The 57671-nt window shown below is 61.6% G+C and carries 37 protein-coding genes (2 of these 37 running past the window's edge); 31 read left to right on the top strand and 6 right to left on the bottom strand.

The annotated features are described in order from the left end of the window. The 8 genes from OZY47_RS07300 to OZY47_RS07265 form a co-directional block, all read left to right on the top strand. On the top strand, nt 1-1034 hold the 3' end of the coding sequence (locus tag OZY47_RS07300) for a BspA family leucine-rich repeat surface protein (RefSeq protein WP_277177678.1). The gene continues 2338 nt to the left of window position 1, outside the view; the window shows 1034 of its 3372 coding nt (coding positions 2339-3372); the start codon falls outside the window, past its left edge; its stop codon occupies nt 1032-1034. A 1029-nt stretch (nt 1035-2063) separates the two neighbouring features. After that, a complete protein-coding gene (locus OZY47_RS07295) occupies nt 2064-4319 on the top strand; it encodes an exo-alpha-(1->6)-L-arabinopyranosidase (protein WP_277177677.1) in 2256 nt (751 codons plus the stop codon). A gap of 155 nt (nt 4320-4474) precedes the next feature. After that, entirely contained in the window at nt 4475-4738 is a 264-nt protein-coding gene (locus OZY47_RS07290; RefSeq protein WP_277177676.1) for a hypothetical protein, read from the top strand. 158 nt (nt 4739-4896) lie between these two features. Beyond that, the gene (locus tag OZY47_RS07285; protein ID WP_277177675.1) at nt 4897-5475 is read left to right on the top strand and encodes a LemA family protein; all 579 of its coding nucleotides are present in this window, start codon (nt 4897-4899) and stop codon (nt 5473-5475) included. 303 nt (nt 5476-5778) lie between these two features. Next, entirely contained in the window at nt 5779-8268 is a 2490-nt protein-coding gene (locus OZY47_RS07280; protein WP_277177674.1) for a DUF2207 domain-containing protein, read from the top strand. Nucleotides 8269-8372: 104 nt separating this feature from the next. Continuing rightward, on the top strand, nt 8373-11231 hold the full coding sequence (locus tag OZY47_RS07275; protein ID WP_277177673.1) for a DUF2207 domain-containing protein: 2859 nt from the start codon (nt 8373-8375) through the stop codon (nt 11229-11231). A 101-nt stretch (nt 11232-11332) separates the two neighbouring features. After that, nucleotides 11333-13915: a DUF2207 domain-containing protein gene (locus OZY47_RS07270; RefSeq protein WP_277177671.1), complete on the top strand. Its 2583-nt coding sequence runs from the start codon at nt 11333-11335 to the stop codon at nt 13913-13915. 6 nt (nt 13916-13921) lie between these two features. Further along, complete coding sequence (locus OZY47_RS07265; RefSeq protein WP_277177670.1) at nt 13922-16435, top strand: DUF2207 domain-containing protein; 2514 nt, start codon at nt 13922-13924, stop codon at nt 16433-16435. Between the two features lie 542 nt (nt 16436-16977). Here the strand turns inward: OZY47_RS07265 and OZY47_RS07260 are convergent. Together OZY47_RS07260 and OZY47_RS07255 are read right to left on the bottom strand one after the other, a co-directional pair. Beyond that, the gene (locus OZY47_RS07260) at nt 16978-18648 is read right to left on the bottom strand and encodes a nitrate/sulfonate/bicarbonate ABC transporter ATP-binding protein (RefSeq protein WP_277177669.1); all 1671 of its coding nucleotides are present in this window, start codon (nt 18646-18648) and stop codon (nt 16978-16980) included. 135 nt (nt 18649-18783) lie between these two features. Then, nucleotides 18784-20562, bottom strand: a complete 1779-nt coding sequence (locus tag OZY47_RS07255) for an ABC transporter permease subunit (RefSeq protein ID WP_277177668.1) — start codon at nt 20560-20562, stop codon at nt 18784-18786. 651 nt (nt 20563-21213) lie between these two features. On the opposite strand from OZY47_RS07255, the gene OZY47_RS07250 reads away from it, so the two are divergent. From OZY47_RS07250 to OZY47_RS07175, 16 genes are all read left to right on the top strand, one after another. After that, entirely contained in the window at nt 21214-22827 is a 1614-nt protein-coding gene (locus OZY47_RS07250) for a DUF2207 domain-containing protein (RefSeq protein WP_277177667.1), read from the top strand. Nucleotides 22828-22954: 127 nt separating this feature from the next. Further along, nucleotides 22955-23362 (top strand): hypothetical protein, encoded by a 408-nt coding sequence (locus OZY47_RS07245; protein WP_277177666.1) that lies wholly within the window; start codon nt 22955-22957, stop codon nt 23360-23362. Between the two features lie 121 nt (nt 23363-23483). Continuing rightward, nucleotides 23484-23852 (top strand): 50S ribosomal protein L19, encoded by a 369-nt coding sequence (gene rplS, locus OZY47_RS07240; protein WP_277177665.1) that lies wholly within the window; start codon nt 23484-23486, stop codon nt 23850-23852. 221 nt (nt 23853-24073) lie between these two features. After that, entirely contained in the window at nt 24074-24793 is a 720-nt protein-coding gene (lepB, locus tag OZY47_RS07235; RefSeq protein ID WP_277177664.1) for a signal peptidase I, read from the top strand. 350 nt (nt 24794-25143) lie between these two features. Then, nucleotides 25144-25860, top strand: a complete 717-nt coding sequence (locus OZY47_RS07230; RefSeq protein WP_277179217.1) for a ribonuclease HII — start codon at nt 25144-25146, stop codon at nt 25858-25860. 186 nt (nt 25861-26046) lie between these two features. Beyond that, nucleotides 26047-27126 (top strand): LacI family DNA-binding transcriptional regulator, encoded by a 1080-nt coding sequence (locus OZY47_RS07225; RefSeq protein WP_277179215.1) that lies wholly within the window; start codon nt 26047-26049, stop codon nt 27124-27126. A gap of 533 nt (nt 27127-27659) precedes the next feature. Continuing rightward, complete coding sequence (locus OZY47_RS07220) at nt 27660-29294, top strand: FGGY-family carbohydrate kinase (protein WP_277177663.1); 1635 nt, start codon at nt 27660-27662, stop codon at nt 29292-29294. Between the two features lie 195 nt (nt 29295-29489). Then, on the top strand, nt 29490-31007 hold the full coding sequence (gene araA / locus OZY47_RS07215) for an L-arabinose isomerase (RefSeq protein WP_277177662.1): 1518 nt from the start codon (nt 29490-29492) through the stop codon (nt 31005-31007). Nucleotides 31008-31232: 225 nt separating this feature from the next. Continuing rightward, nucleotides 31233-32126 (top strand): aldo/keto reductase, encoded by an 894-nt coding sequence (locus OZY47_RS07210; RefSeq protein ID WP_277177661.1) that lies wholly within the window; start codon nt 31233-31235, stop codon nt 32124-32126. Between the two features lie 638 nt (nt 32127-32764). Next, nucleotides 32765-33760 carry a glycoside hydrolase family 43 protein gene (locus tag OZY47_RS07205; protein WP_277177660.1) on the top strand — a complete coding sequence of 332 codons (996 nt, stop codon included), beginning with the start codon at nt 32765-32767 and terminating at the stop codon, nt 33758-33760. Between the two features lie 307 nt (nt 33761-34067). After that, on the top strand, nt 34068-35372 hold the full coding sequence (locus tag OZY47_RS07200) for an oligosaccharide MFS transporter (protein WP_277177659.1): 1305 nt from the start codon (nt 34068-34070) through the stop codon (nt 35370-35372). A gap of 459 nt (nt 35373-35831) precedes the next feature. Continuing rightward, on the top strand, nt 35832-37091 hold the full coding sequence (locus OZY47_RS07195) for a LacI family DNA-binding transcriptional regulator (RefSeq protein ID WP_277177658.1): 1260 nt from the start codon (nt 35832-35834) through the stop codon (nt 37089-37091). Between the two features lie 872 nt (nt 37092-37963). Continuing rightward, complete coding sequence (locus tag OZY47_RS07190) at nt 37964-41911, top strand: ATP-binding cassette domain-containing protein (protein ID WP_277177657.1); 3948 nt, start codon at nt 37964-37966, stop codon at nt 41909-41911. 415 nt (nt 41912-42326) lie between these two features. Next, complete coding sequence (locus OZY47_RS07185) at nt 42327-43028, top strand: HNH endonuclease family protein (protein ID WP_348519402.1); 702 nt, start codon at nt 42327-42329, stop codon at nt 43026-43028. A gap of 46 nt (nt 43029-43074) precedes the next feature. Continuing rightward, nucleotides 43075-43617, top strand: a complete 543-nt coding sequence (locus OZY47_RS07180; RefSeq protein WP_277177656.1) for a hypothetical protein — start codon at nt 43075-43077, stop codon at nt 43615-43617. A 36-nt stretch (nt 43618-43653) separates the two neighbouring features. Further along, on the top strand, nt 43654-44046 hold the full coding sequence (locus OZY47_RS07175) for a helix-turn-helix transcriptional regulator (RefSeq protein ID WP_277177655.1): 393 nt from the start codon (nt 43654-43656) through the stop codon (nt 44044-44046). A 109-nt stretch (nt 44047-44155) separates the two neighbouring features. Here the strand turns inward: OZY47_RS07175 and OZY47_RS07170 are convergent, their stop codons facing one another. Continuing rightward, a complete protein-coding gene (locus OZY47_RS07170; protein ID WP_277179211.1) occupies nt 44156-45871 on the bottom strand; it encodes an MDR family MFS transporter in 1716 nt (571 codons plus the stop codon). Between the two features lie 525 nt (nt 45872-46396). Between OZY47_RS07170 and galE the strand changes: the two genes are divergently transcribed. The 3 genes from galE to rhuM all read left to right on the top strand — a co-directional run bounded on the left by galE (nt 46397) and on the right by rhuM (nt 48911). Next, nucleotides 46397-47416 carry a UDP-glucose 4-epimerase GalE gene (gene galE / locus OZY47_RS07165; RefSeq protein WP_277177653.1) on the top strand — a complete coding sequence of 340 codons (1020 nt, stop codon included), beginning with the start codon at nt 46397-46399 and terminating at the stop codon, nt 47414-47416. Between the two features lie 967 nt (nt 47417-48383). Beyond that, a complete protein-coding gene (locus OZY47_RS07160) occupies nt 48384-48617 on the top strand; it encodes a hypothetical protein (RefSeq protein WP_277177651.1) in 234 nt (77 codons plus the stop codon). A gap of 15 nt (nt 48618-48632) precedes the next feature. Continuing rightward, a complete protein-coding gene (gene rhuM, locus OZY47_RS07155) occupies nt 48633-48911 on the top strand; it encodes a RhuM family protein (protein ID WP_277177650.1) in 279 nt (92 codons plus the stop codon). 107 nt (nt 48912-49018) lie between these two features. Here rhuM and OZY47_RS07150 read toward each other — a convergent pair whose 3' ends face one another. The 3 genes from OZY47_RS07150 to trxA form a co-directional block, all read right to left on the bottom strand. Further along, nucleotides 49019-51109 (bottom strand): BspA family leucine-rich repeat surface protein, encoded by a 2091-nt coding sequence (locus OZY47_RS07150; RefSeq protein ID WP_277177649.1) that lies wholly within the window; start codon nt 51107-51109, stop codon nt 49019-49021. Between the two features lie 576 nt (nt 51110-51685). Beyond that, nucleotides 51686-52666 carry a G5 domain-containing protein gene (locus OZY47_RS07145; RefSeq protein WP_277177648.1) on the bottom strand — a complete coding sequence of 327 codons (981 nt, stop codon included), beginning with the start codon at nt 52664-52666 and terminating at the stop codon, nt 51686-51688. Between the two features lie 292 nt (nt 52667-52958). After that, on the bottom strand, nt 52959-53309 hold the full coding sequence (trxA, locus tag OZY47_RS07140; protein WP_277177647.1) for a thioredoxin: 351 nt from the start codon (nt 53307-53309) through the stop codon (nt 52959-52961). A gap of 151 nt (nt 53310-53460) precedes the next feature. On the opposite strand from trxA, the gene OZY47_RS07135 reads away from it, so the two are divergent. The 4 genes from OZY47_RS07135 to OZY47_RS07120 all read left to right on the top strand — a co-directional run. Then, complete coding sequence (locus OZY47_RS07135; protein ID WP_277177646.1) at nt 53461-54093, top strand: NUDIX hydrolase family protein; 633 nt, start codon at nt 53461-53463, stop codon at nt 54091-54093. A 239-nt stretch (nt 54094-54332) separates the two neighbouring features. After that, nucleotides 54333-55196, top strand: a complete 864-nt coding sequence (locus OZY47_RS07130; protein ID WP_277179208.1) for an alpha/beta hydrolase — start codon at nt 54333-54335, stop codon at nt 55194-55196. A gap of 59 nt (nt 55197-55255) precedes the next feature. Then, on the top strand, nt 55256-56344 hold the full coding sequence (gene nudC, locus OZY47_RS07125) for an NAD(+) diphosphatase (RefSeq protein WP_277177645.1): 1089 nt from the start codon (nt 55256-55258) through the stop codon (nt 56342-56344). Nucleotides 56345-56556: 212 nt separating this feature from the next. Then, a protein-coding gene (locus OZY47_RS07120; RefSeq protein ID WP_277177644.1) for a L,D-transpeptidase family protein crosses the window boundary here: on the top strand, nt 56557-57671 show its 5' portion. 424 nt of this gene lie beyond the right edge of the window; only the first 1115 of its 1539 coding nucleotides appear in the window; it begins with the start codon at nt 56557-56559; its stop codon lies beyond the right edge, outside the window.

Here is a 57671-nt window from a genome sequence, read left to right as displayed (position 1 = left end):
CGGTGCATGGCGAGCACATCTGCACCACCGCCACCAAGGCACTCAGCCGTCTGAACACATGGAAGGACGCGGACGCGGGCGTGCACACCCTTGACGAGGACATCCCGTGGAGCGTGCCCGGCGACAAGCTCACCGCCCAATGGCAGTCCCTCGACCCGCCCGGCATAAACAAGGCCACCCCGCACGCGGACGGCACGCTCACCGTGCACGGCACGCTGCCCGGCGGCACGCTGGCGGACGACCAGTTCACCACCTACCCGTACGCCTCAGCCAGTGGCGGGACGCACGGTACCACCGCCCAGAGCGCCAAGGTGACTGAGCTGACCGCGACCGCGCCCGCTGACGCCAACTGGGAGACTACCTACACCGCCGCCACGAACCCGTATCCGGCCGACAAGGTCGGCTCGGGCGTCTCCTACTGGTTCACCTCGACGCTCACCCAGCATGATTTGACCACCAGCTCAGAGTCCGCGCGCAAGCAGCTGACCATCGACACGGTCGCCCCGGGCGTCGTGGACGCGCGGACCGTCAACCGGGCGCCCGACAGCGGGGTCGGGGTGCAGGTGCGGGTCCATGGCGTCGCGTGGACCAGCGGCGACCAGACCAACCAGCCCCAAAGGGCCACCGAGGCGGGCGACCGGGTCACCATCACCTGGCCCGACGGCAGCACCACCGGCGCCAAACTCGACGGCACGCCGTTGGACGCGGGCGACCCCGGGGCGATCGTGACGGGGTCGGACGGGTCGTTCGACGTGGACGTGCCCGCTGGCACCAACCTCTCCGGCGGCAGCACCGCCAGCGTGACCGTGTGGGACAACGCCGACGGCGACGGGACCACCGCCGGCCACCCCGCCGGCCTGGAGAACAAGGCCAACAAGACCACGGTCACGGTGCGCCTGACCCCGCCCACCGTCGACAAGCTCCCGCTGACCGGCCACAACTGGGGCCCTGCCAGCCTGGTCCTGCTGACCGTGGTGGCCGCCCTCGCCATCGCCACCAGTGCCTACGCCCAATACCGCCGATCCCGCCACTGACCCGCCACCAAGAAACTCACCACTGCTAAAAATTCACCACCACGCCACAATCACCACCGGCATCATTGAAGGCGGTTTGGAGGAGGGTTACCGGCCAAAAAACTCACCACCAGCTACCACCAAAAAACTCACCACCAGCCACCACGCCAAAGCAGCAAAACCAGTCAATGTACATCTGTACTACGGCTGCTTGTTTCGGACTTTATCAATTCGTGATTGTTTCTTGATCCAAGTCGCTGCCTCGTGAATTAGCGGCAACGACGTACGTGCTCATTCGTTCGGCAGAGAACCATTTCTGCAGCTTTGCAAGCTCGGTGGTTTGACTTTCGTTTATTGTGTATGTAGCGCAATTAAATGAATGCCCCGGGAAAGTCACTCATGCGAAACATCATGACACTCCGGGGTTTATACGTTCTGCAAGGGCCGGAAGGGCGTCCACTCCCTCCGGCCTTCAAGCGGAAGATACTTGTATGGCCCTCTGCACGGCGACCCTCGCGGATCTACGGGAATCAATCCTTTCGCCCATTCCCTGGACTAGGTGCCCCCTTCGTGGCCGCTTACGCGGTACGGGCATCACGGCAGAAACCTTCCGACTTACATTCAAAGCGTTCGCTTCACACCCTCATCTTGGACAGGAAGAAGACGTGGACACGAAGCTTCACCTTCAAGGGTACACGTTTGCGCGAACCTATGCCAATAGTGGATTGAGATGATGAGATGAGATGTTCGGCGGGCGATTGTGATGCGGTTGTCTTGTCGGGGAGTGCTTGGTGTCTGTCAGCGGTCGTTTGGGGGAGTGACGTTCCCTCTTGTTTTCTGCTCAGATAAATCTTGGCTGTTTGGTTTCGATGAGGATGAATTGTGCTAGAATGTTACTAACCTACCGGTCGGTAACTAACTGGCAACCCAACAGTTCCCCATGGTTATCTCGGAAGCCAACAACGAAGCCGGTTGGCAATAACTGAAACGAACGTAGCCAACCATCGAGGGTTCATGGAGGAGCCCGCGGAAAAACTAGGAAGGTGCACTATGACCAATCAGAATTCACCGGCGACCAGCGCCAAAGACCTATCCGTCGAGGAGCAGGCGGCGCTGACCAGCGGCACGAACCCGTGGAGCATCGGCTCGGTCGAGGCCAAGGGCCTGCCCAACTACACGATCACCGACGGCCCCCACGGACTGCGCAAGGCCCAGAACCTCGAGGGCATGGACGTGGAGAAGGCCGTGCCCGCCACATGCTTCCCACCGGCCGCGGGCATGTCGTCCAGCTGGAACCCGGACTTGGTGCGTGAGACCGGCGAGGCGATGGGCGAGGAGTGCGTGCAGGAGCAGGTCGCCGTCATTCTCGGCCCCGGCATCAACATCAAGCGCAACCCGCTGGGCGGCCGTTGCTTCGAGTTCTGGAGCGAGGACCCGTACTTGGCCGGGCACGAGGCCTGCGGTGAGGTCGAGGGCATCCAGTCCAAGGGCGTGGGCACCTCACTCAAGCACTTCGCGGCCAACAACCAGGAGACCGACCGCATGCGCGTGAGCGCGAATATGTCGCAGCGCACCCTGCGCGAGATCTACCTGCCCGGCTTCGAGCACATCGTCAAAACCGCCCAGCCGTGGACGATCATGTGCTCCTACAACAAGATCAACGACGTCTACTCCTCGCAGAACAAGTGGCTGCTCACCGACGTGCTGCGCGACGAGTGGGGCTTCAAGGGCATCGTCATGTCCGACTGGGGCGCGGTGCACGACCGCGTGGCCGCCCTCAACGCCGGGCTGAACCTCGAGATGCCGCCGACCAACACGGACGACAAGATCGTGCACGCCGTGCGCGACGGCGAGATCAAGCCCGAGCAGCTCGAGAAGATGGCGCAGGGCATGATCGACCTGGTGGACAAGACCCGTCCGGCCATGGAGAAGGGGGCCGCCGGCTATCGCTACGACGTGGACGCGCATGATGACGTCGCCCGCCGTGCCGCACGCGAGGCCATGGTGCTCTTGAAGAACGACGACGGCCTGCTGCCCGTGCGGCCCGGCACCAAGCTGGCCGTGATCGGCGAGTTCGCGCGCACCCCGCGCTACCAGGGCGCCGGCTCCTCGCTCATCAACCCCAACAAGCTCACCAGCTTCCTCGACGCCCTTGAGGACCGTGGCGTCAAGGCCGACTTCGCGCCCGGCTTCACGCTCGAGGACGACGCGCAGGACCCGGCGCTGACCTCCGAGGCCGTGGCCGCCGCGAAGGGCGCCGACACCGTGCTGCTCTTCCTCGGCCTGCCCGCTTCCTATGAATCCGAAGGCTTCGACCGCACCTCGCTCAGTATCCCTGCCAAGCAGATTGAGCTGCTGAAGGCCGTTGCCGCCGCCAACAAGAACGTCGCGGTCATCCTCTCCAACGGCTCCTCGGTCTCCATGCCGTGGGCCGGCAGCGCCAAGTCCATCCTCGAGGCGTGGCTGCTCGGCCAAGCCGGTGGCGCGGCGACCGCTGACATCGTCTTCGGCGACGCGAACCCCTCGGGCAAGCTCGCGCAGACCCTTATCAACGACCTAGACGACGATCCGACCATGATGAACTGGCCGGGCGAGGAGGGCCACGTCGACTACGGCGAGGGCGTCTTCGTCGGCTATCGCTACTACGACACTTTCCACAAGCCGGTCGTGTATCCGTTCGGCTACGGCCTTTCGTACACCACCTTCGAGGTCTCCGGGGCCAAGGTTTCGAAGACCGGCCCGCAGTCCGCGCGCGTCACCGCGACCGTGAAGAACACCGGTTCCGTGGCCGGCGCCGAGGTCGTGCAGATTTACGTCGCCCCGCCGAAGGAGGCCGTCGCGCGTCCTGTGCACGAGCTCAAGGGCTTCAAGAAGGTCTATCTCGAGCCCGGCGAATCCACCGAGGTCTCCTTCGACCTGGATTCGCGTGCGTTCGCCTACTGGTCCGAGCGCTTCGAGGGCTGGAAGGTGGAGGAGGGCACCTACGGCATCGAGGTCGCCACCTCCTCGCGCGACATCGCTGACACCGTCACCGTCGACCTCGACGACGACGGCAAGGTCGCCAAGCTCACCGAGTGGTCCACGTTCAAGGAGTGGAAGGACGACCCGATTGGCGGCCCGATCGTCAAGAACGCCGTCGAGAAGCTCAACAAGCAGTTCGGCCACAATATCATGCCCGACAGCAGCCTGCTGGTCATGTTCGTCGACAGTTGCACCGTCGGCGGCATGGCGATGATGCTCGGCGCCGACGTCTCCGAGGCCCTCACCAAGGAGCTCCTAGCGGAATACGCCAAAGCCACCAAGTGACCAAAGGCTGGCTGACCGGGCTGGTTGACTGATCGGTTGGCCAGCTAACTGACCGGTTGGTTGGCTGATCGGCTGGTTGGCTGACCCCAACCCAACCCGGTCTGACTGACCCCGGACCCACAACTCAGTGAAAAAAGCACCAAAACACCCCCGTTTTGGTGCTTTTCGCACTGTATACAGCCACCCCGTGGGAAAAGCACCAAAATCGCCTGAAAAAGGTGCTTATTCCACAGGATGTGGCGCTAATCAGTGGGAAAGCACCATTTGGGGCCTGTTTTGGTGCTTTTTCCACTGGTGATGGGCCTAATCAGGAAGAAAAGCAATGGAATCGGCCCTTTTCCTTGCTTTTCTTCCTGATTGGCACTGTTACCTATAAGAAAAGCAATGGAATCAGCCGTTTTTATTGCTTTTCTTCCTGATTGGGGCGGCCGGCCGTTGGCCGGGACGTTTATGAGACGTCAATCATTCTAATCTTGTGCCAGTGGAATAATATTGGGTACCAATGGAGTTATTCGCCCGTGTTGGCGCGATGATGTTTGCGCAAATCGCCTGGCCGGACAGGAAGATAGGGGAGCAAATGGGTGCAGTAGCCATCGTAATGCTTGTGGTGCTTGCGATTATCGTCATCGTGGTCGTGTGGGCGATCATGGCCTATAACCGTCTGGTCACGTTGCGCAACCGCGTGGAGAACGGCTATTCTCAGATTGACGTGCAGCTCAAGCGGCGTACCGATCTGGTGCCGAATCTGGTGGAGTGTGTCAAAGGTTATGCGTCCCACGAATCCCAGGTCTTCCAGAACGTCACCGTGGCTCGCGCCGAGGCGATGAAGGCCGCCAACAGCAACGCCGCCACCCCCGCCGACCGCGCCCAGGCCGAGTCCAACCTCACCAACGCGCTCATGGCGCTGCAGGCCACGGCCGAGGCCTACCCCGACCTCAAGGCCAACCAGAACTTCCTGCAGCTGCAGGACCAGCTCTCCGACCTCGAGCAGAAGATCGCCTACGCCCGCCAGTTCTACAACGATGTGGTGCAGAAGCTCAACACGAGCATCCAGACTTTCCCCTCCAACCTCATCGCCAGCATGTTCCACTTCGCGCCCGGCCAGTATTTCCAGGTCGCCGAGAGCGACAAGCAGCTGCCACAGGTCAAGTTCTGAGTGTGAGTTGTGGCGGCCGCGGAATAGTGACGGCCGCGAAATAGTGAATAGTGGTCGCTGCAGGGTGGTTGCCGGACTGTTTCGAGATCGTGACGGAGCAGCCACAACGTGGCGGTATAGCGGCAGGGTGGCGACAACGTCACGGCAGTGATATAGCGGTGATGCAACGTGGCGATGGCAATATAACCATGGCAATGTGGCGGTGACAACGTAACAGCGCACAGCGGCTATGACGTGGAAGTGACGTAGGGGTCACGCCGCGGTGACGTCAAGGTGCAGGAAGTCGGAAGAAAGTTACTGGTGATGGGCAAGGTCTTCAATCTCAAGAGGCTCGGCAAAGCGGCCCTTGCCGCCTTGGGAGTGGTGGCCATCGTGGTCTTCTTCTTTGGCGTCGGTGAATTGGAGCTGGGCGGTTTCGACAGGGCCCCGATGACCTACCATTCGCTTGACTACGACGCCGAAGTGACGCCGAATGGCGACCTGCGCCTCACCGAGCACATCGACGCCAAGCTCGGCAAACGCGACGGCAAGGCGCCGTGGCGTCAGCTCTATCAGCGCTATACACTCAATGACGCTCCGGGCAAAGCCACCGACGACGTTGCGGACGACGAGAACACGTTGGGTGCCATCACCGACGTCTCGGTGAAGAACGTGACCACGGGCCAGACCTTCCGCCACGGCGACCCAGACTCGCCCAACCATCTGAGCGGCGAGCACTGGGACAAGTCGTATGCCGGCACCTGGTACGCGCGTGATCTGGGGCGTGACGCCGACGACAATGAGGATAAGACCGGTATGGAATATGAGCCCGCCGGCATGACCTCGGATGAATATGACGCTCAGAAGCGGGACGATGCCGCCGCGCAAAAGCAGGCGCAAGGGCAAACACAAAGCAAACAAAGCCAGCAAAGCGGCAAGCGGAACCATTCCAAGACCCGCTATTCTTCGGACGACTGGACGCCCGACACCATGCCGAAGCCCATGGGCAAGGCCCGCGACGTCATCGAGATCGGCTGGAATATTCCGGCCACCACCTCGGCCAAAAGCATGAAATTCGACGTGACGATGACCCTCAAGGATGTGGTCAAGGTCTACGACGACGTGGCCTACCTGAAGTGGGAGCCGGCCGGCGACAACAACGGCGTCCTCATCGAGCGCTTCCACGCCAAGCTCACCCTGCCCAAGGGCACGAAAGCGGGCACGACGAGCCAATGGATGCATTACGCGGGCAAGGGTGCCGTACACCAGGCGGGGCCGCGCGGCATCGAGATGGACGCCGAGCGCGTATCCGCCAACAGTCATATCGACCTGGTCTCGATGTTCGGCAACCAGGGCATGGGGCAGGTGCGCTATCGCATCCACAAGGCCGCGAAGGGCGATGTGGCCGAGGGGGAGGAATTCGAGCAACAGCAGGCCGCGCAGGGCCAAGCCGCCACAAGTCTCGTACTGATTGGCTACGTCGCGATTCCTGTGCTCATCGCCCTAGGGCTGGGCATAGCGGCGGTCGTCGCGAGCAACAGGCAGACCTGGATTTCCGGCGATGTGGACTATGTGCGCGACATCCCCAAGATCACACCGGGCGCGGCCGCCTCCTTCATGGATGAGCTCACGAACAACGACGGCAGGGACGTCGGCGGCGTCGTGGGCTTCATCGACGACGTCGAGGAGACCCTGAGCGGCAACACCGTGGAATCGCGCGAGATGGCCGCCACGCTGCTCGAGCTGGCGAGCAAGAAACGCATCGCGATATACCCGGGCGAGGCTGGCTGGTATCAGGACCTCGACCTTTCCGCGCCTTTGCGCGAGGTCAACAGGCAGGCCAGCGTGTGCCTCGACGAGGCGATCAGGCAGGGCGGCAAAGCCGACACCGTCACCATAGCGGTGCTGCCCAAGGAATCGCGTGCCGGCGGCAAGGTGGGGGAGCTGGCGAATTCCGAGAAGAGCCTGCTCGCCATGCTCATGGACATAGCCCTCAAGCTCAAAACGCTCACCTTCGATCTGCGTGAGGTCAGCGACAGACTTGGCGATTGGCGGGCCGGGGCCAAAAAGCAGGAGAGGTTCTACACCAGCGTCGACATCGAATACGACAACGGAAACTACTACACGCGCCTCTGGTACTCGTATGCCGTGGCCGTGGTGCTGGTGCTCGTCGGGGTCTTCGAGGCGCTGGCCGTCAGCGGGCTCGCCTTCAGCCGCATCGGCTTCGAAAGCGGCGTCTACGGGCTTGCCTGCGCCCAGCTGCACGGGCAGTGGGCCGTCTCGCTCATCCTGGGCGTGGTGGTGATATTCGGCCTCGCCTTCGTCTTCAAACTGCTGGAATTCTATGGCCTGACGCCGATGGGCAAGAAGGTCGGCACGCAACTGCTCGGCCTGCGCAGGTATATGCAGGACTTCAGCGATTTCTCGGAGCGTGACGTGGCGGATTTGGCGTTGTGGGACCAGTACTTGGTCTATGCCACGGCCTTCGGCATGAGCGCGCAGGTCACCAAGCGCATGGCGCAGATGTTCCCGAGCCTCACCGATGCGGAGTGGATGAACAGCAACGGCGTCGATTCGGTGCTGTATTGGTCGTATTATCCGTCGGTCAATGGGTTGGGCGACGGCGCTGGAACCGGCGCTGGCGCGCGTCAGGCGTTCGGCGGCTTCGGCGATTTCGGCTCGCAGCTCGCCTCCGGTCTCAACACCATCCAGTCCACGTTCTCCGCCGCGGCCCCCAGCGATTCGGGCGGTGGCGGTAGCAGCTTCAGCGGCTCCGGCGGTGGTTCGGGCGGCGGCAGTTTCGGCGGCCGCTAGATGCCAGCCAGTGGGAAAAGCGCCAAAAACGGCTGGAAATGGTGCTTTTTCCACTGGGGCGGCCGGGCAAGTAGTGTTGAAAGTATGTTGGTAGAAGGAAAGAAATGAGTGGGAAGACCCTGCATCTGAAACCGATTGCCAAGGCGGTGCTCGGTGCACTCGTGCTTACCGGGCTGCTTGGCGTAGGTGTGGCTGCATGTGGTTCGGACCAAGGCACTTACCCGGTCAAAGACAACAATGAGAAGGCCATGGACGCCGACATGGTCTATCGATCGCTTGACGACGATGTGAAGGTGCTGCCCAACGGCGATATGCGGGTGGTCGAGCATATCGATGTGCAGCTTCGAGAGCGCAAGGGAGCGGACGGCAAACCTGAGCCGTGGCATGGGCTTTTCCAGCGGTATGGGATCAGTCGTGACGATGGGGAGAACATGCTCACCGACATCACCGACGTCTCCGTCAAGAACGTGACCCCCGGGAAGGCGCATGCGCAGGCCGAGGACGGGTCCGGAGACCCTAATGACGTGCAGTGGTACGCCCAGGACCGGGGCAAGGATAACTGCCAGGATGTGTGCGCCCCCTACCTCCCGGCGACGTTGAACGAAACCGAGTATGAACAGGCCGTGGTGTCGGCCAATGAGGCTGGCGATGAGGCTGCGAATAATTCGGCCAATGAGTCGCCCAGTGACGCGTTCAACGATTACCAGCAGTCGATGGACAACGACCACGCCGATCGTCGCGATGACACCTATGGCCAACCCGCCGATACCTCCCCGACCATGGGTGATTCCGGAGACACGATAGAGATAGGCTGGGGCATCCCCATCACGACGAGCGCGAAATCCCTTAAGTTCGACGTCGCGATGACCTTCAAGGACGTGGTCACGCGCTACAACGACGTGGCCTATTTCAAATGGGAGCCGATAAAGGACGACAACACCGTGCCCGTTCGTAAATTCACGGCCTCCATCAAATTGCCCAACGGCGCGAACACCGGCAACAACGATACCCAGGAATGGATGCATTTCGCAGGCAACGGTCTGATCAGGCCTCGTGGCAAACACGCTCTCTATGCCCAGGCGATGACCGTCGGGGCCGGGAACCACGTCGATGTGGTGTCGATGTTCAAGGCCTCGGCCATGGGCGGGGTGAAGAACCAGGAAAAAGAGGACGGGGAAGCGCTCATCATCCAGAAGGAGCGTGGGGAAGAGGAGAAGGCCAAGGACGACGCGACAGGGGTGGTCGTGGGCCGTTGGGGCCTTGTTCTGCTGTTCATGATCCCTGAGATCATCGTCGTCATCTATGGTGCGGTGATGGTGCTCAAGAGCAATTGGCGGGCGAGCTACCATGGCCCGGTGGACTACTGCCGCGATGTTCCCGACATCAGCCCCACGGCGGCGGGCGAGCTCCTGCAGCAGCTTGAGAGCCCCAAGGGCGATTCGAAGCTCGAATCGAGGCAGCTGGCGGCCACCATGCTTTCCCTGGTGCAAAAGAAGGCCATCGGCATTTACCCCGGCAAATCAGAATGGTACGTGGGCGTTGATTGGGCCCACGCCACCAACGAGCAGATCAGCGATCGCCTGAGGCTTGGAGCGGCCGGCAAGTTGGACGACTCGGGTGTGGTGATCGACAAGGCCAATGCCGACTTGCCTTTCATCTTCAGGATCCATGACGAGAAAGGCGGGCTGGTAGACACCGTCAAGAAGACGACCGGTCTCGGTAAGAGCAGAAAGACGAACACCATCGTGCTTCTGGTGAAGGTGCCGGATGAAGACGAAGACGAGAAGTCCAAGAAACCCGTGAAGCCGGTTGTGTCGGCAAAACCGGTTACATCGGCAACTCCAGTCGTGCCCATAAAGTCGGTCGCGCTTGCCAAGCCAACTTTATCGGCAACGCCTGCTTCGTCTGCAAATTCTGTTGGGTCGGCAAAGCCGGTTGCGCTCGCAAATTCGGCTGCACCCGTAAGGCCGGCTACGTCCACAATATCGGCTGCATCTGCGAAGCCGGTTGTGTCTGCAACATCCGTTGCGCCAGTGAAACCCGCGGATCTCAGCGCGACCGCCACTGCTGACGCCGCGATATTGAAGTCGCTCACCCCTCCCGAGATGGCCATGTTGAAGCTGCTGCAGGCCATAGGCGAGAAGTTTGATTCGAATGTCTTCGATTTCGAGGACATCCACGACGGGCTCTCGTCTTGGGAGGACGGCGCCAGCAAGAAGTCCCATTTCGATCATGCCGTGAAGAAGGAATACGACGACATGGCGCTCGCCGAGGAGCCGAGGACGTTCAAATACACGAAGGTCCCGCTGTTTTTGGCCGGCGTGCTCGGATATTGGTATCTCTATAAGCTGTTCATCGGCGATCCCTATAAGCTGGCGGAGGTTTTTGACAGCCAGGTGTTCTACTTCCACGGCCACATCGGGGTGATGCTTCTGATGGCGATGCCGATCACGTTCCTGTTGATTCTCGAGATGATGCTTATGGAGACCACCGTGTTGACCGATGCCGGCGCCGCGATGTCCGGCAAGGTGCTCGGCCTGCGCAAGTTCCTCCGGGACTTCGGCGATTTCAAAGAGAGCGATTCGCGGGACTTGACGCTGTGGAACGAGTACCTCATCTACGCCACCATCTTCGGCATCAGCGACAAGCTCATACAAAGCATGATCGCGGCCTGCCCCGAGCTGAAGGACGGCGATTGGCTTGATTCCCAAGGCTCCGCCAGCTTGATGTATTGGTCGTTCTACCCGTCCAGCCATGGCATTCAAGGCTATTCGGCCACGGACTTCGACAGCTTCGGCGATCTTGGCGGCATCGGTGACATCGGCAGCCAGCTCAGTGGCAGTTTCGGCAGCACGGGCGGCTTCGGTGGAGGCGGCTTTGGCGGTGGCGGCGGTTTCGGTGGCGGAGGCAGCTTCGGCGGTTCCGGCGGTGGTTTCGGTGGCGGCAGCTTCGGCGGTTGGTAAATCGGCAAGCGCAGACCAGTGGGAAAGCGCCAAAAACGGCTGAAATAGTGCTTTTTCCACTGGGTTGACGAGCAACAGTGTTGTAGATGAGATGGGAGTGGATGATGAAGGTTTCCGAGAGGTTTTCCTGGCGGGTGAGGGCCGTGTTGTCGGCGGCGGCCGGCGCGTTGTTCGTGGCGATCATCGCTTTTGGGTTCATGCTTGGCATCGGGCCCGAGCGCGGCAACAACGGCGATATGACCTACCATTCCCTCGACTATGACGCGACGGTAACACAGAACGGCGATCTGCGCTTGGTCGAGCACATGGACATCGACCTCGGCAAGCGCCCCGACGATGGCGGCGACAAGGTGCCATGGCGCGAGCTTTACCAGAACTATAAACTCGACGACAAGCAGTTGAGCGCCATCACGAACGTCTCGGTGAAGGACGGCACCGGCAAGGAATACTCCTACGCCGACCGGCCGGCCTCCAACGACCTCAAATATTCCGACGACACGGATTGGGACAGCGATTTCGCCGAGACCTGGTACGCGGTGAACACCTCGTGCAACCCCGCCGCGCCCTATTCGCCGGCGGGTGGCAAGAAGGCGTCGAAGGATCCGGTGGACGGCATCGTGGGCGCCGGCCGCATGCAGGGCGCTATGGACGGGTTGGGCGCGCAGGGGTCGCCGGGAACGGGCTCGAATGGCTCAACGAATACGAATGGTTCCACAGGCGTTACCGGCCAGGGCGCCAGCTACGTGGAACCGTCGAGGTCGTCGACGTTCTCAACATCGTCAAAGCCCGCAACGCTATCCGCGCCTCAGGTGCGCTCCGCCGCCGACAACGACCTCAAGGAGGACGGCTGCTCCAGCGGCCAATCCGGCGACACCATCGAGATTGGCTGGAACATCCCGGCCACCTACACCGCCAAGCACATGAAATTCGATGTCACCATGACCTTCAAGGACGTGGTGACGCTCTACGACGACGTGGCCTACCTCAAGTGGGAGCCGGTGGCTGACGACAACCCCGTGCCGATCGAGAGCCTGCACGCCAAGGTCTCGCTGCCCAAGGCGAAAGGCGATGCCACGTCCACGTCCAAGGCCAAGGCCACTTCGGTGAGCCTGCCCCAGCAATGGCTGCATTTCGCGGGTTCTGGCCACATCGAGGCGCAGGGGCAGAACACCATCGACCTCACCGCGAAGGACATTAATCCGCACCAGCACGTCGACCTGATCTCGATGTCATCGGCGGCGCCGATGGGCAAGGTGGCCCATACCAAGTCCGGCGACCACGCGCAGGCGGTCGTGCACGACGAGAACGTGGAACACTCGAAATGGATGGTCGGCCAGGTGGCCAACATCGTCTGGCTGGTGGTCTCCATCCTCGCCGTGATCGGCGCGTTCGCCTATGCCATCCGCCAGTTCTCCATCACGAGCCGCAAGGCCGCGGACCACGATGAAATCGACTATTACCGCGACATTCCCGAAATCACCCCCGTGGCCGCCGCACGCCTCATGGAGATTCTGGAGGGTTCGGCCGGATCAAGGCTGATGGGCATGAAAAGCAGGTCCCGCTACGAGGGCAAGATGCTTTCGCGGCAGATGGCCGCCACGCTGCTCTCCCTGCTGCGCAAGGGGCTCATCGCCATCTACCCGGGAGCCTCCGAATGGTACGTGGGGCTCGATCTTTCGCGCGTCAACTCCGGGCAGCTCGCCGAACGGGTGCGCGCCCACCCCTCGTCGGAAGCGGAGAAGACCAGCACCATCGTGGTTCTGCCGGCCGCATACGTGGGTGACAGGGACGGCGAGACCTTGCTCGATCAGATGGCCCATGGGTCGCCGCGCTCCGAGACCCAGCCTGAGCCGCGGACCCAAGTCAAACTCACTCGTGCCGAAGGCGCCCTGCTGGAATTGCTCAAGTCGTTCGCGGCCTACAACGGCTCTCGCGTCTTCGACCTCAAGGAGATGCGCAAGCAGGGCAAGAAGTGGACCGATGGGCCCCAGTATTACAAGGCTTTCCGCGACAAGGAGGAGGAAGAGTTCGAGGCTGCCGGCCTTGCCTATTCGCAGGGCCCCGCGATTACCAAAGCGGTAGGGGGCATGGTCGTGGCCGCGCTGATCGCGGGCCTTTACATCTGGCACACCTGGAGTAAGGGAGGAGTGCCTTGGGTGGTGATGGTGTTGGCCGTGGTGGTGGTCTTCGCCGCCATCATGATTCTGAATCTGATGCCCAGCGAGGCGTTGAACGAGGACGGCCGCAAGATCGCGGACCAGGTGCTCGGCCTACGCAAGTACATGGAGGACTTCAGCGATTTCAGTGACCGTGGGCCTCAGGATCTGGCGCTTTGGGACGACTATCTCATCTACGCCACCGCCTTGGGCGTCAGCAGCGAGTTCGTGCGCAAGCTGGCGGAAGTGCAGCCCTCCTTGACCGACCAGAGCTGGCTCGACCAGTACGCAAGCGGCTCGGTGCTCTATTGGGTCTATTGCGGCCCGGCGTGGAGCGGCGCGGCTGCCTCCGCTGGTCCTTCGTTCGGCTCCGGTGCAGGGTTCGGCGGTTTCGGCGACCTCGGCTCGCAGCTGAGTTCCGGCTTCAGCGGTCTCGGCACGTCGTTCAGCGGCGGCATCGGCGGTGGCGGCGGAGCGTTCGGCGGTTCCGGTGGCGGCGCCGGCGGCGGCAGCTTCGGCGGGCGGTGATCGCAAGTGGGTCTTCGCTCTGGATTGGGACGTGTCGTCCGGCAGATTCCCTTCTGCCTCGGGTGCACGCTGGTGGTCGCGCTGTGCATGATCCCGTCGTATGCCTCCAGCAAGGACCAGCAGGCGCAGCGCGAGGCCAAGCAGACCAACGAAACGACTTCGTCCGATCCGGGCCTGCCGACCTTGAGCGACTACGTGCCCGAAAGCAGGAAGCTCACCGAGGAGGAGAAACAGAACTACGCGGATCAAGACGCCAAGAGAGACATGAGCTACAACTCGATCGACTACGACATGGCCGTCCAATCCAACGGCGACGTGGCGCTCACCGAGCACGTGGATATGCGGCTGGCCGAAAGGGATTTCAACGGCTCCGCCCTACCGTGGACCAACCTTTCGCTGGCGGTCTTCCTGTCCGATGATTCCTCGTTTCTGGCGTATCCCAGACCAGAGCTCGGCGCGATCACCGATGTGAGCGTGAGTAACGCGCAAACCGGAGAGGACTATCGGCATGTGCCCTATGGTGCCCTCAGCCAATATGACAAGGACGGGAACCAGCTTTTCCAACCGGGCATGTGGACCGCCGATGTGTACGATCAAGGTGCCGAGGCTGATTACACGCCCGTCACGATGAAGGCCGATGCTGCCTTGTCGGCCAAGGATGAGCAGTACGCCGCGAACAGGGATTCGGTGACGCTCACCTGGGCCATCCCTCCGGTCCAGTCGGCCGAGAGCCTGAAATTCGATATCTCCATGACGCTCAAGAACGCGCTCACCCGCTGTGGCGACCGTTCGTATTTCGCCTATCGCGCCTACTACGAGGGTGACGGGCACGTCGGGCATGTCCACGGCAGGCTGAGGCTTCCGGAAGTGGTGAACAAACCGGTGGGGCTTGTGGACTATTCCGGCCGGAAAACCGTCGGTTCGAAGGGCGCGCGCGAGCTTGATTTCGATGCCTACGACGTTCCTGGCGCCGAATCCGTCGCTTTTTACTCCATGTTTGACGGGCCGATGGGCGAGGTTCGGCACGATATGGTGTGGGATGGCAAAAGCGACAAGTTCCGTGACAAGCGGCGCGCGACAGGCGATTCCGACAAATCGATCAGTGCTGAGCTTACCGGCGATTGGGCCCTGCAGGTTTTCGGTTACCTAGAGCTGGTGCTCGTCTTCCTGATTTTTGGCGCGCTGATGGTCGTCCTCACCAACCGGCAGACCAAATGGCGCTCCAAACTCGACTATTACCATGACGTGCCCGACATGAGTCCGGCCAGCGCGGCGAACTTTATCAACGTGATTCAGCCGTCCGCCGTCAACATGGGCTGGCTTTCCGAGCTTGGCACGCGCGAGCTGCTTTCGACGCTGCTTTCGCTTTCCAGCAAGAAGGTGGTCGAGCTCCACCCTGGGTCCGCGTCGGCGTATGAGGGGATCGACCTGGCCACCGCCAGCGACGAGGAGATACGCGCTCGCGAGAAGGTCGCTTTGGAGGTCCAGGACGCGCGGATGGCGGCGGCCGAGAGGGCGCGGGCCAATGATAATACGGCAGGCGAGGATTCGGCTGAGGCCAGCGGCGATGGCTTTGGTGGTGGTAATGGTCTCGATGATAATAATTCCAGCGATACCCTTAATGGAAATATCCCCAACGGCGATTCCAACGCCGGTTCCACGTCGTTCCTCCACCGTTTCCTCGCGAAACCCGGCCGCGTCCAAACGTGGCTCAGCCATATGCTCTGGCGCACGCAATGGGGCTGGGCCATCCGCCGTCATCCACACCTCGCCCGTCTCTTCGGCGGCATTCCCAAGCCTGCCGACGGACGGACCGCCACGGTGCGGTTGCTGCATGCGCCCGACGACGGCAGCGCGGTGGTCTCCGGGCTCCGCAAGTCCGAAGCCGCGATGCTCACCTATCTCGATGATTTCGCGCAATGGAAGGGCTCGCGCGTCTTCGACCTCAACGAGCTGCGCAACTCCACCGAAAGCTGGAACAACGACATGGGCTATGAGCGCCACGCGGCCAAACTCGGCAAACCCAACCAGCTCGCCCGCCCGGTCTCCGACCCGAGCGAGGTGTGGACCGCCGGCATCAAGAAGCAGCAGGCGTTCCTCGATGCCGCGCAGGAGGAGTATAAGGCGCTGAAACTCACTCGTATCTCGATTCTGTCCATGGTGGCGTGGATCGCGCTTTTCTGCCTGTTCAGCCTTGGATTCTTCATGCTGCGCGATATCTGGGACGCGGATCACCAAGGACTCGCGCTCGGGCTGGGCTTGCCGGGCCTGTTCCTGGCGCTCATGGTGTTCACCCTGATGCAAAACTACATGCTGACCCCACGCGGGCGCCTCGAGGCCGGCAAGATCCTCGGCCTGATGGCCTATATGAGGGACTTCAGCGACTTCTCCAAGCGCGGCGTCGAGGACCTGGCGATCTGGGGCCAATACCTCACCTACGCCATCGCGCTCGGCATGGAGACCAAGGTGACCCGCCAACTGGCCTTCCGCCTCCCGACCAACCCCTACTGGGGCGACTGACCGGGGCCCACTGTTGCGCCCTCCAACTGTTGCGTCCCCAACTGGTGTGTACCCCAACGGGTGTGCCCCAACCCAGTGGAAAAAGCACCAAAAGCGTCCCATAAAGTTGCTTTTCCCACTGCAATGAGCCCTCTCTGCGGAGAAAAAGCACCATTTTGGAGCCGTTTTGGTGCTTTTCTCCTCAGTGAAGGCCATTCCTGTGATGAGTTCTAACCCATTCTTCTGCTTTGCGGCGCAGGCCGGGCTTATGATGCGTCCGAAAGCAGGGTTTGGGGGCCATTCGTCTGCTTTGCGGCGCAGGCCGAGTTTCTGATGCGTCCGAAAGCAAGGTTCTGGCCCCATTTGTCTGCTTTGCGATGCGGCGTTGCCCTGCGCCGGGATACGTGCCCACCACCCATATCCCCACCAGTGGAAAAAGCACCAAAATCGGCTCAAAATGGTGCTTTTCTCCTCAGTGAGTGCCCCAAACCAGTGGGAAAAGCACTTTAACGGGGTGCTTTTGGTACTTTTCTCACTGGGATGGGGCGGTGTAAGTGGGGGGGCTACTTGTTGGCCTCGTCCAGGGTGAGCAGGTCGTCGTCGGCGTCGTAGTCGAAGAGCTCGCCGTAGCGGCCCCAAGTCACCGCGATGTCGAACTGCTGCTGCGCCTCCTCGTCGGTGTGCTGGCTGCGCAAGAGGTCGAGGATGAGCTCGCCACGCAGACCCTTGTCGGGGTGGTTGCGCAGGGCGCGGTCGATGGTGCGCACGAGCGGCGCGTGGTCCATCACCAGCTGGGCGAAGAGCTGCTTGGCGTCGAGCACGTCGGCGTGGCACCAGCGCTCGCCCTCGCGGGTGATGGTGCAGTGGCCGTTGCTCACGGTCAGGAGGCCGAGCATCGTGCCGGCGTCGATGAGCGGGAAGAGGTCGTCCACCTCGAAGGAGAGGTCGGCGGCCAGGTCGGCCAGGTCCACGCCGGCCGGGTAGTTCGACACCACGTCGAGCAGACCCGCCAGGCCGCCGGGGGTGGCGTTGGGCAGCAGCCGCTTGTCGGGGGAGTCCTCGGTGGGAATGTTCTGCGGCGTGGTTTCGGTAGCGACCTCGGCAGTCCTACCGTTTTCGGCGGAATCACCAGTTTCGTTGGAACCATCCGATGCCGCGGTCTTCGCGTTTCCGGCGGTCGGGGCGGTCGCGGAATCTTTCTTATCGGCAATGCCCGAAATGTCATCACGGTCATCGTTTTTATCGTCGGCCCCAGAATTCGCGGTTACAAAAGTGGAAGATACCGAATCCGATTCATTGGAATTCCGCGGTTTCGTGTTTTCCATCTTCGACTTTTGTGACTCGTCCTTACCGGTCAGGATGGCGTAGAGCCTATCTACCATCGCCTCGAACTCCGGGCTGTGCTTGTCGCGCGGGCGCGGCAGGTCCACCGGCACCTGCGCGATGAGGTGGCCCGGGTGCGAGCCCAGCACCACCACGCGGTCGGCCATCTGCACGGCCTCCTCGATGTTGTGGGTGACGATGAGGATCGACTTGATGTCGTTGCCCTTGCCGTTCCAGAGGTTCAAGACCTCCTGGCGCAGGTTCTCGGCGGTCAGCACGTCGAGGGCGCTGAAGGGCTCGTCCATGAAGAGGGCGTTGGGGCGCAGCACAAGCGCGCGGGCGATGCCGACCCTCTGGCGCATGCCGCCCGAGAGCTCCTTGGGGTAGGCCGATTCGAAGCCGTCGAGGCCGATGGCGTCGATGGCGCTCAGCGCGAGCTCGTGGCGCTTGGCGCGCGGCATGCCCTTGGCCTCCAGCCCGAGCTCCACGTTGTCTTGCACGGTGAGCCACGGCATGAGCGCGAAAGTCTGGAAGACCAGCGCCACCCCGGGGTTCGGCCCGTCGAGCGCCTTGCCGCGGTAGGAGACCTGGCCGCTGCTGGGCTCCACCAGCCCGGCCAGAATGCGCAGGAAGGTTGATTTTCCGGCCCCGCTGCGCCCGAGCACGGCCACGATCTCGCCCTCGTGCAGGTTGAAGGAGATGTCGTCGAGCACGGTGGTCTCGTGGCCCTTCTCGGAGGTGAAGCGCTGGCTGATGTGGCTGGCCTCGATGACGGTGTGGGTGGCGTTGGCGTCGAGGTCGGCGAAGTTGGGGTTGGTGCGCCTGCGTCCGCGCGTGCGGGTGGCGGTGGCGGTCGCGCCGCCGGTCTGGGTCTCGCTGGCGACGGCGTTCAGCAGTTTGGTGAAGTTCATGATGAGGTCCTTTTGATGAAGTTTTGATGGGAATGTCCAAAATCGCGCACACCCAATTGGGGGCATTTAAAACGAGAATGGCGGAATTGCAAGGGTCTGATTTTAAATGGGCCGGTTTGGGTGTGCGTCCTTTCGCTATCCGACCACGAAACGTCGGTCGGCGAGCCGTTGCAGCGGGTTCCAGAAGAGGCGGTTGACGGCCACGACGAAGATCGCCATCACGGCCACGCCGATGATGGTCTTCATGCCCTCGCCGTGCGCGGTGGCCTCGGCGATGTAGGAGCCCAGGCCGTGCGCCACCAGCGTGTGCTTGCCGTAGCTGACGATTTCGGAGACAATCGAGGCGTTCCACGCGCCGCCCGCCGCGGTGATGCCGCCGGTGACCCACGAGCCGAAGACCGCCGGCAGAATGAGCGTGCGCCAGCGCATCCAAGTGCTCATGCGCAGGCTCTTGCTCATCTCGATGAGGTCGTCGGGAATCGCGCTCGCCCCGGCGATGACGTTGAAGAGGATGTACCACTGCGTGCCCAGCGCCATCAGGAGGATCGAGCCCCAGTTGATGTCGACGCCGCACGCCACGAAGAACATGACCGCGAAGGGGAAGATGAAGTTGGCCGGGAAGCTCGCCAGCACCTGCACGAGCGGTTGTACGAGCCGTGAGATTCGCGGGTTCATGCCGATGATCGCGCCCACCGGCACCCAGACCACCGAGCAGAGCAGGGTCAGCAGCGCCACGCGCAGGAAGGTGATGCCGCCGAGTCCGAAGGCCCGTCCGAGCTCGCCGAGCCCGGTGCTGCGCGAGATGGTGACCAACAGTTCAGCGGCCCCGAAGATCACCAGCGCCCCCACGATGACGTCGAAGACGATGTCGCCCGCGCGCCGTCTGCCGGGTCTGGCGCCCCATTTGGCCCCGGTGCGCCCCAGAGGTCGGGTGATGCGCTCGAGCAGGTCGCCCACCGGCTGCAGCAGCCGCCCGAGCCATTCGTCGATATGCGACTGGCGGATGAGTGTGAGCACAAAACTGCGCTTGGGTGTGGAGGATTCGCTCTGCGTGATGCGGAACTTCTCGGCCCAGGCGGTCATCGGCTTCCAGATGCACACGTCAACCAGCAGCACGACGATGATCATGGTGAGGATGGCCCAGCCGATTTTCGCGGGGCTCTCCTCGGCCGACGCCGCCGCCACGTAGCTGCCGATGCCGGGCAACGCGTAGGTGTGGTTGCCCACGGAGATCATCTCGGAGGCGGTCAGGAAGAACCAGCCGCCGCCCACGCTCATCATCATGTTCCAGATCAGCGGGATCATGGAGTTGGGCACGTCGAGCGTCCAGAAACGCTGCCATCGCGTCAGGCGCAGGCTCTGCGCGGCCTCCACGAGTTCCTGTGGCTCGCTTTTCAGCGACCGGTAGAACGAGAAGGTCATGTTCCACGCCTGCGAGGTGAAGATGGCGAAGATCGAGGCGGCCTCCACGCCCATCATTGAGCCGGGGAAAAGCGCGAGCCAGATGGTGACGGTCGCCGAGAGGAAGCCCAAAATCGGCACGGATTGCAGGATGTCGAGCAGGGGGATGAGCACTTTGCCGAGCCTGCGCGAGCGGGCCGCGGCCAGGCCGTAGACGAAGGTGAAGATCAGCGAGAACAGCAGTGCCAGCGCCATGCGGAAGACGGAGCGCAGGGCGTAGTAGGGCAGGTTGGCCGGGTCGGTGGAGATGGTGGACGGCACGCCGTGCGGGCCCACGGGCGCGTTGATGGCGGGCACGAGCCAGGCGATCACGGCGAGGATGGCGAGGATGCCGGCCACCACGGCGCAGTCGGAGACCACGCGGGCGGCGAGGTTGGGTTGGCGCGCGCCGTTGTGGGCGTTGGCGCCGGTCCTCCCTGCGATGGGGGAGGCGGGGTTGGTGAAGAAGGTCATGAGGATTCCTTGTGTCGTAAGGCTTGCGCAGGTCCTGCCCGGTGGGGCGGACTTGCGTTTTCAGTTGGAATCTCGATGAATCCGGTTGGCGTGCGGCCGCTTGGTTGGTCGCCGGTTTGGCGCGTTGGCGCGCACCCAGGCGCCTGCGGTGGGCCGTCGCGTTTCTACAGGCAGCTATAGCAGCTATACGGCAGCCATAAGTCAGTCATAAAGCAGCCGTGATGCAGCCGAAAGGCGGTTTCTGGATTTGGCATCGTCGAAGGACGCGGCGTCGAGAGTTCGGCGTCGTATGGTCGTATGTGGGCCTGGTGTCTAAAGATGCCGCGAACCAAGTACGCTGGCCGCGAAATTCGCCGTTTTCCGATTCTAGTTATTCATCGAGAGTGGGTTCGTTGCTTCGCATAAATGATGCAGATCGCTGAAACTATTAGGCAGATCGCTTGTCATGATCCCCACCCCCTTAAGCAGTCGCGCGGTGCGCGGGTTTTCATTACCGCCCCAAAGATAAGGGCCTCGCCGCGGCTTGTCAAATTGGGATTGATTATTGGTTGGTTTTGATATTCCGCGGCTCGTCAGCCATATAAGACGATGCAACCGATTGACTGGCATGCTGCGTATTCTGGAGGAAGCGAAGTTAACAAAGGGGCGAATATGAAATCAATGAGTCCGAGGCACGTGCTGAACGCCATACTCGTCGCCCTTGTCTTCACCGCGATAATAGGCATCCCGTTCCTCGGCGTGTATCTTTTGGGCGTGAAGTTCGGCGACGACGATGAATCCGACATCACGAATCTCGATTATCAGGATGATCTCACCCATTTTCTCGTCATTCTGGTGCTGTTCACGATTGTGGCGCTCGGCGTGGTCATCTACACGAACCTGAGCTCGCGCTTGCCGCACGACATCGATTACAGCCGTGATCTGCCCACGATGAGCCCTGGGTGCGCCACGCTGTTCAACGACGTCATCGACCCGCCTCCCGCGGCGTTCTCGCGCGCGATCAATATCGGATCGTCGGCCATGGCCGCCACGTTGCTCGCGTTGGAGGAGAAGAAGCTCATCGCCATCTATCCAGGCGTCGCCGCCGATTACGAGGGCTTCGACCTGCGCCGTCCCGATGACGCCGGGCTGCAGGGCCGCATGCGTGAGGTCGCTGAGGCGCAACGTTCGTCCGCCGCCGCAATCGCCGCCCAAACGGAGGCGCAAAACGCCGCCAATGATTCCGGCCAATCCTCGCGCCGCCAAGGTCGTCATCGCGCCAAGCGACCCGCGCCCATGAGCGGCATGTGGGGCCGGTTCCTGTGGAACACGTCGTTGGGCGCGAAGCTGCGCAAGAACGCCTACGGCCAATTCTGGGTGGGCGACGTCAACCAGCCGTCGGGCTTGGTGAGCACGATCTCCGTGATGCCCGTGGCCTTCATGGATTCTCAGACGTCGAACGGTTCAAACAACCCAAACAATTCGAATGGCTCAAACGGTTCGAAAAATCCGAACCCTCTGAGCGCCCTGTCGTCCACCGAGCGGGCGTTCCTGAAATTCCTGACCGACTTCTCGCGTTGGCGGCGCAGCACGGTGTTCGACCTGAACCAGCTCCGCGCCGCCTGCTCCGCCGAGGACGCGGCGCTGGACGAACAGATGAGGAGGAGGCGTGAGAGCGAGGACAAAAGCGGCCGGCGCATAAGGACGCCGAAGCCGGTCTCCTTCGACGGCTTGTTCAGGGGATATCAGCCCCAAGCCAGATTCTTCCAGGCGATGCGCTATGAGCTACGCGACGAGAAGTTGGTGGCATACAACATGGGCCGAATGCTTTTGCTGTTGTTTGCCATGACGGCGGCCATCATCTTCGGTGCCCACCCCCTCGCGGAGCTATGGGACGACAATGCAGGCTACTTGGCGATCGGCCTCGGCGCCTTGGGCTCCGTCATCGGCGTGACGACGCTGTTTTGCTCGCAGCCATATTCCCTGACCGTGGAAGGCAAGCGCGCGGCTATCCAGCTGTTGGGCCTCAAGAAATACCTGCGTGATTTCAGCGATTTCTCGTCGCGTGACGCCGCCGATGTGGAGCTTTGGGGCCAGTACCTCATCTACGCCACCGCGCTTGGCCTGAGCGAAGGCACGTGCCGCCAGCTTTCCGTCTATATCTACGTTTATGCGGTGATGGAGGCCTATAACTACTACGGCACCAATTACGAGGGCATCGTCATGGGCGGGCCCACGGCTCCCGGTGCATCGATGCCGGGCATGATGGCCAATACGAGGTCATAAAGTCATAAGGTCATGAAGCCCGGTTGAATCCAGAACATTTGTCAGATAAGACCGTTTGATGGATTCGCAGTCAAGCTGGGTATTCTGAGTGAAGCGAAGTTGACGTGGTGCGAGATAAGGGGTGAATATGAGACTGATAAGCCTGCGGCGCGTGATAAACGCCATGCTCTATTCCCTGGGCCTCACCGTGCTCGTGAACGGCCCTCTTTTCCTCGGCTACCTCTATGGCAAAACGACCAGGCCCAGCTATTCGGATGGCGATTTCCGCGACAATTGCCTCAAGTTCGTGGTTGACATGGTGCTTTTCGCGCTCGTCATGATCGGCGTGGCCATCTACACCAACCAGGCCTCGCGTCTGCCGAAGGATATCGAATACAGCCGTGACCTTCCGGCCAAGGCTGAGGTCGAATACCATATCTGTCGTTATACTTCGCTAGAATTAAAGTTTGTTATGCCGAGAAACGGGTTGCCGCATAGACCCGCTTCTTCTTGGGTTCAGCCGCGTGGCGTTGGCCAGTCGCGGCGAATCGGCTGATATTCGGCGGGATGTCCGTCGGACATTGGATTGGGTGCGTTCCTCTTCGGAGTTTTCGATTCCGGCGAGTGAACCGCGCCCCTGATATGTGCGCTGGTATGCGGCAGCGACAGGTGAAGCAATGGTTAACGCTATTGAGGCATTTGATGCCAAGCATTTGAAGCCCGCCGAGAGCATTCCGGATTTCCGTCCTGGAGACACCGTCGAGGTTAACGTCAAGATTCAGGAGGGCAACAACACCCGTCTGCAGGCGTTCACGGGCGTCGTCATCGCGCGTCAGGGCGCGGGCGTGCGCGAGACCTTCGTCGTGCGTAAGGTCAGCTTCGGTTGCGGCGTCGAGCGTCGTTTCCCGCTGCACTCCCCGGTGATCGACTCCGTCAAGGTGACCCGCCGTGGCCGTGTGCGTCGTGCGAAGCTCTATTACCTTCGTTCGCTGCGTGGCAAGGCCGCTCGAATCGTCGAGCGCCAGGACAACAACGAGAAGGCCTGAGCGAAAGCTTAGCTCAACCGAAAAGCGACCACCCCCAGCCGGGTCCGGTCGCTTTTCCGTATCCGGTGCTTACTCACCCACCCAGTGGAAAAAGCACCAAAACAGGCCCGAAAAGGTGCTTTTCCCACTGGTTCGGCATCCGTTAGGGTGTGTAATATTGAGGCGAATGAACCGGGGAGGTGTGTATGGCGTCCGAAGGAACACCGTTTGACGACGGAGGGATGAACGATTCCCATATCGTCGACGTGGCGGGTTACGGCGTCGATCCGCGCCCGAGGCCCCGCACCCTCGCCGAACGCCCCGAGCACAAAAGCGGCCCGGAAGACACGTCGGGGGTCAAGGACGTCGTCATCAGCACGCTTGTCGTCATCGTCGTGATGGTCCTGCTGCGCGTCTTCGTCCTCGGCATCTACAAGATCCCCTCCGGCTCCATGCTCGACACGATCGAGATCGGCGACCACGTGGTCACCAACAAACTCGATCCGGGGGTGTTCAAACTCAAGCGCGGCGACGTCATCGTCTTCAAGGACCCGGCCAACTGGCTCCGCGATCAGCCTGGACTGGAATCCGACGACCTCATCAAGCGGCTCATCGGTCTGCCCGGTGACTCGGTGGAGTGCAAGGGCGCCGGGGCGCCGGTCACCGTCAACGGCGTGGCGGTCGACGAGACCTCGTATATCAAACCGGGCGTCAACCCCAGCAACTTCGCCTTCAAGGTCAATGTGACCGCCGGCCACCTCTTCGTCATGGGTGACAACCGTTCCGATTCCGCCGATTCGCGCTACCACGCCGACGATGGTGATGGCGGGCTGGTGCCGATCAGCGACGTCGAGGGCGTGGCGGTGCTCACCATCTGGCCCTTCGCCCGCTTCGGCGTGATGAAATCGCATCATGAGGTGTTCGCCGCCGTGCCGGGCGTGCCGAGCGCGCCGGGGAAGTAGGCGTGATGGCTTCTTCACACGAGACGCAGGGCGCTCAGGAATCCCCAAAATCTCAGGAATCTCAAGGCGCTTTACCCTTGTTGGATGAGGCGTTTGGCAAGGGGGATCGTGGGTCGGCTTCGGTGACGGAGCAAGTTTCGTCAGTTACATCGTCGTCTGAACCATTATCATTGAAGGCCAAATCCGTTCAATCAAAATATTCCAGCGGCAGGTGGGTAGCCGTGCCGAAGTCGAAGAAGACGACGGCGCATACGAAATCTCCTTTGGTCGAGGAGGCGACGTCTTCATCGGAAAAGTCCAAGATAGCGAAGGCCACACCGCGTCGCGCTCGCAAATCATCGTCACACCGCATCGTGCCCACGCTCGACTTCGAACGTTCGTTGGCGGCCCAAGGCTTCGACCTCATCGTCGGCTTCGACGAGGTGGGTCGCGGCGCGCTGGCCGGCCCGGTGATGGTGGGCGCGGCGGCCGTGTGGGCGCGTGACGTCGACAGTCTCGAGGTGCCGGAAGGTGTCGCCGATTCCAAGCTGCTCAGCGAGCATCAGCGCGAATCGATGTTCGACGGGCTGCGCGGTTGGTGCGCGGCCAGCGCTGTCGGCCAGGCCACCAACGTCGAGATCGACGAGTGGGGCATCTCCTACGCCCTGGGCATCGCCGCCCTGCGCGCCCTGAAATCCGTGGAGAACGAGCTGGACGTCACCGAAGACGCGGTCATCCTGGATGATGAAACCGCCATGACGCGGCCACTGCGCGTCGGCGCGATCCTCGACGGCCCATACGACTACATCTCCAAGGCCGCGGGCACGTTCGACGCCCCGGTGCTGCCCATCGACGCCGCGGTGCACACCAAGGTGAAGGCGGACCAAAGCTGCGCGCTGGTCTCCGCCGCTTCGGTAATCGCCAAGGTGACCCGAGACCGCCTCATGGTCAGCATCTCGCAGGGCAACCCGCGCTACGAGCCCTACCAGTGGGCCCACAACAAGGGTTACGGTTCCGCCGCCCACCGCGCCGCCATCGCCGCCCACGGCCCCACCTCACTCCACCGCCAAACCTGGCACCTCCTCTGACCCTCATCTCTTATGGTTGGTCTCCGCAAAGCGGCGGTAATGCCTTGAAATCCGGGGTTTGGGACGGGGAGTATGACAATACTTCGGTTGGGGTAGACTTGTGAACGTTCACTGCGCCACAGTGTGATGGTGGCTATCGGGAGGTGTGTCATGGCTGGTTCAGGTCGCGCGAAAAAGCGTCCGTCGATGTTCGAGGTCGCCAAAATGGCCGGCGTCAGCCACCAGACGGTATCCCGCGTCATCAACCACTCGCAGGACGTCTCCGACGCCACCCGCGCCCGCGTGCAAAGCGCGATCGACGCCCTCGGCTACCGCCCCAGCAACTCGGCGCGCACCCTGGCCTCGCACCGCTCCCGAACCATCGGCCTGATCGCCGGCGGCATTCATTTCTTTGGCCCCTCCTCGTCCATCGCCTCCATCGAGTCGCTGGCCCGCCGCCACGGCTTCTTCATGAACGTCTCGATGGTGCACGAGGCGCTGTGCACGCAGGAGGAGTTCAACGAGCTCTGCCAGACCTTCGACGAGCAGAACGTCGACGCGTTCATCTTCCTGACCCCCACCGACGTGATGTTCGCCGACGCCTGCCGCGCCCGGCTGAGCCAGCCCAGGGTGCTCGTCACCTCCACACACGGCGGCCTTTCGATGAGCCAGGCCGGGCGGCTGATGGACTCCGGCGAGCGAGGCTGCACCGCCATCGTCGGCATCGACCAGTGGGGCGCGATGGCCGAGGTTGCGCGGCTTGTGGCGCGCTTCGGGCACCGCTCGACGATGTATTTCTCGGGGCCGTTGCAGTGGCGCGACGCCTCCACCCGTCTGGCCGCCTGGCGCAAGGCCTCGGCCGCGTATTCGCTAGAGACCCAGATCGTGCAATGCTCCTCGTGGGACGCCTCCGAAGCCTACGCGCGCATGAACCACGAGCTTGAGCACCTCGGTTCGGCCGGTGCGAGCAAACCGACCGTCGTCATCACCGCCAACGACGCGCAGGCCCTCGGCGTGGCGCGCGCCCTGCATGAGCACGGCCTCAAGATTCCGACCGACATCAGCCTCGTGGGCTTCGACGACATGACCGGCATGGACAACATGTTGCCTCCGCTGACCACGGTGCGCCCCGATTTCGAGGAGCTGGGCACCGCCGCGATGCGCGAGACGCTGCGGCTGTTGGGGGAGGGCGGCGAGACCGCATTCGTATCCAGCGCCCATGGTGCGGGCCTCATTCCGGCCCAGGTCGTCCAGCGACGTTCGCTCGGCCCCGTTCCGCACTTCTAAAGGTTCGTGAGGTTTCGACGGAGTAACTCGGACAGATTGTGGTGTCATTTTGTTCGATATCTGTTAAGGGATTTTGGTGGCAGAAAACGGATGTGATGTGCCAGTTTTCTATCGGATATTTGCCGTTGAAGAATCCTGCGGGTTCGCCAACTCCTCAAGTCGCGCATACTGCCTGACGTATTGATTGCGGGTTATTTTGGTTCGTTGTCGTGAAGTCTGTCGGCGCAGACTCTGTTGTTTTGGCCAATCCGCCTGTCGCAAACTTGCCTGCCGCGAACCTGTTTATCGTCAAACCTACCTACCGCAAACTTGCCTCCCATAAACCTGTTGATCGTCAAACCTGTCTGTCGCAAGCCCTCATATTTCCAAGCCCCACTGCCTCCAAATCCGCGTGGTTGGAGAAATGACAATGGACGTAGTAGTATATGGACGTATAAGTTGTTAGCGTTCACATAAGCGTGGTGACGTTACCGGCGAAACGGCGTCATGGCGCCGATAACGTGGTTTGAACGACAGTAAAGGAGCTGGTCAACATGGCAATGACGGAAAACGGCACGGAGCATGTGGGGTCCATCGCGGAGAAGATTCGCGCGGGCAAGACCTCGCTCGGCATCGAATTCGGATCCACGCGCATCAAGGCCGTGCTGATCGACGACACCTATTCCACCATCGCGGCGGGCGAGCACAGCTGGGAGAACCATCTGGAGAACGGCCTGTGGACCTACTCGCTTGACGAGGTGTGGTCGGGCCTGCAAGCCGCCTACGCCTCGCTGGCCTACGACGTCGAGAACGCCTACGGCGAGAAGCTCACCCGGATCGGCACCATGGGATTCTCCGCGATGATGCATGGCTACCTTGCGTTCGACAAAGACGGCAAGCTGCTCGTCCCCTTCCGCACCTGGCGCAACTCCAACACGCACGACGCCCACGAGAAGCTCTCCGAACTCTTCCAATACAACATCCCCGAACGCTGGTCGATCGCACATCTCTACCAGTGCATCCTCAACAAGGAGGAGCACGTGCCGCAGGTCGCGTTCTTCACCACGCTCGCGGGTTATGTCCACTGGATGCTCACCGGCAAGAAGGTGCTCGGCGTGGACGACGCCTCCGGCATGTTCCCCATCGACCCGCAGACCCACGGCTGGAACCAGCACATGCTCGCCCAGTTCGCGGCCCTGCCCGAGGTCGCCGCGCAGCCTTGGAAGATCGAGGATTTGCTGCCCACTCCGCTGGTCGCCGGAAGCGACGCCGGCACGTTGACCGCCGAGGGCGCGAAACTGCTCGACCCCACCGGCACGTTGCGGCCCGGCACGCCGCTGGCGCCTCCTGAAGGCGATTCCGGCACCGGCATGGTCGCGACGAATTCCGTGAAAGTCGGCACCGGCAACGTCTCCGCCGGCACCTCTATCTTCGCTTCGGTGGTGCTCGACCATCCACTCGAGCGTCTGCATCCCGAGGTCGACCTGGTCTCCACGCCTGCGGGCGACCCGTGCGGCATGAGCCACGCCAACAACTTCACCTCCGACCTCAACGCTTGGATCAAGGTCTTCAGCGAGTTCGCCAAGGCCATCGGCACCCCGCTCGACGCCGGCACGCTCTACGGCACCCTCTTCCGCGCGGCCATCGGGCCCGACGCCGACGCGAACGCCGGCGGGCTGATCAACTACTGCTTCTATTCCGGCGAGTTCCTGGCCGGCCTCGAGGAGGGGCGTCCCGTGTTCGCGCGCGGCCCCGAGTCGAAGATGAACCTCGCGAACTTCATGCGCGCCCAGCTGTTCGGCGCCTTCTCGCCGGTCAAGATCGGCATGGACATCATGACCAAAGGCGAGCACGTGCGTGTCGACTCGATGGTCGGCCACGGCGGCATCTTTACCACGCCCAAGGTGGCGCAGAAGATTCTCGCGGCGGCGTTCAACACCCCCATCAAGGTGATGTCGACGGCGGCCGAAGGTGGTGCGTGGGGCATGGCGGTGCTCGCGGATTATCTGTGGCACAAGGACACTCCGCTCGACGAGTACCTCGACAAGCGCGTCTTCGCCGACGCCGAGTCGACCACCGAGCAGCCTGATCCCAAGGACGTGGCCGGGTTCGAGGACTTCTTCGCCCGCTTCATCAAGGCGCTGCCGATCGAGAAGGCCGCGATCGAGAACATCGACCTCGAAGGCTAAAGACTTCGGGTTGCGCCATATCCAGGCCATTGCGCCGGGTGAGCGTCCCACTTATGGTGATTATTTTCCTTTCCCGCCATTTGTGGGCCACTGGCCGAGAGTCGGTGACTTGAATATGGCGGAGCCCGTATCACGAATACCAGTAAGAACACCAACAAACAACGAAGTACACAGAAGTAAACAAAGGAAGTCATCATGACATTCGAAAATCCATTTGAAGGCAAGACCGTCTGGTTCGGCGTCGGCTCGCAGGACCTCTACGGTGAGGAAGCGCTGCGTCAGGTCGCCGAGCAGTCTACGAAGATCGTCGACGCGCTCAACGCCACCGGCAAGATTCCGGTCAAGCTGGTGCTCAAGCCCACGCTGAAGTCCTCCGACGGCGTGAAGCAATTCATGACCGAGGCCAGCGCCGACCCGAGCTGCATCGGCGTCATCGCCTGGATGCACACCTTCTCGCCGGCCAAGATGTGGATCCGCGGCTTGCAGGTGCTCACCAAGCCGCTGCTGCAGCTCAACACCCAGTTCCACAAGGAGATTCCGTGGGACACCATCGACATGGACTTCATGAATCTGAACCAGTCCGCCCACGGCGACCGTGAGTTCGGCTACATCGTCACCCGTCTCGGCATCCCGCGCAAGATCGTCGTTGGCCATTACACCGATCCCGAAGTCGCCGAGAAGATCGCCACCTGGGTCCGCGCCTGCGCCGGCTGGAACGAGTCCCAGAACATGCGCGTGATGCGCTGGGGCGACAACATGCGCAACGTGGCCGTCACCGAAGGCGACAAGACCGAGGCCGAGCGCGTCTTCGGCACGCAGGTCAACACCTGGGCGGTCAACGAGCTGGTCGGTTATTACGAGAAGGTCAAGGACGATCAGGTCAAGGGCATCATCGAGGACTACAAGGCCAAGTACGATGTGGCCCCTGAGCTTCTGGATTCCCGCTACGAAGAGCTGTTCATCGCCGCCAAGGAAGAGGCCGCGATGGTCAACATGATGAAGGACAACGGCGCCACCGCCGCGGTCGACAACTTCGAGGACCTCGGCACCCTGCCGCAGCTGCCGGGCGTCGGCGCCCAGCGCCTGCCAAGCGAATACGGCTACGGCTTCTCCGCCGAAGGCGACTGGAAGACCTCGGTGCTCGTGCGCATCGCCAGCGTGATGGGCTACGGCCTTGAGGGCGGCTCCAGCCTCATGGAGGACTACTCCTACAACTTCGTGCCGGGCCACGAGATGGACATGGGCTCGCACATGCTTGAGGTCTCGCCGTCCGTGGGCACCATCACCAAGCCGAAGCTCGAGATCCACCCGCTCGGCATCGGCAACAAGTCCGATCCGGTGCGTCTGGTCTTCACCGTCGCCCCGCACAAGGCCGCCACGGTCATCTCCATGGCCGACATGCGTGAGCGCTTCCGTCTGCTGATGGATGTGGTCGACGTCGTCGAGCCCGAGGGTTCTCTGAAGGCGCTGCCTTGCGCCCGTGGCCTGTGGGAGCCGCGCCCGTCGCTTAAGACCGCTGCCGAATGCTGGCTGCGCGCCGGCGGTTCGCACCACACCTGCATGACCACCTCCTTCGGCCGCGAGGGCTGGGAGGACTTCGCCCGCATCGCAGGCGTCGAGCTGGCGACCATCGATGAGAACACGACCCCGCGCAAGTTCGAGCGCGACCTCGAGATCTCCGAAATGTATCATCGCCTCGACAACCGCTGCTGAGCGGTGAGTTCGCGGTGATGTAGCGATCCAGCCGCGCTAATCGGTTGGTCGTTCAAGCGTCGGGAATAGAGTTCTGCAACAGGACTCCATTCCCGACGCTTTCGTATATCTGCAGTTAAAGTCCATGCGCGGTTTCAGCGTCGCGGTAAAGTCTGCCGTGCCGCCGGCTTGGCGATGAGCTTGCGATATCCTTGTCTCGGAAAGCATCGGTGAAAGGGGCGCGGGATGAACGAGAGCGAAACCAAACGTAATGACGATAAGACGGCGGACAACCACAGTGTCCCTGATATCAGGCTGAACGACGGCAACGCCATTCCGCAGATCGGTCTGGGTGTGCTGCGCATCAGCGACGACGACGTTTCCGGCGTGGTCGAGTCTGCGCTCGGCATCGGCTACCGTCACATCGACGCGGCGGCCGGCTACGACAATGAGGCCGGGGTTGGTCGCGCGTTGAAGGAATCCGGCTATAATACCGGCGTCAGGCGCAAGAGCCTCTGGGTGACCACGAAACTGCGCGACTCCCAGCAGGGCCACGACAGTGCGCTCAAGGCCTTCGACGACTCCCTGCGCCTGCTCGGCCTCGACTACGTCGACATGTATATGCTCCACTGGCCCACACCCTTCGACTGGCGCTCCGGCGCGACGTGGAAGGCGTTCGACAAGCTGCGCGACGAGGGGCGTGTGCGCTCGCTGGGCGTCTGCAACTTCATGCCTGACCACCTCGAGCGCCTGCACCGCGAGACGGGGGAGTGGCCCGCGGTCGACCAGATCGAGCTGCATCCCACCTGGCAGCAGCGCGAGGTGGTCGCCTTCTGCCGCGAGCACGGCATCGCCGTGGAGGCTTACTCGCCGATGGCCCGTGGCGCCGACCTCGACGCCGGTGACGGCACCATCGCCCGCATCGCCCAGGCCCACGGCGTCTCGCCGGCCCAGGTGATTCTGCGCTGGCACATCGAGAACGGCACCATCATCATCCCCAAGTCGGTGCACGCCGCCCGCCAGCGCGAGAACCTCGACCTCTTCGACTTCTCCCTGAGCCCGGCCGAGCACGCGGCCATCGACGCCCTCGACGGCCCCACCCGTGCCGGTCACGACCCGGAAACTTTCACCTACGCCTGAAACCTGGCTATCCGAGGCCAATGTCGTCACGTTTGCGATGGGGTTGGTCGCGTTTGTGACGCAAATACGCCGTTTTGCGTCCCATATGCGATGGGGTCGGTTGCGTTTGTGACGTTGTTCAGCTGTTTTGCGTCACATTTGCAATCTGGGTTGCGGTCGGTTGCATTTGTGACGCTGATAGTGGTTTTTGCGTCGCGTTTGCAATGGGTTGGTTGCGTTTGTGACGGTAATCGGTTGGTTTGCGTCGCGTTTGCAATCTTGGGGTCCCGATGGGCCGGTTGTGTTTGTGACGCTGCGCAGCCGTTTTGCGTCGCGTTCGCAATCTGAGGTTGCGGTCGGTCGCGTTTGTGACGCTGCTGGCGGGTTTTGCGTCACGTTTGCGATCAAGTATGCCGCCAGGTTGCGTTTGTGACGCTGATGGCGGGTTTTGCGTCACGTTTGCAATTCTGAGGTCCCGATGGGCTGGTTGCGTTTGCGACGTTTTCGGTGGCATGGGTCATGGTTATTGCACGACACTCGGCGATTTGCACAGTGAAAAGGTGTATTGTGTACTCAGTTACTGAGACCGGTTACAGTAATGAATGGGCATTACTGGTCTCGTTAGCAGAAGTCGCTAGCAACGGCGCAGAAAGGAAATCATGGCTGATATACCTAATCCGATAGTGCTTCAACGTGCTGATCCGTATGCCATCCGTTACAGCGGACGATACTATTTCACCGGTTCGTACCCGGCCTATGACCGCATCATCCTTCGCAAGGCCGAGCACCTGGCCGACCTGCAGAAGGCCGAAGAGGTCACCATCTGGAAGAAGCATGAAACCGGTCTCATGAGTCATCTCATTTGGGCCCCGGAACTTCACCGCGTCAACGGCAAGTGGGAGATCTACTTCGGCGCGGCCCCCAACGACGGCCAGAGCGACGGCACCTTCAACCACCGCGTCTTCTGCATCGAGAACGCCGACGAGGACCCGATGAGCGACAACTGGGTGGAGCGCGGCAAGGTCGACACCGGCATGGACACCTTCTCCCTGGACGCGACCACCTTCATGCACGACGGCGAGCAGTATCTGGTCTGGGGCCAACAGGATCTCGAGATTCCCGGCAACTCCAACCTCTACATCGCCCGCATGGCCAACCCGTGGACGCTCGCGACCAAGCCGGTGATGCTCGTCAAGCCCGAATACGACTGGGAGTGCATCCGCTTCAAGGTTTGCGAGGGTCCGGCGGTCATCGAGCGTGACGGCAAGATCTACATCACCTATTCCGCCTCGGGCACCGGCCCGGAGTACGCGATGGGCATGCTCACCGCCAGCGCCGACGCCGACCTGCTCGACCCCAAGTCCTGGACGAAGTCGGCCAAGCCCGTCTTCTCCACCAACGAGGCCGCGCACATGTACGGCCCGGGCCACAACTCCTTCACCAAGGCCGAGGACGGCGTCACCGACGTGATGATCTACCACGTCCGCGACTACACCGAGATCAAGGGCGATCCGCTCTACGATCCGAACCGCCAGGCCTGCGCCAAGGAGATCGGCTGGAACGAGGACGGCCCGGTGTTCGGACGCCCCGAGGCCATGACCCGCTGGACGCCGCAGACCACCGAGGTTCTGCCGCCCGACGGCTCGCACAGCTGAGCGAGCAGCTGAACGAATAGCTGAGTGCGCAACTGATCGCGCACCAAGCCGTTCAGGTCCATGAAGATTGTCCTTCTGCCTGTTTCATTTCGCCGGCGCCGCGTAGCTGATTATGCGCGTGTGCCCGGCTCGGTGGCCCAGGCCGAAGGTTGTGAAGGCGAGGCAAACCCGGATATTTCGAATGCTGAGTACAAAGAATATTCCGCATTCCTTGAATACCAGGTCCGTCCCGCCACAGCGAAGAGACGAGGGCCCCGTCGAAGTCGGACGGCCGCCCCGAAATGATACAAAACAAAGAAGTGAGATTATGAAATTACTGAAATCGTTGAAACGACCGGTGTTCTGGAACTTCGGCCTACTGAATTTCTTCTACTTTGCCGTCTGGCAGTTCTCCGGCACCTTCCTGCCGATGTGGCTCAAGAGCATCGACGTGAGCCCGACCTACATCGGCCTGCTCAACACCGTCGCCGCGCTCTCCGCGCTGGTGCTGCAGCCCATCTTCGGCCCCCTGCAGGATAAGCTCGGCCTGAAGAAGAACCTCTTCTACTTCGTGGTCTGCTGCATCCTCTTCGCCGGCCCGCTGTTCAACTGGGTGTTCCTGCCCGTCTTCAGGTTCAACGAGCTGCTCGGCGCGGTGCTCGCCGGCATGTATCTGAGCCTGTGCCTCAACGGCGGCTCCGGCGTGGTCGAGGCCTACAACGAGCGCTCCTCGCGCGCCAACGGCTTCGAGTACGGCCACGCGCGTCTCTTCGGCTCCTTGGCCGGCGCCTGCGCCTCCTTCGTCGGTGGCTACATGTGGTCCGCCAACGAGAACTCCATCTTCTGGGGCATGACCTTCTGCGGCGCCGTGCTGATCGTCCTGCTGCTGCTCGTGCGCGTGCCCAAGGACGCCCTTGAGGTCGCCGAAGGCATCGACGTCTCCAAGGAAGGCGATGCCGACAAGGCCGCCGAGCTCAAGGTGACCAAGGAGGACTTCGCCCGCAACACCTGGCGCAACCGCAGCTTCTGGGGCTTCGTGCTCCTCATCATCGGCTCCGCCACCATGTACGACGTCTTCGACCAGCAGTTCGCCAACTACTTCTCCGAGATGTTCGTCAGCCACCACATGGGCACCCTGGCCCAGGGCAACGCGATGTTCGCCAAGGTCGTCTCCGTGCAGATCCTGCTCGAGGCCTGCTTCATGCTCATCATGCCCGCGCTCATCGATAAGATCGGCGCCAAGACCGGCCTGATCATCTACGGCGGCATCCTCTTCGTGCGCGTGCTCGGCTGCGCGTTCATCACCAACGTCCCGATGCTGATCTTCTGGCGTCTGCTCGCCTCGCTCGAGATGCCGTTCATGCTCATCTCCGTGATGAAGTACATCACCCGCGTCTTCGACAAGAAGGTCTCCGCCACCGTCTACATGTACGGCTTCGGCACCGCCAAGCAGATCGGCGTCTCCATCTTCTCGCTGGTCATGGGCGCGCTCATCACCGCGCTGCAGTTCCAGAAGGCCTACATGGTCCTCGCCGCCGCCATCTTCGTGCTGGTCGCGATCGGCTCCTCGCTCATGCGTTCCGACGTCAAGGCCGTGAAGACGAACGCTGGCACCGATTCCGCCGAGGCCTGATAGCCGCAACCGATGTCGTTTGCCTTGCGAACGTTGCGAAGTTTTCGGAGTTTGCGAGGCTGGCGCATAACGAAAGACCCTGTGGAACCAAACGCCACGGGGTCTTCTCATCCCATCCGCCTGTGGGTTTTTCATCGCTGATTTGTGGTGAGCGATAGGAAACGTATAGAGGATGGGGGCTGTCGGCGTTGAGATGGGTGCGAGTTGAGCGCCGTCCGCGCTGATATATTGGAATTGGCTGGCGCGTACGCCTATGCGGGCGTTGGAATCCGTATCGTGCGAGTGCCGGTGGCGTGTTTGGTATATGGATGGATTTGCGTCTTATATATAAGCGGATATGTGCTTGATATACACAAATACGTACCATATATATGAATGGCGGATACCTTTATATATAGGTTCGTTTGATAAGCGTGGCAGGCGCGTCGCGCGGAGACCGAGAGGCTGAGAGGTTCGGGCATGGGTGGCAAGAAGATGACGATTCGCGACATCGCCAGTCGTTCCGGCGTCTCGCGCGCCACCGTCTCCCGATACCTCAACGGCGGGCACTGGGTCAGCGACGAGGCCGCCGCCAAGATTCGCAAGGTGATCGACCAGACCGGCTATGTGGCCAACAAGAACGCGCGTTCCCTGGCCACCGGCCACTCCGATTCTGTGGCGTTCCTGCTGGGGGAGCCGCAGGAGCTGCTCTTCGACGACCCCAATTTCTCCACGTTGCTGCGCTCCATCGCCGACGAGCTGGGGCGCAAGGGCATGTCGCTGATCATGATGACCACCGACAATGACGCCGAGAACGAGCGTAACCTCAAGTTTCTGCGCGGCGGCCCGGTGGACGGCGTGCTGCTGGTGGCATGGCACCGGGGCGTGCACAAGGGCCTGCTCAAGTCGTTGCGCGAGATGCGGATGCCCGTGGTCGTCGCCGAATACCCGCCCATTGACGCGAAGGCCGTCAGCTATGTGCATGTCGACGACTACCAGGGCGCGGCTCAGGCCACGCGCTACCTCGCCGAGCGTGGGGCTCGGCGCATCGGCATGCTGGCCGGGCCGGAGGGGCCTTCGGGCACGCGCGCCAGGATTCGTGGTTTCGAGGACATGCTCGAGCAGTTGGATCTTGAGCCGGAGGGCATCGAGCATGGCGGCTACAACAAAGCTAGTGGCTACGAGGCCACGTTGCGTCTGTTGGGGCAGGCGGGGCGCGTGGATGATGCAGGCGGCGCGGAGAGTGCTGAAAACGCTGATAATACTGAGAACGCGGACATCGCAGATGGCGCTGGGAGAGTTGATAACGCTGGCGACATTGGACTAACGGATAACGCCGATAACGTTGACAATGCTGGTAATGCTAATCAAACAGGCGGCGCTGATAATACAGGCGATATTAAGCGCGCAGGGAACGCAGCCAAAGTAGAGCAAACGGACAACGCGGCCAAAGCCGAAAGCCCTATCGACGGCCTGTTCGCCGCCTCCGATCTGATGGCCGCCGGCGCCTTGCAGGCCCTCCGTCAGCAAGGCCTGGCCGTGCCGGGCGACGTGCAGGTGGTCGGCTTTGACGACCAGGCCGTGGCGCGGATCTGCGAGCCGCCGCTGACCACGATCCGCCAGCCGTTCGACGGCATCGGCAAGCACATGGTCGACCAGCTCATCGACCTGATGAACGGCGGCGCTCCATCGGGCACCACCCTGCCGCTCGAACTGGTGGTGCGTGAATCCACGAAGTGACATTCGGCCACAACCAATCATCAGTTGCATTTGCGACGCCATTACGCTGATTTGCGACACATTTGCCATGATCTCGTCCACCAGGTTGCGATTGTGACGCCTTTACGTTCGTTTGCGTCACGTTCGCAATCTTGGCATGCTGATTGGTTGCATTTGTGACGCCAAAACGCCGGTTCGCGTCACATATGCAATGGATTGATTGCGTTTGTGACGGTAATCGGTTGGTTTGTGTCGCATTTGCAATGTGGGGTCCCGATGAGTTGGTTGCGTTTGTGACGCCGATGGGTTAGTTTGCGTCACATTTGCAATCTCGGGGTCCCGCCAGTCGCGTTTGTGACGGAAGTGGGCCAGTTTGCGTCGCAAACGCGACTGGGGGTCCTTATTAGTTGCATTTGTGACGCCAATATGGCGTTTTGCGTCACATTTGTAATAAGTTGGTTGCGATTGTGACGCTAATACATAAGTTTGCGTCGCGTTTGCAATAATCTCGCTCGCCAGGTTGTGATTGTAACGCCGATGGGTTGGTTTGCGTCGCGTTTGTAACCTGGTGGTTCAATTGGTTGCGTTTGTGACGCTGATACGGATGTTTGCGTCACGTTTGCAACCTGGGTGTCGAACCGGTCAGCCGACCTGGCTGCCGATTCCTTCTTCAACACCTCCTCCAACCCTCCCCAAAACTCCGATTTTCGGCGTGTCTGTGGGAGTTTCGCGCATGTGTTTTGGGTGTCGTGGCTCGTACAGTATTCTTTGAAGGCATTGTCTTACGATGGTCCGGGATGAAACAGGCTGATAACAGGTTTATGGCAGGTCGATAAGCAGGTTGGCAGAAGGTTCATGAGCAGGCTGAGGGTTTCGCTTTGAAAGGTTTTTCTATGTTCGATAAACGGCTGTTTACGTTGGTGCCGCGTGTCGGAATGTTGGTGGCCGCCAAGGTCCTGTGCCTATGGATCTCGCTGCTGGCCGACGTCGGCTTCGCGTTCATGGCCGTCGGTCTTCTGGGCAAGCTGTTCCCCGTCATCACCTCGAACGGCAAGCAGCTGGCCAAGATCCTCAACGGTTTCCAGGCCTTCCCCGACGATTATTCGGCTTTCGTCTTCGCCTTCGTGGTCATCGTCATCGTCAAATACCTCGCCAACCGCGCGGCCCATTTCTTCGGCTCGCAGGCCAGCGAGAAGGTCAAACTCTCGCTTCGTGAGCGCCTCTACGAGAAGATGCTCGACCTCGGCCCCTCCTACGCCCGCCACGTGCGCACCGCCGACGTGGTGCAGTCGATGAGCGAGGGCGTTGACCAACTGCAGAGTTTCTTCGAGCTCTTCCTGCCGCAGCTCATCTTCTCCGTGGCGGCCACCCTGACGCTTTTCGTGGTTCTGCTACCCATCAACACCTTCGCCTCGCTGGTGCTCCTGGCCTGCGTGCCGCTGCTGATCGGCGTGGTCGCGCTCGCCGCTGTCGACGCCTCCAAGGTCCTGCCGCGCTATTGGGGCGCCTACACCGACATGGGCGGCATGTTCCTCGACAACATCCAGGGCCTCGAGACCCTCAAGACCTTCGACGCCGACGGTGTGGCCGCCAAGCACATGGAGAGCAAATCCGAGGGCCTGCGCAAGATGACGATGCGGCTGCTCAAGGTGCAGCTGCGCTCGCTCTCCACCGTCGACCTGGTCGCCTACACGGGCGCCGCGGCGGGCATCGGCGTGGCGGTCTGGCAGGTTTTCTCGGGCCGTCTTGGGCTCCCCGCGGCCATGGTCATCGTGCTGCTTTCGATCACCTTCTTCACCCCGTTGCGCCGTCTGGGCTCGTACTTCTATATCGCGTTGAACGGCCTGACCTCCACCAAGCGCATCTTCTCCATCCTCGACGCCCCCGTGGCCGACGACGGGCAGATGACTCTGCCGCGCGACGCCCACGATTTCTCCATCACCTTCAACAACGTCGAGTACACCTACGAGCCGTTCGATCAGGACGGGCTTGGGGCTGATACCGCTGCGAGCGATGCCAATAATGGCAACAATGATAATGGCAGCAATGTTGGTGATGTCGCTGGAAAGTCTGGGAAATCCGACAAATCCGATACGTCCAACACTTCCATTTCCGCGAAAACCGGCGCTTCCGCCGCGACTTCCAACCGCCATGCCCTCACCTCCAAGACGGTGCGCGCGATGGACGGCGCGAGCTTCTCGGTGCGCGCCGGCCGCCTGACCGCCATCGTTGGCGCGAGCGGCTCGGGCAAATCGACCGCCGCCTCGCTGATCGCCGGCACCAACAGGGTCTACGGCGGCTCGCTACGCCTGGGCTACCGCATCTTCGACAGCGTGAGCAGCTGCGAGGTGCGAAGCCTGCGCACCCGCTCCCTGGCCGACACGGTCACCCTGGTATCGGCCCAGAATCACCTGTTCGAAGGCACCCTGCGTGAGAACCTGCTGATGGCCAAGCCCACCGCCACCGCCAACGAGATGTGGCTGGCGCTTGACGACGCCCGCATCGACGACTACGTCTACTCGCAGCCCGGCGGCCTCGACATGCGCATCGAGCAGGACGCCAGCAACCTCTCCAGCGGACAGCGCCAGCGCCTCGCCATCGCCCGTGCCCTGCTGCGCGACAGCCCTGTCTACGTCTTCGACGAGGCCACCAGCAGCGTCGACGCCGAAAGCGAACGCCTCATCGAGTCCACCATCCGCAGCCTCGCCCGCACCCACACCGTCATCATGGTCACCCACCATCTCGCCGAGGCCGCCAAGGCCGACGACATCGTGGTCTTCGACGCCGGGCATGTCGCGGAGGAGGGCACGCACGCCGAGCTTATGGCAACAAATGGCATCTACGCCGAGATGTACCGCGACCAGGAGATGATGGAGCGCATCACCCACCGCGACGGCTGGAGCCTGCACTATGGCAAGCGTGACAAGGCCAAGACCGGTGCGGCTGCCTCCGTTTCGTCCGCAACAACGAATGGCAAATCGAAATCCAACGCAGCGGCGGCCGCCCGCGTGCCAAGCGCGGATGCCGTCTCTTCGGCAACACATGGCAACGTCCGTGCCCAGCACGGCTCCGACGCGAATTCGACTTCCATCCAGGCATCTTCACCATCCAAGCCGATGGGCACGTTCCGCGTGGTGCGCCGCCTGTTGAGCGAGGTCGGCCCGCTCATGCACTGGCTGGTCGCCGCCTGCCTGCTCGGCTCCATCTCGCAGCTGGCCGGCACCTTCCTGCCTGTCTTCGGCGTCATGGCGTTCGCCGCCGGCTTCGGCCACCCCATCTGGGGCTTCAGCCTCACCGCCTCGATCGTGGCGATGGCCGTGTGCGCCCTGCTGCGCGGCCTGATGCGCTTCAGCGAGCAGTTCATGACCCGCAGCGCCTCGTTCCGCCTGCTCTCGCTCTTCCGCTCCAAAACCTTCAACGCACTGCGCAACCTGGCCCCCGGCAAGCTGCTGGGACGTGGCAAGGGTGATTTGGTCGCGCTGATCACCGAGGATGTGGAACAGCTTGAGGTCTTCTTCGCCGACACCATCGCCCCGGTGGTCGTCGCCGTCGTCACCTCGATCTGCTACGCGGTGGCGCTCTGGACGCTGGATCCGGGCTTCGCATTGCTGCTCATCATCTCGCACCTGCTTATGGGCGTGGTGCTCCCGGAGCTCTTCGCCTCGAGCGTCAGCGGCATCGGCGCACGTATCCGCGAGGAGTCCGCCGCCCTCGACGACCGCGTGCTTGACGACATGCGCGGCCTCGACGAGATCATCCGCTTTGGCCGTGGCTCGCAGCGCCTCAAGGCCGTCGTCTCCCGCAGCAAGGAGCTTTGGCTGCTGCAGAACCGCCTGAGCCGCAAGAACGGCGTCTTCTCCGGCCTGGGCGACGTGCTCATCGTCTTCTCGCTGATCGCCGCCTCGTTCGTCGCCCTCGACGTCTGCCAGCACGATCCCTCCATGGCCCTCGGCTGCCTGGCCGCGGTGGTCCTCGTGGCCAGCTCGTTCGGCCCGACCCTGGCGCTTAGCGCGCTTCCGCCGAACCTCACGCGCACGTTCGGCGCGGCCCGTCGCATCTTCGCCATTCTGGACGAGGCCCCGGCGGTGGAGGAAACCGGCATCGCCAAGCCGAAATACGACGGCATGGAGCTCAGCGACATCACCTTCACCTATCACCAGAAGCACGCCACGCCCACTGTGTCGGCCTCGGCGTTCGGCGCGGACGCGGCCTACGACGGCCTCACGGTCGGGCGCGAGCCGTTGGCCAAGCCGGTCTTCAGGAACTTCAACCTGCTCGTTCCCCGCTCGGGAATCCTCGGGTTGCAAGGGCCTTCGGGGCGCGGCAAGTCCACGATCCTCAAGCTGCTCATGCGCTACTGGGATCCGCAGGGCGGCGTGGTCGATTTCTCCGGCCAGCCGCTGCCGCAGATCGACGCGCACCATCGCCGCCACGTGCAGACCGTGATGGGCCAGGAGACCTACATGTTCAACGGCACCATCCGCGACAACCTCCTGGTCGCCAAGCCGGACGCGAGTGAGGGCGAACTGCTCAGGGCGTGCGAGCAGGCCTCGCTTAAGGAGTTTGTGGATTCGCTGCCCGACGGTCTCGACACCTGCGTGGAGGAGCTGGGCGCCCGTCTTTCGGAGGGGGAGCGGCAGCGCGTCGGCCTGGCGAGGGTATTCCTCACCGACGCCTCGCTGATCCTCTTCGATGAGCCCACCAGTCGTGTGGACGCGCTGAGCGAGGCGGTGATCCTGCGCTCGATCAACGAGCTGGCCAGCAAGCGTGACGTCGCCATCGTGCTGGTCTCGCACCGCGAATCGACCATGCGCATCGCCGACCGCGTCCTCACCGTCTAGTCCTGACCGTCTAGGCGAGGGCGGCTTGTACCGCGTCGACAAGGAATGTCCAGAAGGTACGTCCACAAGAAACGTCCGAAATCCGGATCTTGTGGACGCGTCCACGAAGAATATCTAGGAGATTCGTCCAGAAATCTCTCGTCCACAAGAAATAGCCACATGGTCCGTCCACAAGATTCGTCCACAAGGTCTTGTGTTATCTGACACACCTTCGTATACCTGCTGATACGTACATGATTCATGTGGATTCAGGGGGTGTGGTGTGGTCTTGCGGAAGCGGGCTTATGCGGGTGCCGCGGGCCGACGGTCCGCGTCGGAACCATGGCGTCGCGGGCGTTGGCATGGTCGCCGCCGAGGGCGCGCCGCGCACTTTTCGCGTCGGCGTTTCACACGCGACGGCGTTGGGCCACGGCTGCTGATCCTGCTCTTTGCCGCCGCCATCACCGGCGTGCTCTCGGGCTTGGCGTTGCCGCAAATCAGTCCTCCACTCGCGAAAATGACCGGACAATATATCTCCACTGGCCCCGTCACGCAAGTACTTGACGGCCTGCCCGTGGACGACCACCCCAGCACCAGTGGCTACGACCGCGATTCCTTCGGCTACAACACCACCGACGACGATGGCAATGGCTGCACCATCCGCGACGACGTGCTCGCCCGCGATATGAAATCGGTGAGATTCGGCGCGAGCCGGGCCTCCAGCGGTCCCTCGGCGCCCGCCTGCCAAGTGCGCGCCGGCGAGCTCGCCGACCCCTACACCGGCAAGACGATACACTTCGTGCGCGGGCCAAGAACGAGCGCCGCCGTGCAGATCGACCATGTGGTGGCCCTCGAGAACGCCTGGCAGTCCGGCGCGAGCCAATGGGATTCGGACGAGCGGATGCAATTCGGCAACGACGGCCTCAACCTGCTGGCCGTCGACGGTCCCGCCAACCAGGAGAAGGGTTCCGCCTCTGCCGCCTACTGGCTGCCTGCCAACCGCGGCTTCCAGTGCCAATACGTGGCTCGTCAGGTGGCGGTGAAGCACAAATACCAGCTGAGCGTCACCACCCAGGAGCGCGAGTCCATCTCCAAGGTCCTCCGCACCTGCCCCGCCCAGCAGCTTCCCAAACAGTGAACGCTAATTACGTTAATCAGAAATATGCAAAAGATTGGAGAAATTGATGTTGATTGAACAAAGTCGTTGCACCAATGGAATTCCTGTCAAATATCGGTGGATGGGGTCAAATCTTGAAAAGAGTTCCGAGGAAAGTGAAGAACATGCAATGGCGCGGCAATTCGCCTCAAATATGGCAAACACGCAATTACATTGGGGATATCTTAAGTTTTTGAACTTCAACAAATACCGCATTCGGACGGAAATCTATCTCGAGAAGATGTTTGAGCGAATGACATCAGGTGGCTTGCGATCTGGTAGTGAAGTTGTGCCCATAGAGTCGGCGCGGGAAAAGGGATTGCCGATGTTTGAATTTAGATGGCATCACTCTCAGCGCCTTTTAGAAGGTGTGCAAAAGGAACAGATACGTCATTATGATTTAGAACCCGTTGATATGGCGCGAGTGGTGTTTGGTGTTGGAATGCATCTTAAGGATGTACGTGAAGAGAGCGAGATTGCTATTCGGGATAGGCAAAATGAGGAGATTCAAAAAGCAATGGAAATAGCAAAGAGATTGGATAAGAGTTTGAAAAGAGATAAAACGGTGTAATATAACAAATAGTTATATTTCCGTGGGAAAGGATGGATGACGGTGTTTGATCCAGATGCATTACCGTATGATTACCAGGGTTTGGCTGGAGACTTATATCGTGAAGGTTTTGAGCTTCTCGATAAGTTGGTTGATATGCGTAAGAGTCGTGGAATGACGCAAAAAGATTTGGCTCGTGAAATGAACGTTTCCCAGGCGTATATTTCTCAAATCGAAAATGGGCAGCGGGAATTGGTCTCTTTGCTCACTGATTACGCTTTGGAAGTGGGGGCGCATCTAGAATACAAAGTTGTACCTGCAGAGCAGACCAATCCTAAAGAGAAATCCGGGAGAGGGATTAGGTCGCTTCCTAAAGACGCAAAGTCTGGCTCTCTGAAGATGGACTTGGCCTCGGCGGATGAGCCAATCGGGTTACCTATCAGTGCGTAGGCTTCCGAATCGATTCAGATAGACAGATATTTCAAAATTATTTGGAGCCTCTGCCTATCTGAATCGTCGCAAAACAAATCGTAGTGATGAGCCATCTCAAGTTGTGTAGTTACTTGTGCAAATGAATGCGGGGGACGCGCACGTGACGCAGCGTGCGGTTGGCGAGGTCGCGGGCCGAGCCGGCGCCCTGGCCGCGCACGCCGAAGGTGACCAGCAGCACCATGCCGAGAGCGATGACGGAGCTGATGATCAGCGACATCCTGATGCCGAAGATGTTGGAGAGCACGGCGGCGCGGTGGCTGGTGCCCATCGTGGCTTGGCGGACTTTGGCGAACTCCTCCATCAGGATGACCAGCACGGGAGCGCCGATGGCTCCGGAGATCTGGCGCACGGTGTTGGTGACGGCCGAGCCGGCGGAGACGCTTCCCGGCGTCAGGCAGTTGAGCGACCACGTGGTGATGGGCATCAGCACGAAGCCCATGCCGATCTGGCGGATGAACTGGCAGATCGAGACCCAGTAGATGGGAACCTCCATGCCGATGAAGCTCATCATGATGGTGCCGGTCATCAGCGTGATGGAGCCGATGAGCGCCACCGGCCTCGCGCCGAACCTATCCAGAAGCCGTCCGCCGCCGAACTGCGAGATGCACTGCCCGAGCGCGCCCGGCAGCATCACCAGACCCGAGATGGTGGCCGAATAGCCCCTGTCGTTCTGGATGAAGAGCGGGATGATGACGGTGATGGAGCTGAAGGCGAAGAAGCTCAGCGCGGCGGTGATGGTGCCGACCATGAAGTTCTTGTTCTTGAGCACGGTGAGGTCGAGCAGCGGCGGCTGCAGCTTGCGGATCTGGTCGATCTTCGAGCGCACCTTCGGGTCCTTGAAGTGCTCCTCGATTTTCGCGGCGGAATCCGGGTCGGCCCGCAGGTGCTTGATCGCGGCGCGCAGCTCGGCGACGTTCTGCGGCTTGGAGCCCTGCGGACGCTCCACGTGCTCGAGCCCGCCGATGAGCTCCTTGAGTTCGGCCTTGTAGCGCTTGGCGCCCTTCAGCTGGCGAACGACGAACCAGACGATGCCCACCAGGCCGACGGCCATAGGCAGCCAGACCACCGGCGCGGTGAAGGCGTAGCTCTCGATGTTGGTGAAGCCGAAGAGCAGCCCGCCGAAGCCGATCACCGAAAGGCACACGGAGAAGAAGTCGGCCTTCGCGTCGCCGTCCTTCTCGTTGAAGTTATGCAGGAAGAAGATGGCGAGCACCAGTGCCAGCGCGCCCACGATGGTCAGCGAGACGAAGATGGAACGCCAGCCGTTGGCGTCGGTTTGCCAACCGCCGAACGTCGGGCCGATGGCGGGGGCGACGCTCATGGCCACGCCCACGGTGCCCATCGCCACGCCGCGTTTGGCCATGGGGTAGACGGAGAAGACGATGATCTGCAGCACCGGCCACATCACGCCCGAACCAATGGCCTCGAGCGTGCGCCCGGCCAGCACCTCCACGAAGGTGTTGCCGAACCAGGCGAGCACGGAGCCCAGCGTGAAGACGCTCATCGAGGTGATGACGATCTGGCGGGTGGAGAAGCGGCGGGTGAGGTAGGCGGTGAGCGGCACCATGACGCCCTGCACGAGCTGGATGATGGAGGTGAGCCACTGGCCGGTGGTCACGTTGATGCCGAATTCGTGCACGATGGTCGGCAGTGCGGCGCTCAGCTGCAGCTGGGTGAAGTTGCCGATGAAGGTGATGAAGGTGAGGATGGCGATGGAGACGAAGGCCGCGTGCGTCAAATGTCCGTCGACGTATGACTCCTCTTTGGTCAGGACCTTCGACATGCCCTGCAATGGGCTCTGCCGCGTCTTGGAATTGCCTTGTTGCTGCACGACTCGAAACCGCTTCTTTCTTGTTCGAGGTATGGGTATTTTCTGCGTTATCTCAACATCTTCGGGCCGTCGGCGGCAACCGTCACGTCGTCATACGCGCCCTGGTCAACGTGAACAGATTACACCATCGGGCCGATAGGAAAAGGTACGTTTCACCATAGTGGAACGGGTTTACGGAGTTTGACGTTTGGGTGGGTTTCGTCGAATTTTTGGGGCCGTTTGGGGGAGTGTTTGGGACTTGTTTTGGCTCGGATTGGTCGGGCGTCTCAGATGGGTGTTTCAGGTGAGTTTGTGGATGACGAGATAAACCTTCTGTGCCTGTGCCATGTGTATCGTCGCCGATTACGCCATCAAGTCACGTCACACAGGTAGTTTTACTTCTGGGAATATAACAGCCGCTTGGTCCAGCGTTCGTCCGCTAAATGTGTGCTAATGTTAGATTTTGTTAGGTTGTGTTCGTTGTGGTAAGGAGTAGATATGACTACGGTTTTGGTCACCGGCGGTGCCGGATACATCGGCACGCACACCGATGTGGAGCTGTTGAAGAAGGGTTACGACGTCATCAGCGTCGACAATTACGTCAATTCGGTGCCAGAGGCGCTCGACCGCGTCAAGACGATCACCGGCAAGACCGTGAAGCGCTACGACGGCGACGTGCGCGACGAGGAGCTGATGAACCGCATCTTCGACGAGAACGACGTCGACTGGGTCATTCATTTCGCGGGCCTCAAGGCCGTGGGCGAGTCCGTCGCCAAGCCGATCGAGTACTACGACAACAACCTCACCGGCACCATGGTGCTCCTCAAGGCCATGCGCGACCACGACGTCAAGAAGTTCATCTTCTCCTCGTCCGCCACCGTCTACGGCGCGGCCGAGCACCTGCCGCTCACCGAGGAGAGCCCCGTCGGCGGCACCACCAACCCCTATGGCACCTCCAAGCTCTTCCAGGAGCAGATTCTGCGCGACGTGCATGTGGCCGACGACAGCTGGACCATCGTTCTGCTGCGCTACTTCAACCCGGTCGGCGCCCACGAGTCCGGCCTGCTGGGCGAGGACCCGAAGGGCATCCCCGCCAACCTCACCCCCTACATCGCCAAGGTGGCGCTCGGCGAGCTCAAGGAGGTGCAGGTCTACGGCGACGATTACCCGACCCCCGACGGCACCGGCGTGCGCGACTACATCCACGTGGTCGACCTGGCGAAGGGCCACGTCGCGGTGATCGACAAGATCAACGAGCCCGGCGTCTACACCTACAACCTCGGCACCGGCCACGGCTACTCCGTCCTCGAAGTCATCAAGGCCTACGAGAAGGCCGCCGGCCACAAGATCCCCTACGTCATCAAGCCCCGTCGCCCCGGCGACATCGCCGCCTGCTACGCGGATTCCTCCAAGGCCGAGCGCGAGCTGGGCTGGAAGGCCGAGCTGGGCATCGACGAGATGGCTGCCTCGTCGCTCAACTGGCAGACCAAGAACCCGAAGGGCTTCCGCAAGGACTGAGCCGCGCCGAGCCCGGTTTCGCTGGGGCTTCGTGCCCGGGCTTAGCCGGTTTCGCGTTTCGGTTTAGCCGGTTTCGTGCCAAGAGCCGTCACCATGTCACAAGCATGGTGGCGGCTTTTTCTGTATGTTTCGTCGGGAGAGGAGCGCCAGTGGGCCTTAGTTGCTCCGCATATGCCTGTTCCGATCGATTCCGCGGCGGAGTGCGTTGCAGGCCGAACATTGCCTCAGCAAGAAAGGGTGCCGCGCGATAGTACGAGATAGTACGAGAAATGTGCGAGATAACGCGAGATAGTACGAGATAGTGCGAGAAATGTACGAGATAGTACGAGATTCCGCGCGAATGTACGCGCAAAATACGCGTAAACGTACGCGAGATAACGCGAGATAACGCAAGAATGTACGCGGGATAACGCAAGAATGTACGCGGGATAACGCAAGAATGTACGCGGGATAACGCAAGAATGTACGCGGGATAACGCAAGAATGTACGCGGGATAACGCAAGAATGTACGCGGGATAACGCAAGAATGTACGCGGGATAACGCAAGAATGTACGCGGGATAACGCAAGAATGTACGCGGGATAACGCAAGAATGTACGCGGGATAACGCAAGAATGTACGCGAATCCGTCTCGGAAACCGACGGATTCGCGTACGCTTTTATTTAGTCCGGCGGTATCCCAGATTTCTTGAGCCGCCTTCGCGAATCACTTGGCTGACAATGAGTTCATACGGGGATGTTGTTGTGCTGGGCCGTGCCGAAGTGGCTGAAGTGGCTGTTTGACGGGGGCATCAAGCGAGTGCTTTGGTGGGTTAAACGGTCTTCTGTTTTGCGCGAATAATCAAGAAAACGCCGTCTTTTGAAGGTTTTTAGCTCGGACGGGCACCTGCTTAACCTCTGAGGCGTCCACTTAACCGATTTCGGAAAATTGTTTATGATTATAAACAATTTCCGGACGGAGGCGCTATGCATATCAGGACGATGTACGACGTCGGTATGGCGTTGAAACGGGGCCGGGAGGCCGATGGCGTCACACAGCAGCTGGCTGACAAATCCTGTGTCTCGCGCAACTGGATCGCGAAGGTGGAGACCGGCAAGGGCTCCTTCGACATGTACAAGGTGCTTCAGACCTTCGTCGCCCTCAACATGCCCCTCTCGGTCGATTTCCTCGATGAGGATGGCGAATCCCAAGGTCACTGATGAACATGGTTAGGGTTGGGCGCAGGCCTTCTTGGCGTTTTTATCCGTCTAGTCAGCGTCGTGCGGTTCCAAAACGACTGGAAACATCTGGCGAATATATATTCAGAGGGCGAACTTGAGCAAAAGGCAACTGTTTCCAAAATGGAAACAGTTCAAACCGAAGGCGGCAGAACGGTTCGCAGGGAAATCGCTTTCTACAATCTCGACGCGATCATCGCGGTCGGCTACCGTGTGAACAGCAAGCAGGCACCAAGTTCCGCCAATGGGAGGTTACCGGTCAGAAACGCAGGGTGATAAGTTCTTTGGCCGGTAACCTTCCTCCAAACCGCCATCAATGATGACGGCGGTGATTGTGGCGTGGTGGTGATTTTAGCAGTGGTGGGTTCCGCGATGGTGGTGGGTCAGTGGCGGGATCGGCGGTGTTGGGCGTAGGCGGTGGTGATGATGGTGAGGACGGTGACGGCGGCGAGAAGGATGAGGTTGTCAGCCTGCCAATGTTGGCCGGTCAAGGGGAGCTTGTTGACCGTGGGTGTGACGAGCTTGACGGTGACCGAAGTGGTGTTGGCCTTGTTCTCGACGCCGGCCGGGTGGTCCGGGTCGGTGCCGTCGCCGTCGGCGTTGTCGTAGACCTTGACGGTCGCCTCCCGGCCGTCCAGAGCCACGGTGGAGGGCACATCCTCGGCGAACGATCCGTCTGCGCCGCTGACGATCGACCCGTTGGATCCGGAGGGTAGGGGGTTGCCGTCGCCGTCCGCGCCGCTGGTCGAACCGTCGGGCCAGGTGATGGTGATGCGGTCGCCGGCCTCGATGGTGTTGTCGGGTTGGGCGACGCTGTCGCCGCTGGTGCGGACCATGCCCTTGATGCTGGCCTTGACCCCGGGGGCACTGGTGGGGACGCGCCCGCCGACGTGTGATTGGAGGCCGGGGGCGACGGTGTCGATGGTGAGTTTGGTGCGTGGTGAGGATTCGGCGCTGGTGGTGTTGTCCTTCTGGGTGAGCGTGCTGGTGAACCACCAGGAGACGCCGGTGCCTATCTTGTCCTTGGGGTAGGGGTTGGCGGCCGTGGTGTAGTCGGCCTCCCAGTCGGCGTCCTCGGGCGCGGTGGCGGTCGCGCTGGTGGTCTTCTCGCTCTGGGACGCCGTCCCGTGTGCGCCGCCGGTCTGTGTGGCGTAGGGGTAGGCGGTGAACTGGTCGCCGTCGAGCGTGCCGCCGGGGAACGTGCCGTGGATGGTGAGCGTGCCGTCGGTGTGCGGGGTGGCCTTGCTCACGCCGGGCGGTTTGATGGTCTGCCATTGGGCGGTGAGCTTCTTGCCGGGCACGGTCCAGGGGATTGTCCAGCCGGGCGCGTGCTTGCCGCCGTCGCCGTCCTTCCAGCCGTTGAGCCGGCTCTGGGCTTTGGTGGCGGTGGAGCAGGCGGGCGTGCCTGGCACCGCGTCGTGGCACGACGAAATGTTGCCCCCGGACGCGTCATAGGTGGCGGGCACTAGGTACACCCAGGTCGTGCCGGTCGGCTGGGCCGCGGTGGCGATGTCGAAGCCGCGGATGTAGGTGGCGTAATCACGCGACATGTACACGGGCGTCTTCACCGCGCAAACCGTCTGGTAGTAGCCGTGCGTCGGGTCGTCCGGGCAGCGGGCGAAGGTCCAGTCGTGGAACAGGCCACCGCGGTCCACGTCCCAATAGTCACCCCAGCCGGAGTCACGTCTGTGGGATATGGCGGTGAACCGCATGTTCGGGCCCACCTTGATGCGGTGGAGGTTGGTGCAGCCCGCCATGATGGCGCGGGTCTTGCCGCTGCGCTCGTCGCCGCGCAGGTCCCACCCGCTGATGTCGAGGGACTCCAGCGACGAGCAGCCATAGAGTAGGTATGTCATGTCCGTGGCCTGGGCCACGCTCCACCTAGACAGGTCCAGCGTATGCCCGTTGGGCGTGGACTCCCCGCCATGGTCCGGCTTGCCCACCAGCGCCGTATCGCCTTGGAGCATGCTGGCGAAAGTCGTCACCGCGCCCGTCTGCCAGCCCTCGATGTCCAGGTCGGTGAGTTTGGGGCAGTTGCGGAACATGTAGCTCATGTTGGTGACCAGGCTGGTGTCCCACTGGCCGAGTCCGGTGACCTCGGTGAGGTTGGCCTGGTCGTGGAACATGTAGCCCATGTTCGTGGAGGTACTGGTGTCGAGATGGGTGACGTCCGCGGTCCTCAGGCCGGGCAGGAAGTAGGTGTCGAAGATTCCGTAGCCGCTGGTGAGCTTCACGGAGCCGTTGCCGGCGGGCGCGTCGACGACTAGCTTGCTGACGCCGGGGTCCTTCCATGGGATGTGGCTGCTGGTGCTGTCGCCGGTGGTTCCGGTGTCGGGGATGGTGCCATATTCGAGTTCCAGGACGCAGTCGTTACCATTGACGTGCTCGTTCCACGTCAGCGTGCCCCAAGTATGGTCGCCGGGCTGGTTGCATGTCGCGGACTGTGGGCCGGCTGAGGGGTTTGACCTATTCAATGGTGATAATCCGGACGAAACGCCGGATTGGGACTGGGGGAAAGCGGGATTCTGCTGGGAGGTTCCCTCGGAGTTCTGTGAGAGCGATCCTGCTGCGTCAGATGAGGGTGAGGACGCTGGGTTTTCGGACTTGGGCGAGGGAACGCTTTCTGATGTCAGATCCGCGGGGGGGGGTAGATTTCGGTGCTATTTTCTTTGGCGCCCGCCAAAGGCGACGCTATTGCCAGCGCGAGGACGGCGGAAATGGCCGTGAAAGCGCAGACCAACCGATTGCGTCCAGCCATAGAAAACACCGTGTCCTTCCATAATTTTTGTACTAAAAATTAGCGTTAACAGGTCAAATTGTAACATTAAGTATGACTAAACTGGCCTGAAATTCTGAAAAGTATGACAAATAATTTTTACATTATCAGACTGTAAAACGATGGAACTTTGCTGTTCGGGCGGCTCAGAGGATCTTGGTCAATCGATATACAAAAGAACCGCTCCATCAATGGGGATGAAGCGGTTCCTTTGATAAAACTGAAACAGGCTGCCGAGCTAAACGATGCTTAGCGAAGCCTAGCCAGCGAAAACTCAGTAGCTATGAGCGCTCTGCCAGTGGGCGTAGGCACCTTGCACCGAGCCGTAGCGGTCGTTGCAATAGCCCCAGAACCACTTGAGCTGCGTCTGGTAGTTGGTGGCCCAATCGGCGCCGGCGCTAGCCATCTTGCTACCGGGCAGAGCCTGGGGCAGTCCGTAGGCACCCGAAGGATTCTGCGCGTCGACACGCCAGCCGGACTCGTGGGTGATGATGTAGACCGTGGCGCTGAAGTCCTCTTCGGTGCCGCCGTTGGCGAGCAGATAGTCATGAGCCCACTGCTGCATCTCGCCGACGGGAACGGTGGTGCCGATTGAGGCGCTTGCGCCGCCCGCGCCAGTGCCCACCAGCACGACCTCATCGGTGGGGGCCTGCTTGACGAAGGAGGTGAAGACATTGGAGGAGATGACCTTGCCGCCGGCGCGGGTGATGAGGCTCGTGGTCTCCATCACGCCTTCCTGGCCCTTGGTCTCGACCTTCTGCTGGCCCTTGGGCAGCGATGAGGTCTCCTTCTTGATGGTGTTGAAGCCGATGGCCTCGTCGGAGGTCTTGAGGTCGGAGCCGGCGCGGTCGATGGAGATCGTGGTGGACTCGGTGACCTTACTCGTGAGCTTCGGCTTGATCACGTCGCCGGGCTCGAGGGTGATGTCGCCCTGGTCGAGCACGGACTTGACGTCGGTGAAGTTGGAGCCGACCACCGCGCGCACCTTGCCGTTGATCTTCACGGTGACGTAGGAGGAGCCGGGCTTGCCGCCGCGCAGGTCCTCACGGTCGGTGCCGCGCGAGACGTTCAACGCGTTGGGGTCCGTGGCCGAATAGGCGGTGACGTGGTTGGCCCTGTTCTGGGCGTAAAGATTGGAGGAAACGATGCCGCCACCGATGAGGGCGGCCACCACAGCCATTGACGCTGCAATCTTCAGCCACTGGCGTTTGCTCAGCGACCGTAAGGTCTTGGTCTGTTTGCGGTGGTTTGCCATTGCGCTCCTTGGTTCATTGCGTTGCGGACCATCTCTCAAAAGCCAACATTCATCACGATCCGCTTGATCGTTGTTCAATTATCGCGACGCCACGAAGCGCCGGCCTCAACCGCCCATGCCGATGGGCTTCACTGCACAGGTAACGTATCTATGGCCTTCACGCCATAACCAGTTGAAAATTCTATCGCCCACGTTTGACAGATTTTCACCCTTCGGAGGTGGCCAAACATGGGCGATAGGTCTAGTTTTTTGTCGTTGAATTATGCTGGTAATGCCTTGTTTCTCAGGTTTCTCAGGCGTTCGCGCCCGCCTCGGCCTTCACGTCGAGCGAGCGGGCCTTGCTGATCAGCTCGTCGAGGTCGGAGGCGCGCAGGGCGCCGGCCTGCTTGAAGATGACCTGCCCCTTCTTGGTGATGAGCAGGGTGGGCACGGCCTGGATCTCGGCCGCGGTGGCCAGCTCCTGGTTCTGGTCGATGTCGACCTTGCCGAAGACGATGTCGGGGTTGGCCTCGCTGGCCTTCTCGAAGACGGGGCCGAAAGCCTTGCACGGGCCGCACCAGGTGGCCCAGAAATCAACGAACACCAGCTCGTTGCCGGTGATGGTCTCTTCAAAATTCTTTGCCGTCAGGGTTTGCGTTGCCATGAGTGGCTCCTTCCGCCGTGCTTCCTTCCGTGCGCGTTGCCCGGATGAGAACGTAACCTCAGTCTCGCAGGAATCCCCAACAAAGCTAAGCTTGGGACGAAACGGGGCGCGTTGCCTATCGCGCGTCGTGAGCGACACGGATAATGGAACCATGCCAGTCTTGAATGATGAGGTCCCTGACGAGGGCGATTTCGACGCGGGACGCCGCCGTGGTGAGTTCGATGGGATTACGCCCGAGGATTTCGTGCGTGGTTCGGGCAACGGGAACCCTCCCGGGTGGCTCTCGGCCCATGAGATCGACGAGGTGCGCGCGAAGATGCCCATCGTCTACGTCGAGGTGGTGCCGGTGCGCTGCGACGACCTGGGGCGTATCAGCGAGGTGGGTTCCCTGCTTCGCGTGCGCGACAACGGCTCGCCGGAACGCACGCTGATCACTGGGCGTGTGCTCTTCCACGAGTCCATCCGCGAGGCCATCGCGCGCAACATCGGCAAGGACCTGGGCGAGTTGGCGCTGCCGAACCTGCCGCAGAGCCTGCAGCCCTTCACCGTCGCCGAGTTCTTCCCGACGCCGGGCATCTCGGAGTTCTACGATCCGCGCCAACACGCCATCGCGCTGTGCTACGTGGTGCGCATCTCCGGCGATTGCAAGCCGCTCGACTCCTCGCTCGACGTGGAGTGGTGCTCCGTGGGCGACAAGAAGATGGAGACGTTCATCGACCAGATGTCGGGCGGGCACGGGCAGATCGTGCGCCGCGCGCTGGCCTGGGGCGGCATCTACCGGTAGGGTTTGCCAGGTTGCTCGGGTCGCGCTGCGTAACCAGCCGGGTTGCGTGGGGGTATGCGTATATGCATTTATATATGTATATGTATGGCTACGCGGAATGACGACAGATACCGATTTTGATATCAGCTTTGGTATCGGGCCGGCAAGTCTTGATTTGTGGTATCGCCTGATATTATCGCGTCGCCGAATCCGCGATGTGGACGGATATCAATACGGATATGAATGAAGGTAGTGGAGAGTTGAACATCAACATACGCAACACCGTTTACCGCTCGGGCGCGGGCGTTCCTCTTATATTGCTGCATGCCTTCCCGGTCGACCACAGGATGTGGGGCGAGTGCGCCCGCGAGGTCATCCGCCAGTGCGATGAGCGCGGCTTGGAGCCCATGCCGGTCTGGGCCCCCGACATGCCGGGCGCAGGCGATGCGCCGATACCCGACGACGCCTCAAGCGGCCCGGTGGCCGAGGATGGGGCCTATGCCGAGGCGCTCGACAGGCTTGCGGAGGCCTATGTCTCGATGCTCCACGCACGCGGGTTCAGCAAGGCCATCTGGGTGGGCCTTTCGATGGGTGGCTACCTCGCGCTCGATATCCAACGCCTTTACCCAGGATCCGTGGCGGGCCTCGCCCTGTGCGACACCACGACGGCGGCCGACAGCCCCCAAGCCCGCAGCAACAGGCTCGCCGTGGGGCGCCAATGCGTCGGCAGCGACACCGTCGAACCGGTGATGCACTTCGCCAGCCCGCAGCCCGGCGACTCGACGGTCAAGCGCGGCATGGACTTCCAACGGCTTTTGGCCGGGTGGATACGTGAGCAGACGCCAGAGGGTGTGGCATGGCGTGAACGCATGGCCGCCGGGAGGCGCGACATGGCCGACGTGCTCGCCACCGTCACCGCGCCCGCCCTGCTCGTCAGCGGCGAGAACGATCCGTCGAGCCCGCCGAAGGTGATGCGTCCGTTCGTCGAGAAGATGATGTCCACAGATTCGTGCTTCGTCGCCATCCCTGATTGCGGTCATTTCAGCGCCGTGGAGCGGCCGGCCGCGGTGGCCGAGGCGCTGGTCGGCCTCGTGGCCCGCGAGCAGGCCGGCGACAAGAGATAAACGAAGCGATAGACGGCAGTAGTACTAGAAAATCCAAGAGCATGATGCAAAGGAAACCCATGAACGCAACGTTTTCGCCATTGGCATTGACTCAGGCCCTGCCATTCCTGCCGATGGCGCGCGGCGACCTCGACACCCAGACCGAGCGCAGGACGGACCCCGAGGTCATCGCAACAGCGCTGTCCGACCCCAAGACCACGGTGATTCTGCTGCGCGACGGGCTTCTCGCCGTGCCCGACGGACAGGCCGAGCGCGTGGATTACCAGAGTGCGAAGATACGCCTCGCTTCGCTGCCCAGCGAATACGTGGCGAAGGCGTTGGCTGGCGCGGGTTCCAAGGTGCTGCCGATCTTCTTGGGCGCGAGCGGCGGTGCCGAACCCCACGACGTGGTGGCGGTGGATGTCTCCGCGCTCGGTGATGACGCGGATTCCTCGGATTCTTCTCATAACGAACAAGGCAATAACTGGCAAACTTCAAATTCCGCCTCCGCCTCGACCACCCTGTTCGAACGCGCCATGGAACGCTTCGACTGGGTCTCGCTGCACGGCTTCGCGCCCCACGCCTCGGCCCGCGAGGTGGGCTGGGCCGTGCCGGCGGTCGCGCTGAGCATGTGGCATCGCTCCCAGCGGCATTGCTCCCTGTGCGGCTCCCTGGTGCGCCCGGCGCTGGCCGGCTGGGCCCAACTCTGCTCCAACCCGAGCTGCGAGCACACCTCCAAGCCCCTGTTCCCGCGCATCGAGCCCGCCGTCATCGTCTCCATCGTCGATCACGCCGACCGCCTGCTCCTGCAGCACAACCGCGCCTGGCCCAACCCCGCGCAGTTCTCGGTGTGCGCCGGGTTCGTGGAGGCCGGCGAGAACCTCGAGCATGCCTGCCGCCGCGAGTCCCGCGAGGAGACCGGCCTCGAGCTCGGCGAAGTGAAATACCTCGGCTCGCAGCCCTGGCCGTTCCCAGCCTCGCTTATGGTCGCTTTCAAAGGCCAGGCGCTCGGCACCGACGTGGCAGTGGATGGCAACGAGACCGTCGAGGCCCGGTTCTTCACGCGCGCCGAATTCACCCAGGCGCTCGCCACCGGCGAGATCGCCGTGCCGGCCACCGACACCATCGCACGCTACATGATGGAGGAGTGGTACGGCCAGAAGCTCTGAGGTGGTTTGGGCTGGTTTTGAATTCATGCCGAGTCTGGTCCCGGATCAGCCACGGGTCGTGTCCCTGCCTTTGACGTCGGACGACGCGCGGGGGATGTCAAGCGGGCCCATATTTTGTAAGGCAAATGTGAGCTATCTCATGTTTTCCAGACCTTGACGGTCATATCGTGGAGATATTCTAGATATTTGGAAAAGGTGAGAAAGGATTCGACGTGACAGAAGGCTACGGCGAAGGCGAGGCTTTGACGGAAGAGTTCAGCGCCGCGGAAGTGAACGCTTTGGGCGAGGGCATGCACGCGGGGCCACAGAAGTCCAAGAAGAAGATGGCGATCATCATCGCCGTGGCGGTTCTGGCCGTGCTCATCGTGGCTTTTGTGGCCGCGTTCTTCACCGCCCGTTGGTACTACCAAGACAAGGCGGCGCCCGGCGTCACCCTCGGCAACGTGAAGGTCACCGGGCAGAACGCCTCCCAGCTCAAGTCGACCGTCAACCACGAGATCAAGGCCTCCACCGTCACCGTGCGCGACGCCAAGGGCCACAAGGTCAAGGCGACCCTCGCTGACCTCGGCGTCAAGCCCAACGTCAACCAGACCGTCAAAGACCTGCTCAATGCAAAAAGTGGCAACGATCTGGTGAAGGTCAACCCGTTCTCCAAGGATCATGTGCCGCTGGCCGCGCAGACCAACGACCTTGACATGCAGTCCTATCTCACCAAGCAGTTCGTGGCCTCCGACAAGCAGGCCGTGCCCTCCACCATCAGCTTCGACGGCGGCCGGGGCGTCTTCGTGGCCACCGAGGGCCGCGGCGGCATCTCCCCGCAGTCCACGCCGGTCAAGCGCTCCATCTCCACGCTCATCGCCGATCCGGGGCAGGCGCGGAACGTCTCCATCGGCTATAAGAACATCGACATGCCCGTCTCCGTGGCCAACGCCAACCAAGCGGCCAACGAGGCCAACAGGCGGCTCAACAACCCCATCGTCATCAACAACGGCGACGCCGGCAGCTTCAATGTGCCCGGCCCGCAGCTCGCCTCGTGGATCAAGCCGAACGTCAACATGGGCAAGGGTGTCATCACCCTCAACTACGACAAGCAGGCCATCCAAAGCTACGCCAACTCCGAGGTGCCCAAGCAGCTCAACCAGGACATGGTCTCGCAGGTCGACGTGGTCGACGACACCGGCAAGGTGCTCGCCACGATGACCAAGGGCGTCAACGGCGTGAAGGTCAAGGACGCCGACTCCGTGGCCAACCAGGTCTACAAGGCGCTGAGCGACGCGCAGCCGGCCACCATCCAGTCGCCGGCCGACATCGCCAAGTTCGACGTGCA

Origin of the sequence: Bifidobacterium sp. ESL0790 (genome assembly GCF_029395435.1) — a bacterium.
Lineage (GTDB): Bacteria > Actinomycetota > Actinomycetes > Actinomycetales > Bifidobacteriaceae > Bifidobacterium.
This window is presented reverse-complemented; position numbering and strand designations above follow the sequence as displayed.

Bases quoted from the DNA above. Each gene is read 5' to 3' on its own strand.
- OZY47_RS07295 (WP_277177677.1), top strand. From the start codon at position 2,064: ATGACCAATCAGAATTCACCGGCGACCAGCGCCAAAGACCTATCCGTC.
- OZY47_RS07285 (WP_277177675.1), top strand. From the start codon at position 4,897: ATGGGTGCAGTAGCCATCGTAATGCTTGTGGTGCTTGCGATTATCGTC.
- OZY47_RS07280 (WP_277177674.1), top strand. From the start codon at position 5,779: ATGGGCAAGGTCTTCAATCTCAAGAGGCTCGGCAAAGCGGCCCTTGCC.
- OZY47_RS07275 (WP_277177673.1), top strand. From the start codon at position 8,373: ATGAGTGGGAAGACCCTGCATCTGAAACCGATTGCCAAGGCGGTGCTC.
- OZY47_RS07270 (WP_277177671.1), top strand. From the start codon at position 11,333: ATGATGAAGGTTTCCGAGAGGTTTTCCTGGCGGGTGAGGGCCGTGTTG.
- OZY47_RS07260 (WP_277177669.1), bottom strand. From the start codon at position 18,648: ATGAACTTCACCAAACTGCTGAACGCCGTCGCCAGCGAGACCCAGACC.
- OZY47_RS07255 (WP_277177668.1), bottom strand. From the start codon at position 20,562: ATGACCTTCTTCACCAACCCCGCCTCCCCCATCGCAGGGAGGACCGGC.
- OZY47_RS07250 (WP_277177667.1), top strand. From the start codon at position 21,214: ATGAAATCAATGAGTCCGAGGCACGTGCTGAACGCCATACTCGTCGCC.
- OZY47_RS07245 (WP_277177666.1), top strand. From the start codon at position 22,955: ATGAGACTGATAAGCCTGCGGCGCGTGATAAACGCCATGCTCTATTCC.
- rplS (WP_277177665.1), top strand. From the start codon at position 23,484: ATGGTTAACGCTATTGAGGCATTTGATGCCAAGCATTTGAAGCCCGCC.
- lepB (WP_277177664.1), top strand. From the start codon at position 24,074: ATGAACGATTCCCATATCGTCGACGTGGCGGGTTACGGCGTCGATCCG.
- OZY47_RS07225 (WP_277179215.1), top strand. From the start codon at position 26,047: ATGTTCGAGGTCGCCAAAATGGCCGGCGTCAGCCACCAGACGGTATCC.
- OZY47_RS07220 (WP_277177663.1), top strand. From the start codon at position 27,660: ATGGCAATGACGGAAAACGGCACGGAGCATGTGGGGTCCATCGCGGAG.
- araA (WP_277177662.1), top strand. From the start codon at position 29,490: ATGACATTCGAAAATCCATTTGAAGGCAAGACCGTCTGGTTCGGCGTC.
- OZY47_RS07210 (WP_277177661.1), top strand. From the start codon at position 31,233: ATGAACGAGAGCGAAACCAAACGTAATGACGATAAGACGGCGGACAAC.
- OZY47_RS07205 (WP_277177660.1), top strand. From the start codon at position 32,765: ATGGCTGATATACCTAATCCGATAGTGCTTCAACGTGCTGATCCGTAT.
- OZY47_RS07200 (WP_277177659.1), top strand. From the start codon at position 34,068: ATGAAATTACTGAAATCGTTGAAACGACCGGTGTTCTGGAACTTCGGC.
- OZY47_RS07195 (WP_277177658.1), top strand. From the start codon at position 35,832: ATGGGTGGCAAGAAGATGACGATTCGCGACATCGCCAGTCGTTCCGGC.
- OZY47_RS07190 (WP_277177657.1), top strand. From the start codon at position 37,964: ATGTTCGATAAACGGCTGTTTACGTTGGTGCCGCGTGTCGGAATGTTG.
- OZY47_RS07180 (WP_277177656.1), top strand. From the start codon at position 43,075: ATGTTGATTGAACAAAGTCGTTGCACCAATGGAATTCCTGTCAAATAT.
- OZY47_RS07175 (WP_277177655.1), top strand. From the start codon at position 43,654: ATGACGGTGTTTGATCCAGATGCATTACCGTATGATTACCAGGGTTTG.
- OZY47_RS07170 (WP_277179211.1), bottom strand. From the start codon at position 45,871: ATGTCGAAGGTCCTGACCAAAGAGGAGTCATACGTCGACGGACATTTG.
- galE (WP_277177653.1), top strand. From the start codon at position 46,397: ATGACTACGGTTTTGGTCACCGGCGGTGCCGGATACATCGGCACGCAC.
- OZY47_RS07160 (WP_277177651.1), top strand. From the start codon at position 48,384: ATGCATATCAGGACGATGTACGACGTCGGTATGGCGTTGAAACGGGGC.
- OZY47_RS07145 (WP_277177648.1), bottom strand. From the start codon at position 52,666: ATGGCAAACCACCGCAAACAGACCAAGACCTTACGGTCGCTGAGCAAA.
- trxA (WP_277177647.1), bottom strand. From the start codon at position 53,309: ATGGCAACGCAAACCCTGACGGCAAAGAATTTTGAAGAGACCATCACC.
- OZY47_RS07135 (WP_277177646.1), top strand. From the start codon at position 53,461: ATGCCAGTCTTGAATGATGAGGTCCCTGACGAGGGCGATTTCGACGCG.
- nudC (WP_277177645.1), top strand. From the start codon at position 55,256: ATGAACGCAACGTTTTCGCCATTGGCATTGACTCAGGCCCTGCCATTC.